The sequence below is a fragment of the Microbulbifer sp. CAU 1566 genome (assembly GCF_023156515.1).
Classification (GTDB): Bacteria; Pseudomonadota; Gammaproteobacteria; order Pseudomonadales; family Cellvibrionaceae; genus Microbulbifer.
Genome location: NZ_JALNMG010000004.1, coordinates 403700 through 461370 on the forward strand (window position 1 = coordinate 403700; position 57671 = coordinate 461370).

Annotated in this window: 49 protein-coding genes (2 of these 49 running past the window's edge); 29 read left to right on the forward strand and 20 right to left on the reverse strand. The window is 57.6% G+C overall.

Annotated features, from left to right (window positions below):
• Window positions 1-45 carry the start of a helix-turn-helix transcriptional regulator gene (locus M0G74_RS12555; RefSeq protein ID WP_248217489.1) on the reverse strand. The gene continues 804 nt to the left of window position 1, outside the view, so 45 of the gene's 849 nt are visible here — the first part of the coding sequence; it begins with the start codon at window positions 43-45; its stop codon lies beyond the left edge, outside the window.
• Window positions 46-250: 205 nt separating this feature from the next.
• Entirely contained in the window at window positions 251-778 is a 528-nt protein-coding gene (locus tag M0G74_RS12560; protein WP_248217672.1) for a gamma carbonic anhydrase family protein, read from the reverse strand.
• A gap of 176 nt (window positions 779-954) precedes the next feature.
• Here M0G74_RS12560 and M0G74_RS12565 point away from each other — a divergent pair, with 176 nt between their 5' ends.
• From M0G74_RS12565 to M0G74_RS12575, 3 genes are read left to right on the forward strand one after another with little or no spacing between them, the layout of a single operon-like run.
• Window positions 955-3003 carry a M3 family metallopeptidase gene (locus M0G74_RS12565; RefSeq protein ID WP_248217492.1) on the forward strand — a complete coding sequence of 683 codons (2049 nt, stop codon included), beginning with the start codon at window positions 955-957 and terminating at the stop codon, window positions 3001-3003.
• Window positions 3004-3037: 34 nt separating this feature from the next.
• A complete protein-coding gene (locus M0G74_RS12570) occupies window positions 3038-3307 on the forward strand; it encodes a YheV family putative zinc ribbon protein (protein ID WP_248217494.1) in 270 nt (89 codons plus the stop codon).
• 21 nt (window positions 3308-3328) lie between these two features.
• The gene (locus tag M0G74_RS12575; protein ID WP_248217496.1) at window positions 3329-4135 is read left to right on the forward strand and encodes a hypothetical protein; all 807 of its coding nucleotides are present in this window, start codon (window positions 3329-3331) and stop codon (window positions 4133-4135) included.
• A 30-nt stretch (window positions 4136-4165) separates the two neighbouring features.
• On the opposite strand, the gene M0G74_RS12580 is transcribed toward M0G74_RS12575, so the two are convergent.
• On the reverse strand, window positions 4166-4825 hold the full coding sequence (locus tag M0G74_RS12580) for a hypothetical protein (RefSeq protein ID WP_248217498.1): 660 nt from the start codon (window positions 4823-4825) through the stop codon (window positions 4166-4168).
• Window positions 4826-4966: 141 nt separating this feature from the next.
• Entirely contained in the window at window positions 4967-6337 is a 1371-nt protein-coding gene (locus M0G74_RS12585; RefSeq protein WP_248217501.1) for an MATE family efflux transporter, read from the reverse strand.
• Between the two features lie 449 nt (window positions 6338-6786).
• Here M0G74_RS12585 and coxB point away from each other — a divergent pair, with 449 nt between their 5' ends.
• From coxB to M0G74_RS12605, 4 genes are read left to right on the forward strand one after another with little or no spacing between them, the layout of a single operon-like run.
• The gene (coxB, locus tag M0G74_RS12590; protein WP_248217503.1) at window positions 6787-7968 is read left to right on the forward strand and encodes a cytochrome c oxidase subunit II; all 1182 of its coding nucleotides are present in this window, start codon (window positions 6787-6789) and stop codon (window positions 7966-7968) included.
• A 24-nt stretch (window positions 7969-7992) separates the two neighbouring features.
• A complete protein-coding gene (gene ctaD, locus M0G74_RS12595) occupies window positions 7993-9543 on the forward strand; it encodes a cytochrome c oxidase subunit I (RefSeq protein ID WP_160151825.1) in 1551 nt (516 codons plus the stop codon).
• Window positions 9544-9563: 20 nt separating this feature from the next.
• Window positions 9564-10136: a cytochrome c oxidase assembly protein gene (locus M0G74_RS12600; protein WP_248217512.1), complete on the forward strand. Its 573-nt coding sequence runs from the start codon at window positions 9564-9566 to the stop codon at window positions 10134-10136.
• Window positions 10137-10142: 6 nt separating this feature from the next.
• Complete coding sequence (locus M0G74_RS12605) at window positions 10143-11033, forward strand: cytochrome c oxidase subunit 3 (protein WP_160151823.1); 891 nt, start codon at window positions 10143-10145, stop codon at window positions 11031-11033.
• A 67-nt stretch (window positions 11034-11100) separates the two neighbouring features.
• Here the strand turns inward: M0G74_RS12605 and M0G74_RS12610 are convergent, their stop codons facing one another.
• Window positions 11101-11325 carry a DUF2909 domain-containing protein gene (locus tag M0G74_RS12610; RefSeq protein WP_248217519.1) on the reverse strand — a complete coding sequence of 75 codons (225 nt, stop codon included), beginning with the start codon at window positions 11323-11325 and terminating at the stop codon, window positions 11101-11103.
• A 50-nt stretch (window positions 11326-11375) separates the two neighbouring features.
• On the opposite strand from M0G74_RS12610, the gene M0G74_RS12615 reads away from it, so the two are divergent.
• From M0G74_RS12615 to M0G74_RS12645, 7 genes are all read left to right on the forward strand, one after another.
• On the forward strand, window positions 11376-12248 hold the full coding sequence (locus tag M0G74_RS12615; RefSeq protein ID WP_248217520.1) for an SURF1 family protein: 873 nt from the start codon (window positions 11376-11378) through the stop codon (window positions 12246-12248).
• A 127-nt stretch (window positions 12249-12375) separates the two neighbouring features.
• The gene (locus M0G74_RS12620) at window positions 12376-13044 is read left to right on the forward strand and encodes a hypothetical protein (RefSeq protein ID WP_248217527.1); all 669 of its coding nucleotides are present in this window, start codon (window positions 12376-12378) and stop codon (window positions 13042-13044) included.
• A gap of 32 nt (window positions 13045-13076) precedes the next feature.
• Window positions 13077-14129: a COX15/CtaA family protein gene (locus tag M0G74_RS12625; protein ID WP_248217529.1), complete on the forward strand. Its 1053-nt coding sequence runs from the start codon at window positions 13077-13079 to the stop codon at window positions 14127-14129.
• A 71-nt stretch (window positions 14130-14200) separates the two neighbouring features.
• A complete protein-coding gene (gene cyoE / locus M0G74_RS12630; protein ID WP_160151819.1) occupies window positions 14201-15118 on the forward strand; it encodes a heme o synthase in 918 nt (305 codons plus the stop codon).
• Between the two features lie 14 nt (window positions 15119-15132).
• Window positions 15133-15801, forward strand: a complete 669-nt coding sequence (locus M0G74_RS12635) for an SCO family protein (protein WP_248217531.1) — start codon at window positions 15133-15135, stop codon at window positions 15799-15801.
• Window positions 15802-15906: 105 nt separating this feature from the next.
• Entirely contained in the window at window positions 15907-16695 is a 789-nt protein-coding gene (locus tag M0G74_RS12640) for a CPBP family intramembrane glutamic endopeptidase (protein WP_248217533.1), read from the forward strand.
• A 112-nt stretch (window positions 16696-16807) separates the two neighbouring features.
• Window positions 16808-17941, forward strand: a complete 1134-nt coding sequence (locus tag M0G74_RS12645; RefSeq protein ID WP_248217535.1) for a hypothetical protein — start codon at window positions 16808-16810, stop codon at window positions 17939-17941.
• Window positions 17942-18205: 264 nt separating this feature from the next.
• Here the strand turns inward: M0G74_RS12645 and M0G74_RS12650 are convergent, their stop codons facing one another.
• Window positions 18206-19015 carry an iron chelate uptake ABC transporter family permease subunit gene (locus M0G74_RS12650; protein ID WP_160151815.1) on the reverse strand — a complete coding sequence of 270 codons (810 nt, stop codon included), beginning with the start codon at window positions 19013-19015 and terminating at the stop codon, window positions 18206-18208.
• A gap of 5 nt (window positions 19016-19020) precedes the next feature.
• Window positions 19021-19869, reverse strand: a complete 849-nt coding sequence (znuC, locus tag M0G74_RS12655; protein ID WP_248217683.1) for a zinc ABC transporter ATP-binding protein ZnuC — start codon at window positions 19867-19869, stop codon at window positions 19021-19023.
• A 164-nt stretch (window positions 19870-20033) separates the two neighbouring features.
• On the opposite strand from znuC, the gene M0G74_RS12660 reads away from it, so the two are divergent.
• A complete protein-coding gene (locus tag M0G74_RS12660; protein WP_248217537.1) occupies window positions 20034-20942 on the forward strand; it encodes a zinc ABC transporter substrate-binding protein in 909 nt (302 codons plus the stop codon).
• 49 nt (window positions 20943-20991) lie between these two features.
• Here the strand turns inward: M0G74_RS12660 and M0G74_RS12665 are convergent, their stop codons facing one another.
• Window positions 20992-21540, reverse strand: a complete 549-nt coding sequence (locus M0G74_RS12665; protein ID WP_248217538.1) for a hypothetical protein — start codon at window positions 21538-21540, stop codon at window positions 20992-20994.
• A 208-nt stretch (window positions 21541-21748) separates the two neighbouring features.
• Here M0G74_RS12665 and polA point away from each other — a divergent pair, with 208 nt between their 5' ends.
• The 3 genes from polA (at window position 21749) to M0G74_RS12680 (ending at window position 26023) form a co-directional block, all read left to right on the forward strand.
• A complete protein-coding gene (polA, locus tag M0G74_RS12670; RefSeq protein WP_248217544.1) occupies window positions 21749-24493 on the forward strand; it encodes a DNA polymerase I in 2745 nt (914 codons plus the stop codon).
• A gap of 829 nt (window positions 24494-25322) precedes the next feature.
• Window positions 25323-25814, forward strand: a complete 492-nt coding sequence (locus tag M0G74_RS12675) for a hypothetical protein (protein ID WP_248217545.1) — start codon at window positions 25323-25325, stop codon at window positions 25812-25814.
• Window positions 25815-25846: 32 nt separating this feature from the next.
• On the forward strand, window positions 25847-26023 hold the full coding sequence (locus M0G74_RS12680; protein ID WP_248217546.1) for a hypothetical protein: 177 nt from the start codon (window positions 25847-25849) through the stop codon (window positions 26021-26023).
• Window positions 26024-26027: 4 nt separating this feature from the next.
• Here M0G74_RS12680 and yihA read toward each other — a convergent pair whose 3' ends face one another.
• Complete coding sequence (yihA, locus tag M0G74_RS12685; protein WP_248217559.1) at window positions 26028-26690, reverse strand: ribosome biogenesis GTP-binding protein YihA/YsxC; 663 nt, start codon at window positions 26688-26690, stop codon at window positions 26028-26030.
• Window positions 26691-26826: 136 nt separating this feature from the next.
• On the opposite strand from yihA, the gene M0G74_RS12690 reads away from it, so the two are divergent.
• From M0G74_RS12690 to M0G74_RS12725, 8 genes are all read left to right on the forward strand, one after another.
• Window positions 26827-27477: a c-type cytochrome gene (locus tag M0G74_RS12690; protein WP_160151808.1), complete on the forward strand. Its 651-nt coding sequence runs from the start codon at window positions 26827-26829 to the stop codon at window positions 27475-27477.
• A 247-nt stretch (window positions 27478-27724) separates the two neighbouring features.
• Entirely contained in the window at window positions 27725-28402 is a 678-nt protein-coding gene (locus M0G74_RS12695) for a thiol:disulfide interchange protein DsbA/DsbL (RefSeq protein ID WP_160151807.1), read from the forward strand.
• A gap of 155 nt (window positions 28403-28557) precedes the next feature.
• The gene (locus M0G74_RS12700) at window positions 28558-29778 is read left to right on the forward strand and encodes a hypothetical protein (RefSeq protein WP_248217561.1); all 1221 of its coding nucleotides are present in this window, start codon (window positions 28558-28560) and stop codon (window positions 29776-29778) included.
• 352 nt (window positions 29779-30130) lie between these two features.
• Complete coding sequence (locus M0G74_RS12705; protein ID WP_248217563.1) at window positions 30131-30676, forward strand: hypothetical protein; 546 nt, start codon at window positions 30131-30133, stop codon at window positions 30674-30676.
• Between the two features lie 150 nt (window positions 30677-30826).
• On the forward strand, window positions 30827-31708 hold the full coding sequence (locus M0G74_RS12710) for a hypothetical protein (protein ID WP_248217564.1): 882 nt from the start codon (window positions 30827-30829) through the stop codon (window positions 31706-31708).
• Window positions 31709-31776: 68 nt separating this feature from the next.
• Complete coding sequence (locus tag M0G74_RS12715) at window positions 31777-32187, forward strand: ACT domain-containing protein (RefSeq protein ID WP_160151803.1); 411 nt, start codon at window positions 31777-31779, stop codon at window positions 32185-32187.
• A 91-nt stretch (window positions 32188-32278) separates the two neighbouring features.
• Window positions 32279-33019, forward strand: coding sequence for a hypothetical protein (locus M0G74_RS12720; RefSeq protein WP_248217574.1), 741 nt, complete (start codon window positions 32279-32281; stop codon window positions 33017-33019).
• A 181-nt stretch (window positions 33020-33200) separates the two neighbouring features.
• Window positions 33201-34856, forward strand: coding sequence for a M28 family metallopeptidase (locus tag M0G74_RS12725; protein WP_248217575.1), 1656 nt, complete (start codon window positions 33201-33203; stop codon window positions 34854-34856).
• Window positions 34857-35022: 166 nt separating this feature from the next.
• Here M0G74_RS12725 and M0G74_RS12730 read toward each other — a convergent pair whose 3' ends face one another.
• From M0G74_RS12730 to M0G74_RS12770, 9 genes are all read right to left on the reverse strand, one after another.
• Window positions 35023-36141 carry a GNAT family N-acetyltransferase/peptidase C39 family protein gene (locus M0G74_RS12730; protein ID WP_248217578.1) on the reverse strand — a complete coding sequence of 373 codons (1119 nt, stop codon included), beginning with the start codon at window positions 36139-36141 and terminating at the stop codon, window positions 35023-35025.
• A 252-nt stretch (window positions 36142-36393) separates the two neighbouring features.
• On the reverse strand, window positions 36394-38229 hold the full coding sequence (locus M0G74_RS12735) for a polysaccharide lyase family 7 protein (RefSeq protein WP_248217580.1): 1836 nt from the start codon (window positions 38227-38229) through the stop codon (window positions 36394-36396).
• Between the two features lie 190 nt (window positions 38230-38419).
• Window positions 38420-41314: a TonB-dependent receptor gene (locus M0G74_RS12740; protein ID WP_248217582.1), complete on the reverse strand. Its 2895-nt coding sequence runs from the start codon at window positions 41312-41314 to the stop codon at window positions 38420-38422.
• 358 nt (window positions 41315-41672) lie between these two features.
• Window positions 41673-42629 carry a sugar kinase gene (locus M0G74_RS12745; RefSeq protein WP_248217583.1) on the reverse strand — a complete coding sequence of 319 codons (957 nt, stop codon included), beginning with the start codon at window positions 42627-42629 and terminating at the stop codon, window positions 41673-41675.
• Between the two features lie 52 nt (window positions 42630-42681).
• Window positions 42682-43431: a glucose 1-dehydrogenase gene (locus tag M0G74_RS12750; RefSeq protein WP_248217585.1), complete on the reverse strand. Its 750-nt coding sequence runs from the start codon at window positions 43429-43431 to the stop codon at window positions 42682-42684.
• A gap of 55 nt (window positions 43432-43486) precedes the next feature.
• Window positions 43487-44782: an MFS transporter gene (locus M0G74_RS12755; RefSeq protein WP_248217586.1), complete on the reverse strand. Its 1296-nt coding sequence runs from the start codon at window positions 44780-44782 to the stop codon at window positions 43487-43489.
• A gap of 14 nt (window positions 44783-44796) precedes the next feature.
• Window positions 44797-45138 (reverse strand): cupin domain-containing protein, encoded by a 342-nt coding sequence (locus M0G74_RS12760; protein WP_248217587.1) that lies wholly within the window; start codon window positions 45136-45138, stop codon window positions 44797-44799.
• Window positions 45139-45157: 19 nt separating this feature from the next.
• Window positions 45158-47401 carry a heparinase II/III family protein gene (locus M0G74_RS12765; protein ID WP_248217589.1) on the reverse strand — a complete coding sequence of 748 codons (2244 nt, stop codon included), beginning with the start codon at window positions 47399-47401 and terminating at the stop codon, window positions 45158-45160.
• 20 nt (window positions 47402-47421) lie between these two features.
• The gene (locus M0G74_RS12770; protein ID WP_248217591.1) at window positions 47422-49692 is read right to left on the reverse strand and encodes a chondroitinase-B domain-containing protein; all 2271 of its coding nucleotides are present in this window, start codon (window positions 49690-49692) and stop codon (window positions 47422-47424) included.
• Between the two features lie 432 nt (window positions 49693-50124).
• Here M0G74_RS12770 and M0G74_RS12775 point away from each other — a divergent pair, with 432 nt between their 5' ends.
• Window positions 50125-53187, forward strand: a complete 3063-nt coding sequence (locus M0G74_RS12775) for a TonB-dependent receptor (protein ID WP_248217593.1) — start codon at window positions 50125-50127, stop codon at window positions 53185-53187.
• A 263-nt stretch (window positions 53188-53450) separates the two neighbouring features.
• On the opposite strand, the gene M0G74_RS12780 is transcribed toward M0G74_RS12775, so the two are convergent.
• Complete coding sequence (locus M0G74_RS12780; RefSeq protein WP_248217594.1) at window positions 53451-54227, reverse strand: FadR/GntR family transcriptional regulator; 777 nt, start codon at window positions 54225-54227, stop codon at window positions 53451-53453.
• A 379-nt stretch (window positions 54228-54606) separates the two neighbouring features.
• On the opposite strand from M0G74_RS12780, the gene M0G74_RS12785 reads away from it, so the two are divergent.
• A complete protein-coding gene (locus M0G74_RS12785; RefSeq protein ID WP_248217597.1) occupies window positions 54607-56076 on the forward strand; it encodes a RimK family protein in 1470 nt (489 codons plus the stop codon).
• A 20-nt stretch (window positions 56077-56096) separates the two neighbouring features.
• On the opposite strand, the gene M0G74_RS12790 is transcribed toward M0G74_RS12785, so the two are convergent.
• Window positions 56097-56978 (reverse strand): LysR family transcriptional regulator, encoded by an 882-nt coding sequence (locus tag M0G74_RS12790; RefSeq protein ID WP_248217599.1) that lies wholly within the window; start codon window positions 56976-56978, stop codon window positions 56097-56099.
• 168 nt (window positions 56979-57146) lie between these two features.
• On the opposite strand from M0G74_RS12790, the gene M0G74_RS12795 reads away from it, so the two are divergent.
• On the forward strand, window positions 57147-57671 hold the 5' portion of the coding sequence (locus M0G74_RS12795; RefSeq protein WP_160151789.1) for a ferredoxin--NADP reductase. 252 nt of this gene lie beyond the right edge of the window; only the first 525 of its 777 coding nucleotides appear in the window; its start codon is at window positions 57147-57149; its stop codon lies beyond the right edge, outside the window.

Consider the following 57671-nt stretch of genomic DNA (forward strand, 5'->3'; position numbering starts at 1 on the left):
CTGATGCCAGTGGGTCAGGTCGGGATTAGTGCCTGTGGTTTTCATCGATAATATGCAGTGTGTTCGTGCTCTGAATGCACAGATTTCCAGAAATGATTTCCATCGCTTTTTTCGGAAAAAACGGTTTTGAAAACAGGTTGGAAATTTTAACAAATAAGCCCGCAGTAAAGGACGTTAAAGCGGGCCATTCGATGAAGTGATTGCGCGGTGTTTTGGTGCGCCATTTGAGTATTCTCTGCCTACTGCTGCTCTAGCCGTTTGCCAGGTATTCGTTCTTGAGCTTCACGTAATTTCCCGCGGTGTAGGTAAAGAATCGCTTCTCTTTTTCCGACAGCGGGCGCGCCTTTTTCGCCGGCGACCCCACGTACAGGAAGCCACTTTCCAGGCGCTTGCCCGGCGGCACCAGGGCGCCGGCGGCGAGTACCACTTCATCCTCGATCACGGCGCCATCCAGTACGATGGCGCCAATACCGATCAATACGCGGCTGCCTACGGTGCAGCCGTGCAGGCAGGCCTTGTGTCCGATGGTGACGTCTTCACCGATGGTCAGCGGCCAGCCGCCCTCGTTAAAGTCGCTGGCGTGAGTGATATGTAGTACCGAGCCATCCTGCACACTGGTACGGGCGCCGATACGTACCCGGTGCATATCGCCGCGGATGACCGTCATCGGCCACACCGAGCAGTCGTCGCCTAGTTCTACATCGCCGATAACGGTACTTTGCGGGTCGATAAATACCCGCTCACCAAGTTTCGGGCTGTGGCCCCGGTGTTCGCGCAGGGTGTGCTCGGGGTGGGTGTTCTCGGGTTGGCTGTTCTGGGGTAAGTCGGATTTGGACAAGGCTGACCTCCGCTTGGGCAATCCACTAAAATAGATCGCGATAGTTTAACCCGTCTGTGCCAGCGGCGTGGAAATCCCGGCCGCCCAGTGACACCGAACTGTGACAAGGAACTCCGATGTCTGACACCTCCTCCAGCAACCCGCTTCTGAGTGCACCGCTGCTGCCCCCATTTGACACCATCAAGCCGGAGCACGCCGAGCCGGCCATTGATGAACTGGTCGCCAATTGTCGCGAACAGCTGAGAAAGGCACTGGAAGAGGCCGGTGATAGCCCGACCTGGGAAACCACCCTGGCGCCCCTGGAAGAGGCTCAGGATCAGTTGAGCAAGGCGTTTTCACCGGTCTCGCACCTGAACAGTGTGTTGAGCGGCGAATGGCGTACGCCCTATGAGGCCAGCCTGGCCAAGGTGACCGAGTACTGGACCGAAGTCGGGCAGGACCCGGGGTTGTATCGGGTGCTTCGCGCCTTGGCCAAGTCGCCGGACTTCGCCGCTTGGCCTCAGCCGCGCAGGCAGGCGGTGCGTCACGGGTTGCGGGATATGCATCTGGGTGGCGTCAGCCTGGAAGGCGAAAAGCGCGAACGCTATGCCGCCATCAGCAAGCGCCTGGCAGAGCTGAAAAGCCAGTTCGCCAACCATGTGCTGGACGCCACCAATGCCTGGACCCTGAACATCACCGACGACGCCGAGCTGGCTGGTGTTCCCGAAACCGCTGTGGCGGCCGCCAAAGCCGCCGCCGAAGCCAAGGGTCTGGAAGGCTGGTTGCTGACCCTGGATGGCCCCTGCTTCCTGGCGGTGATGACTTACGCGGAAAGCCGTACCTTGCGGCATAAAATGCACTTTGCGTTTATCACCCGCGCGTCGGACGTGGGCCCCAATGCGGGCGAGTTCGATAACGCCAATGTGATGGCGGAGATCCTCGCCCTGCGGGCTGAGCAGGCGCATTTACTGGGCATGAAGAATTACGCCGAACGCTCGCTGGCGAGCAAGATGGCGGAAGATCCGGAGCAGGTTGAGAAGTTTCTGCGGGACCTGGCCAAGCGCGCCCGCCCGGCGGCGGTCAAGGAGTTCGCGGAGCTGGAGGCCTTTGCCGCCGACGAACTGGGGCTCGACAAGCTGCAGTCCTGGGACGTGGCCTGGGCAGCGGAGAAACTCAAGCAGTCTCGCTACGCGGTAAGCCAGGAGGAATTGCGTCCTTATTTCCCTTACCCGAAAGTGCTCGCCGGTTTGTTTGCGGTGGCGGAAAAACTGTTCGGGGTGACGGCAGAGGTGGATACGTCGGTGTCGACCTATCACCCGGATGTCCACTTTTACTGGCTCAAGCGCGGGGGTGAGCCGATTGCCGGTTTCTATCTCGACCCCTATGCGCGCGAGAAAAAGCGCGGTGGCGCCTGGATGGACGACGCCCGGGTGCGCCGCCAGACCATGGCCGGGTTGCAGCTGCCGGTCGCCTACCTGGTGTGTAACTTTTCATCACCATCAAAAGACGCACCGGCGCTGCTGACCCATTACGAGGTCACCACTCTGTTCCATGAATTCGGCCACGGTCTGCATCATATGCTCACCCAGGTGGATGTGGCGGCGGTGTCTGGCATCAACGGCGTTGCCTGGGATGCGGTAGAACTGCCCAGCCAGTTTCTGGAGAATTGGTGTTGGGAGCCGGAGGCGCTGGCGATGATCGCCGGACACTATCAAACCGGAGAGCCACTACCCCGGGAATTATTGGATAAAATGCTGGCGGCCAAAAATTTTCAGTCCGCCATGTTTACGGTGCGCCAGCTGGAATTTGCCCTGTTTGACTTCCTGCTGCACTCGCGCCCGGAGGGCGCCAATGCCGAAGAAATCCAGCGTCTGGTCAATGATGTGCGCGAAAAGGTATCGGTGGTGCCGGTTTCTCCGGATAATCGCTTCCAGAACAGTTTCAGCCATATTTTTGCCGGCGGCTATGCTGCGGGATATTACAGCTACAAATGGGCGGAAGTGCTTTCGGCCGATGCGTTTTCGCTGTTTGAGGAAACCGGCATTTTCGATCCCGCGACCGGGCAGAAATTTTTACAGACAATCCTCGAGCAGGGTGGCAGTCGTGAGGCCCACGAGTTATTCGCAGAATTTCGCGGGCGCGACCCACAGATAGACGCGCTGTTGCGTCATTCTGGCATCGAATAATCGAGACATGAGCGGGTTTAAAAAGAGGTAACCCATGAGCGAAGAATTTGAAAAACCCGTAAAGCGCCGGTTTATCGCCGGCGCAGTGTGTCCCCGCTGCAGCGAGATGGACAAGATCGTCAATTACACGCTGGGCGATAAAAACTATCGCGAATGTGTGGCCTGTGGCTTCAAGGATGAGATACGGTTGCAGGCCTCTCCGCGGGAACTGGATACCCGCGTGAATCAGACCGCAGACAGGGAAGTGGAAGAAACCGCAGTAAAAATACTGCAGCCGCCATCAGCGCCGGCCGATAAAAAATAATCCACCTAACGACGGCTTCCCTTGAAAAAATTGTATCCCTTGGTCGCACTGGCGATCGTTCTGGCCATCGCCGGTCTCTATGGCCTGGAGCACTTCCAGAAGTTGCGCGAGCGGCAGCAGGCGCAGACCGCGCACCTGATCACCCGCTGTGTGAACCAGGGACTTTTGTCGCTATTTACGCTGCAAAGTACCGACTGGAGCAAGGGCGGCGGGCAGCTGAAGACGGAAGAGGAGCGGTTGAAGCAGCGAGTGGCCGCACTGCCAGAAGCAGTATTGGAAGGCAAACCCTTTGCAGACTGGCAGGGAGCCCTGGAGGTGTGTGAGCGCCTGACGGTAAACAGCAACCGCCAGCACAAAACCATTTTCCGTCCGTTGACGGAAATGGCGAATAAAGATATCTGGAATCTCGAGACTGCCAAAAGCGAGCAGTTTCAGGAGCGCCGCAAAAGGGCCATTTATCGCACCAAGATTGCGGCCGAGGCAGCGGACCGCTATCTGGATGATCTGCAGGCGGATGTGGATCGACTGCTTACCGTCAGTGGCCTCTCAGAAGAAGCCCGTGCGCTGACGGCCCAGCAATTACAGGTTTCCATTTTTGACGAATACCATAAGGGACGTTTTTCCAAGCGGCGCGTGCTGCAATACCTCGATCGCCAGGAAGCCTTTTACCAACTGCTGACCGACAATCCCAAAGGCTTCACCCTGCGCGGTGGCAGTCTGTATTTTTACAATAAAGATTTGCACCGGCAGGCGGATGACCTGAATCGCGCACTGTTTCAGGGTGAGGTCGATTTCTTCGCCAACTGGCGACAGCTAGTTCAACAGTAGCGCAGCAATAATGCGTTGCGCGCCGAATCGTTAGTGGGACAGGTCAGCCTGCCGGTTCAGTGCCGGCATGCGCAGTTCTATCTGCATATGGTTGGCAAAATCCGGCCATTCTCCCGGCGCGTCATCGTAGCGCTGCTTGTACAGGATCATGGATACCAGTCGCCCCGGGTCCATTTCCGCGGGCTCAAAACGGCGCATCAGTAAATCGCTAAGGTCGTCTAGCTGGCAGGCCAGCGTTTCTCCCAGCAGCTCCCGCACCACCAGATTGGCCACCATCGGGTCCATCGGCAGTAGCGGTGTGCCGCAGATCGGCTGCAGCACGTCGTTGATTTCCTCCATGGTGCGGTGGGCCAGGTAGGCTTCATCGAGAATCGAGCCCAGGCCGTGCTCGTGCGGTTGACGCTCGGGTATTTCACTGAAGCTGTGCAGTATCAGTTCCCGCACCGGGTGGAAGTCGAGGCCGCCGGCATCGCATAGCCGATCGAGCCGCTGCAACCAAGCGGGGATGACCTGGATATAGCGGATCACAAAACAGGTGATGTGCAGTGGAGCATCCCGCTGCGGCAGCTGGATACTGCGATGGAGATTGGGCAGGGTGTCGTGCAGGGAGCGTCGAAAGCGGCTGCGCGCCTGCTCCGCGGCAATCGCACGATCAATGCATTCCTGGATCAGTTGGTAATGGTCAGACATACATCAAAACGAAAACGGCGAAACCGCCTCCCCGTTTCTTTGTCTGCGGACCCCCCGTTTAAACCCGGTAACCGGGCTGGTATCCAGAAGTGCGGACAAGACTACTTAACGTTGGAAGAGGACTCGTTACCGTAGCTCCAATTACAGCCAATATTTGTTCTTAGTGTAGTTGTAAAAGTAGACCATCAATCCGGCAGAGCGTGCGACAAACCACAAAAAAAGGCTGAACCAGATGCCAGTATTGCCATATTGGCGGCTGAACCACCAGCAGGGTAAAAACACCATCACAGTGGCAATGAACATGGTGTCACGCATCTGGCGGCTCTTGCCTGCGCCGATAAATACCCCGTCCAGCTGGTAACTCCAAACCGCCACCAGGGGCAGGGCGCACAGCCAGGGGTAATATTCCCCAATCGTCGCCAACACCGCGGGAATATTGGTAAATAGCGGCAATATCCAATTCTTCCCCAGCAGCAGTATTACGGTAATCAGCAGGGCCGAGCCCAGTGCCCAGACACCCGCGGCGGTAGTGGTACGGGTGAACTGGGCCATGGAACCGCGTCCGACGGCGCGGCCCACCAGGGACTCGGTGGCGTGGGCAAAGCCGTCCAGCGCGTAGGAAGTCATCATCAGCAACTGCAGCAAAATGGCATTGGCGGCCAGTACGGTATCGCCCTGGGCAGCACCCTGAGCAGTGAAAAAAGTCAGGGTAAACAGCAGCAGGCAGGTGCGGATAAACAGGTCGCGGTTGATCCGCAGCAGTTCCATCCAGGGCGCGGCCCGCTGCCATGGCCAGAAGTCTTTTGCGGTCAGTACCGCCAGCATCTCGCGCCGGGTTTCCCGGTGTCGCAGCCCCAGCAATTTCCAGCCCAGCACAAAACTGCACAGGTCAGCGGATACCGAGGCCCAGGCGGCACCCCGAGCACCCATACCCAGGCCAAGGATCAAAATCAGGTCGAGCAGAATATTCAGCAGATTGGCACTTACCAGGATCGCCAGGGGGGCGCGGCTGTCCTGGCGGCCGATAAAAAATCCCAGCAGGGCGAAGTTGGCCAGGGCCAGGGGCGCACTCAGTAGGCGAATTTGCAGATAGTCGCGAGCGTGGGGCGCGGACTCAGCGCTGGCATTCATCCACTGCACAATGGCTGGCAGTAGCGGTGACGCCAGCAACAGCAGCAGTAACCCCAGGGCTAGTGCAAGGCCCAGTGCCCGCAACAGCCACTTGGCCCCGGTTCCGGCCGCTCTTGCCACTAGTCCGGTGGTACCCATACGCAGAAAACCAAAGGCCCACAGCAGCATCGAAATGACACTGGCGCCAATGGCAACGCCGGAAAGATATTCCGGTGTGGGTAAATGCCCGAGCACGGCGGTGTCCAATGCGCCGAGCAGCGGCACAGTAATGTTGCTCAAAATCATCGGCCAGGCGAGGTGCCATACCCGTAAATAGGGGGCGGCGAAGCGGCGTGAAAGCGCCGCCGAAGCCAAGCCGGAAGGTGCCCGTGAATCTTTCATGTAAGTTGGCGGTTCAATTGACTTTTTGTTGGCAATGTGTTCCTTTTGACCTTGCAGTAGATGCGACAAAAAGACACAGGTTGTTGGTTGTACCTTCCGGACGACGACATTCTGAAGTAAATAAGCTTTTAGCGAAAAATAACAAGTTGCACTGACAGCAGTACGCGCAGTTGTGGCCTCCCTCGGCCTGCGCGCAGTGTATGTAGTCTTGGTTTACTACAGCATGTCCACATTGATGTGTGGATTTTTCTCCGGCCTCCAGGTCGGGGCTATCTCCAGTTATCCGCAAACAGCCAACCGCTGTTACAGGGTTTTGCTATTTTGTAGGTTGCAGCGCCGCGACCGTGTACAACTTTGTGTGTACACCCTTGGGTATTTACGCAAGGCCGCAGTGTTGTGACCGCAGGAAAGCGGCTCGCGAGAATAACAAACATGGAGATCTGCAGGCGATGTTGATGGGCTTAAAACGGCTGTTCGCCTTACTGACCCTCACGATTCTTGCCCCCGGTGCCCTCGCTCAGGAAGCGGCACAGGCGGTGGAGAAAGTGGAACCGGCAAGTGCGCAGGAAGTAGAGCGCTGGGGGGTCAACATGACCCAGGGGGTAACTGAAGTTTCCCGTACCACTTACGATCTGCACATGCTGATTTTCTGGATCTGCGTGGCAATCGGTGTGGTGGTGTTCGGGGTGATGTTCTACAGCATGTGGCGTCACCGCAAGAGCAAGGGCTATCAGGCCTCACAGTTCCACGAAAGCACCCTGGTGGAATTGGCCTGGACCATAGTGCCCACCCTGATCCTCATCGGCATGGCGGTCCCCGCCACCAAAACCCTCTACGATATCTACGACACCAAGGAAGCCGATCTCGACATCATGATCACCGGCTACCAGTGGAAGTGGAAATACGACTACCTGGGTTCCGATGTCTCCTTCTTCTCCAATCTTTCTACCCCGCAATCGCAAATTCAAAACCAGCAACCGAAAAGTGAACACTACCTGCTGGAAGTGGACGAGCCACTGGTCGTGCCGGTGAATAAAAAAATCCGCTTCCTGATCACTGCCAACGATGTGATCCACGCTTGGTGGGTCCCTGACCTGGCGGTGAAGAAGGATGCGATCCCCGGCTTTGTCAACGAATCCTGGACCCGTATCGACGAGCCCGGTATTTACCGTGGCCAGTGCGCCGAGCTGTGCGGCAAGGATCACGGCTTTATGCCGATTGTGGTCAAGGCTGTGCCGGAAGATGAATATCACTCCTGGCTGAATGGGCGCGCCGCCGATGCCGCTCGCATCAAAGAGCTGACCAATAAAACCTTCACTTTCGACGAGCTCTACGCGCGTGGTGAAAAGGTTTACAACAGTACCTGTGTTGCTTGTCATCAGTCGAAAGGGCAGGGGGTGCCTGGCGCCTTCCCGGCCATTGCCGGATCCCAAATTGCCACGGGCCCAATGGATGGCCACATGAGCATGGTGGTGAATGGCTCGCCGAAAAACCCCGCGATGCAGGCCTTCGGCGCACAGCTGAGCGAGGTGGATATCGCCGCGGTCATCACTTATCAGCGCAGTGCCTTCGGCAACAATATGGGTGACACCGTACAGCCCATCGACATTCTCAATTTCAAGAATAAGTAAGCAGGAGCCGAGAGGAGTTTAGATATGGCACACGGTCCGAAACCCGGTTTTACCCGCTGGCTCTACACCACTAACCACAAAGACATCGGCTCGATGTACCTGTGGTTCAGTTTTGCGATGTTCCTGCTTGGCGGTTGTATGGCGCTGGTAATTCGCGCTGAACTTTTCCAGCCCGGTCTGCAGATAGTGCAGCCGGAATTCTTCAACCAGATGACCACCATGCACGGATTGATCATGGTGTTTGGTGCGGTGATGCCCGCGTTTGTTGGGCTTGCTAACTGGATGGTGCCGATGATGATCGGTGCCCCGGATATGGCGCTGCCGCGCATGAACAACTGGAGCTTCTGGATTCTGCCGTTCGCCTTCGCGATGCTGGCATCCACCCTGTTCATGGAAGGTGGAGCGCCTAATTTCGGTTGGACCTTCTATGCTCCGCTGTCCACCGAGTACGCGCCACCGAGCGTGACCTTCTTTATTTTTGCCATCCATATCATGGGTGCGTCATCCATCATGGGGGCGATCAATATTGTCGCCACCATCCTGAACATGCGCGCACCTGGCATGACCCTGATGAAGATGCCGCTTTTCGTCTGGACCTGGTTGATTACCGCCTACCTGTTGATCGCGGTAATGCCGGTGCTCGCGGGCGTGGTGACCATGATGTTGATGGATATCCACTTCGGTACCAGCTTCTTCAGCGCTGCTGGTGGTGGTGACCCGGTACTGTTCCAGCATGTGTTCTGGTTCTTCGGCCACCCCGAGGTGTACATCATGATCCTGCCGGCGTTCGGTATTGTGTCGGCGATCATCCCCACCTTCGCGCGTAAGCCGCTGTTCGGTTACAGCTCCATGGTGTATGCCACCGCGTCCATTGCCTTCCTCAGCTTTATTGTATGGGCGCACCACATGTTCACTGTGGGTATGCCCATTGCTGGTGAGCTGTTCTTCATGTACGCCACCATGCTGATCGCGGTCCCCACCGGGGTGAAGGTGTTCAACTGGGTGACCACCATGTTCCGGGGCTCGATGACGTTTGAGACCCCGATGTTGTTCTCCATCGCCTTCGTGATCCTGTTTACCCTGGGGGGCTTCTCCGGCCTGATGCTGGCTATCGCCCCAGCGGACTTCCAGTATCACGATACCTACTTTGTGGTGGCGCACTTCCACTATGTGCTGGTGCCCGGTGCCATCTTCTCGATCACCGCCGGTGTCTATTACTGGCTGCCCAAGTGGACGGGGAATATGTACAACGAGACCATGGGCAAGGTGCACTTCTGGATGGCGTTTGTCGGCCTGAACGTGACTTTCTTCCCGATGCACTTTGTTGGTCTCGCCGGTATGCCCCGGCGTATTCCGGATTACGCACTGCAGTTTGCCGACTTCAACCAGATTGCCAGTGTGGGCGCCTTCCTGTTCGGCGCGGCACAGATCGTGTTCCTGTTTAACGTGATTCGCACGGTTCGGGGTGGCAAAAAAGCCACCGATGAAGTTTGGGAAAATCCGGAAGGGCTGGAGTGGAGCGTGCCTTCTCCCGCGCCTTATCATACCTTCAGCACACCGCCGGTTGTGCGCTGAATTCAGGGCAGGGCAAAGCGATGTCTCTGAGCGCAAACGCAAAAACCACGGCCAAGCTGCTGACCCTCGCGGTCAGCATGCTCGGCTTTGCGTTGTTCATCATGCCTCCGCTATACGATGCCTTCTGCGAGATTACCGGTCTTAACGGAAAAACCGGTAGCCGCTATGAAGCGGTACCCGCGGCGGTGGATACCGAGCGCACGGTGAAAGTGCAGTTTGTTGCCAGCAACAACGAAAATATGCCGTGGGAATTCAAGCCCGGCACGGTGGAAATCCGTGTACACCCGGGGGAGGCGGTGGATACCGTTTTCCATGCGCGAAACCCCACCGACCGCGACATGATCGGCCAGGCGATTCCCAGCCTGGTGCCGTTCAAGGCCGCCAACTATTTCCATAAAACCGAGTGTTTCTGCTTCAACCAGCAGGCACTCGCCGCCGGTGAAACGGCTGAACTGGGTCTGCGTTTTATCGTCGACCCGGACCTGCCCGTCGGCGTCAACACCATTACGCTTTCCTACACGCTGTTTGATGTCACGGAAAGAATTGCCAAACAAGCGAACAACAAAAATACCGACTCCGAGCGAGAGGGATAGAAAACTATGGCCACCGAAAGCAGCTACTATGTTCCCGAGCAGTCCCGGCTGCCTATCTTCGCCACCATCGGCATATTCCTGACGGCCTTCGGTGCCGCCACCTGGGTCAATGGCGGCAGCTCCTATATTTTCTTTGCCGGCGCCCTGTCCATGGCCACTGTGTTGTGGTTCTGGTTTGCGGAAGTCATCAAGGAAAATATGCAGGGTCTCAATAGCGATCAGCTCAAGCGCTCCTACGTCTGGGGTATGGGCTGGTTTATTTTTTCCGAAGTGATGTTCTTCGCGGCATTCTTTGGCGCGCTGTATTACATTCGCACTTTCGCGCTGCCGTGGCTCGGTGGTGAAGGGGATCGCGGTAGCTCCAATATGCTGTGGAGCGGCTTCGAGAATACCTGGCCGTTGATGGTGACCCCCGAGCAGGCGGTTAGTGGCGAAGCCGCAAAAGTGGTGGGACCGAAAGGGATTATTGACCCCTGGCACTTACCGCTACTCAATACGGTTCTCCTGCTTGCTTCCAGTGTGACGGTGCATATTGCCCATGTGTTCCTGAAAAAAGGCAAGCGACAGGCATTCAATCTGTGGCTGGGCGCAACTGTTGCCCTGGGTGTGGCCTTCCTGTTTTTCCAGGTGGAAGAATATTTTGAAGCCTACCAGCACCTTGGGCTGACGCTCGAATCCGGGATTTATGGGACCACTTTCTTCATGCTCACCGGCTTCCACGGCGCACACGTGACGCTGGGCACTATCATGCTGTTGATCATGCTGCTGCGTTCCGTGATCGCACATCATTTCAAGCCGGACGATCACTTCGGGTTTGAAGCGGCCAGCTGGTACTGGCACTTTGTGGATGTGGTCTGGGTGGGCCTGTTTATCTTTGTCTACGTACTTGGTGCCTAATAGAAAGCAAAAGCGCACTACCAAAGAGAAGATGGGTGCGATTGCACCCATCTTAAAAAGTTCGCTTTTAGTATTTATTGGCCCAGGGCGCGGTATTGGAAAGGATGCCGCTGTGAAATCCATACCAGATGGTCAGCAGTAACAGCGCCGCAAGGGAAATACGGATACCGAGTGCATAAAGGGTGCGTTTGGATTCCGGTGCGCCCATATCCCGCAACAGAAAAACCAGGGCACTGGTCAGGCTGGCCAGCACGGCGAGAAACAAAACCACAATTATTGTTTTTAGCCACATAATTTATCGCCACTATTTAGCAGTAAACAGAAGTAGAAGTAGTTATTGGCATGACAGTTCCGAAATCGTCGCTCAAATCCAGCGACAAAGAATTGCGCTCCGGGGCGGAAAGAGACTCCACGGAACTGGAGGAACAGTCGCAAGCCGCCAGTGTAACACTGATCAGCAGCTGGCCACTCAGCATCCTGTGTTTGTGTTTTTTCCCGCTATTACTGGGTCTTGGCGTTTGGCAGCTTGAACGCGCTGCAGAGAAGGCCAGAATCCTCAACGATATCGACGAGCGGCTCGCATCCCAGCCGCAGCCAATCCAGTCACTGCAAAAATTGCAGCAATACACACCGGTTAGGCTGCTTGGTGTTTATACCGATCACTATTTTTATCTGGACAACCGCACGCGCAATGGTCGTGTGGGCTATGAGGTCCTGCAGAGCTTTGTCACCGGACAGGGTGAACAGGAGAAAACGCACTGGCTCATCAACCGCGGCTGGTTGCCGGCGGGAAGTGACCGGACTCAGCTACCGGAAGTGCCTTATCCACTGGCGGCGAAAGTGATTACCGGTTTCCTCTACCCGAGTGTCGATAGCAGCACTGATTCCAACCTCAGTTCCAACTCCAACTCCGGTTCAAATGGCACGGTGTCTATGGCACCCAGTCACAGCCGCGTGCAATCCCTGCAGGTAGCGGTCAGCGGAAGTCCCGAGTTGACGCAACCGGCCTGGCATATTCGTATCAGCGCTGATTCGGATACGGCGTTTACCACCGGTTGGCAGCTGGTGAATATCAAGCCACAAAAACATTGGGGTTATGCGGTACAGTGGTTTTCCATGGCGGCGGCGCTGCTGATTCTCTGGGTGCTGGCGGCGACCAATATCCGGATACTGGTTCGCGAAAAGTGGTTTAAAAAAGCCGCAATCAATAGATAATCCTACTTATAAATATAAGAAGTCATATCGAACACGAGTCATAACAATAACGAGCGCGGTGCGGGGAGCAGGCCCCAGGTCGGCCCGGAAAGGGCTGGCATCACGGCGCGATAGCGAGGTGACAGCAATGGCAGAAAATTTCCAGACCCCGAACGAACAAGCGAGCGAGGGCACGGATACCCGGCTTTCCACCGATAGGCAAACCCGAAAGCGCGATCTCGGTCGCTGGGCCGGCCTCGGTGTATTTGTCGCGGTGGCCTTTCCCATCGTTGCGGCCTATATCGTGTTTTACACCGGCGTCGGTATGCCGATGGACACGGTGAACCAGGGCGAGTTGCTGGTGCCCGCACACAATGTTGCGGACATCTCACTGCGCAGCGATGACGGCGCAACGGTTGCCATTACGTCGGAAGAGCCGAAATGGCGTTACCTGATTATTGGCGGCGAACAGTGTGCTGGCGAGTGTGAAAAGCTGCTCTATACCACGCGCCAGGTGCATATCCGCCTGGGCGACAAGGCACACCGGGTAGAGCGTCTGCTGGTCACCGGCGACGCGCTCAGCCCCGAGCGCCACAAGGACTTGGCCAGCCAACACCCCAAGCTGCGCTTCACCACCGCGGACCAGCAGCAGATTGACCAGTGGCTGGCAGACAGTGATCACGCCGCGCTCAAGCGCCCGAGTGCGCTGCTGGTGGATCAGAAGGGGTTCGCGATGATGGTCTACGACAACCGCTATACCGGCAACCAGTTACTCAAAGACATCAAACGACTGCTGAAGTACTCCTACGAAAAGTAATCCCAGACGTAACAGGAAAGGGGAGAGAGCGAATGGACGTGGAATCGGATATCACCGAACTGCGCAAAAATTACAAAAAAGACTGGCGCTTCCGCCTGGCGCTGATCGGCACCGGGTTGGCGCTAGTGGTGGTTGTGCTGGGTGCGTTCACTCGCCTGTCGCATGCCGGTCTCGGCTGTCCGGACTGGCCCGGTTGTTACGGTCACCTGCTGTGGCCCAATGAAGGTCACGAAATTGCCGCGGCCAACCAGGCGTTTCCCGATACTCCGGTAGAAACCGACAAGACCTGGCCGGAAATGGTGCATCGCTACTTCGCCGGCATGCTGTTATTGCTGGTGGCGGGACTGACCTATATGTTCTGGCGCCGCCGCGGTCACCGCGGTTTTTTCCAGAGCCATATTCTGCTGGGACTGATCATTCTGCAGGCTGCTTTCGGTATGTGGACGGTGACCCTGAAGCTCTGGCCGCAAGTGGTTACCTTACACCTGCTGGGTGGTATGGCGACCCTGTCGGTACTGTGGATGCTGGCGGAGCGGCTGCGCTATCGCAAACGCCTGATACCACCCCACGAATTTACCGCGCTGCAAAAAATCCGACCCCTGGCGGTGGCCGCCATCGTTGTGGTCAGTCTGCAAATCGCCCTCGGCGGATGGACCAGCTCCAACTATGCCGCGTTGGCCTGCCCGGACTTTCCCACCTGCCACAACCAGTGGTGGCCCAGTGCCGATTTCTCACAGGGGTTTAATGTCTCCCAGCAAATCGGGCCCAATTACCTGGGCGGTGCCCTGGAAAGTGACGCGCGCACCGCGATTCACCTGACCCATCGCATCGGCGCCATCCTTGTCACCCTGCTCGTCAGCCTACTCGCATTCCTCGCCTGGCGTGCCGGTTCACCGCGCTGGGCGCAGGGTTTGATGGCGGTCCTTTGCTTGCAAGTGGGGCTGGGAATTGCGAACGTAGTGATGTTCCTGCCACTGCCGGTTGCGGTGGCACACAATGCCGGTGCGGCGCTGTTGTTATTGAGCCTGCTGACCTTCTGCTACCGGATTAATACGGTGCAGCCGGCAATAGGGAGAACACCCTAGGATACCGTCGAAATATATTAAATGGCCGCAGGGAATCTGGCCGCAAATAATAAATAACCGAGGTGGTGACCATGAGTACTCAGGCAATACAGGCGAAGAGTGTCCAGAGAGCCGGCTGGCGCGATTATTACGAGCTCACCAAACCGCGGGTGGTGATGCTGATGATCCTCACCTCGGTGATCGGCATGCTGCTGGCGGTGCCGGGCATGGTACCGCTGGATATTCTGATTCTCGGTAACCTCGGTATCGCGCTGTGCGCCGGCGGCGCGGCGGCGGTCAATCACCTGGTGGATCGCCATGTGGATATCAAAATGGCGCGTACCACCAATCGCCCGGTGGCGCGCGGCCGGGTCGAACCGCAAAAAGCCCTGCTATTTGCTTTGGCGCTCGGCTGCAGTGGCATGGCGATCCTGCTCGCATTCGTCAATGCATTGACCGCCTGGCTCACGCTCTTCTCCCTGCTCGGCTATGCCGTGGTTTACACCATGTTCCTGAAACGGGCGACGCCGCAGAATATTGTGATCGGCGGTCTCGCCGGCGCTGCGCCTCCACTGTTGGGATGGGTTGCGGTAACCGGTGATATTCACGGCCACGGCCTGTTACTGGCACTGATCATTTTTGCCTGGACGCCGCCGCACTTCTGGGCGCTGGCGGTGCATCGCCGCGACGATTATGCCAAAGCGGAAATTCCCATGCTGCCGATTACCCACGGGGTCCAATACACCAAAATCCATATTCTGCTGTACACCTTTATCCTGCTCGCGGTTAGCCTGCTGCCATTCGCCACTGCCATGCTGGGTTGGCTCTATCTGCTGGGTGCCGTCGTGCTGGGGCTGGGATTCCTTTACTGGGCGGTAGAAATGCTGCGGGATAAAAACCCCAAAGCGGGTATGGAAACCTTCAAGTATTCCATCATCTATCTGATGGCGCTTTTCTGCATCATGTTGCTGGATCACTACCTGGTGGCACTGCCGCCGGTGGCGGGTTAATCGGGAGCTGGGCCATGAGCGCGAATGTCCAACATACACCCGCGCAAAAGCGCGGAATTTATCTGAGCATTGCCGTTATGGTGTTGTTCATGATCGCGGTACTCGCGGGCTTTCTGCACAAAATGGGGCAGCCGCGGGTAATTACCGACGCCGAGCTGCAACTGAATGGCGCTATCAAACTGGAGCGGCCGCGCATTCTGGATGAATTTGAATTACTCGCAGATACCGGTGAGGTGTTCAAAACCAGCGCGTTGGAAGGGCGCTGGACCCTGGTATTTTTTGGTTTCACCCACTGCCCGGACGTCTGCCCGACCACCCTGGCGACCCTGAACAACTTCTACCAGACCTTGGATGAGGCGACCCGAAAAGACACCGATATCCTGCTGGTATCAGTAGACCCACAGCGGGACCAGCCACAGCAGCTGCACGACTATGTGCGCTATTTCAATCCGGAGTTTCACGGGGTGACTGGGGAATTCCTGAGCCTGAAGCGTTTCGCCAACCAGCTGAACGTACCTTTTAACAAGGTGCCGCTGGAAGATGGCAACTACACCGTGGATCACGGTTCTCAAGTAGTGCTCATCAATCCGCGCGGACACTACCACGGGTTTTTCAAGGCACCGCTCGACCCTGCCAAAATGAAACTGACCTATCGCTCCATGCGTACCACTTACAACGGTTAACTTGTTGTACGCCTGACCGGTACCCGGTCACTGAAATCTTTTCTGCTTGGCGCTATGATGGCGCCAAGCAACTCCCCCCGCTCGCAAAACGAAAATGGATTTTCTATGTTTTCACTCAACGTACAGCGGGGTGCGCCGGTGATTGCCGCCGATGCGCCCCTCGAAGGCAAAACCCTCTGGCTTCCTGCTGCATTTCTGTGCCTGCTGGCCATTCCCTTTGGCTGGATCGGTGTCTTTGCGCCGGCCATCTGGTTGGGACTGTTGGCGATGGACACCGCGGTCGGCTGGAAGAAGGTTGCCAGCTATGTGATTACCGCACTGTTAATGGTCATCGTCACCAGCGGCGCCATTCCCGGCAACGACCATATTTTATTAATGGAACCGTACCTGCAGGGCGGCAGCGAAATTTATCCCAGCTTCCGCCCGGCCAAGGCTGTCATTGCCCTGACCCTGGTGCTGTTTATGCTGGTGCGTCCACAGCCCTGTAAGCGCAGTGACTTCCCTCTGATGGCAATCGCCATTGTTACGCCGATAATCGTTGGTGCGTTTTTTCTCGATTTCCAGCCCAAACTTACCGCCGCTATCGCCCTTGCCGCATTGCTGAACCTGGTGGTGGTGTGTATCGCCGAAGAGGGATTTTTCCGCTGGGTATTGCAGCGCGGACTGGGCCAGTGGCTACACCGCTGGCCCTGGATCCCCACCATTCTGGTAACACTGCTGTTTATCCAGATGCACACCGGCTGGGCGGTATCCATCACCATGCTGGCACTGGTTGGATTGGCGGGCCTGGGCTACGCCCTGATCTGGCAACTGCGCGGCAGCTTCTGGGCCTGTGTGTTTACCCACTGGGGGGTAAATCTGTTGCATATGACTCTGCTGAAATATCCCGGTTGATAGCTAGAAGTCATCTATTGAACTTACTGCCTAATTTTTTGCGACGACGATAAATTGTATGGATTTTGCCGCAGTGCTGGATTACTGCTGGCGATAGGAACTATGTAGGAAGATGGACCTTCAATTTAACTTTATTACTGAAAACCTAACTTCTCCGACTGAATTATTACTATTCTGTATTCCAATTTTAATACACGGAATCGTGCATTGGATTCGGCTTACCGATAAAAATCCCCATGAAATAAAAACATTGATTATCTTGCTGCCATCAATGTTTTGTTTTTTCTATTTTATTGCGCAGGGTAAATGGCAGTTATCTTTCGTAATGCTTGGTACGAACAAAATAGGAAAAATTACTGTCACTCCCTTTCTTGATTTGTTCTGGTCTTATTATCATTTTGGAAATCCATTTAAATGCTTTTTCTTGAGTAAGGAGCGACGGTTGGGGCCTTCGCAAAAGGCGATCAATAACGAAGAAGCTAAAATCTACGGGTTAAACTTAAGGTATGGTGTCCCGGAAAGGAATATACATTCCGAAAGTAGTAGAACTTATTATGGTGAGGTTGATAGGAAGCTGACGCAACGTTTAAAGTTTCCGGTACATATTTCAGAGATTAAACGCTGGAAGAAGTATCAATGGTCCACAGAGGCTAAAAGATACTTGGTTGGTTACGATTACACGCGATACCACACCAGATTCAATATTGTTGAAATGACAATTTGTGAGGCGACATTCGACGAAAAAAAGTGTAGCTCGTACGACGCAATATTGGAGGTGATCGTTGGGCATGTGTTCGAATGTGGGTCGCATCATATTTATGAGGACGCTCAGTTTCAGATAGAGAACATCGAAGTCCGACATAGAGCGCTTGGAAATCAGGACGCAGTACTTATCACTGTTAAGTCTGATTTAATCTACGATCATTTCTCACACTTTGTGTTGTTCAAGTCAGGACGCGACAAAATAGTATTTTTCGAGGTTGGTGATGATAACCAGTATTCGGGAAGTATTGCCGAACTGATATTTTCTACACTGCAAGTGCATCCGACAAAAAAAGCAAATGCGCAACTGGAGGAATTGGCACAAAATCATGACCTTATTAGAGATGCGAATTGCCTGCTGGATAGATTTGCGGAAAAACTAATTCAGCAAAGAAAAGAGGAAGAGAGAAAAGAAAAAATCGACCAGGAACAGTACGAAAAATGGTTGAAAGAGTTCGAGAGTTTACATGGCGTCAAGTTGTAGTAAGGATAAATAAAATTCGTGAATGGATTGCTTGTGGTTTGGTTGCTTCTACTAAGCAACTTGACTTAAGCCCAGCAGCGATCGTCTGGACTCGAAACGGGGCTACCCATTCAAGCCGCGCAATCCAGCCAGTACATCGAACACGGTATCCGCTTTACCGGATTCCCTGACACGAATGATGATGCCGGAGAGGTAGCTTTCTATTTTGGTATTGGTGGTGAATAGCGTGAATACGCACTGGCGACCTGGCAGATTACTAGCGGATCACGCTTCGCTTCTTGACCAGAACTGACCCAAAAGAAAAATCACCCCTGCCGCCAGTACAATCGACGGCCCCGCGGGGCTGTCCCACAATACCGATGCGGCAAGGCCCAGCAGCACCGCAATACAACCGATCAGCGACGCATATGCGGCCATCTGTTCCGGGGTGGTGGAAATGCGCCTGGCGGTGGCGGCGGGAATAATCAGCAGGGCGGTAATCAGCAGGACGCCCACGACTTTCATGGCGATGGCGATCAGCAGTGCCAGCATCAGCATCAGTGCCAGCCGAATCCTTTCAATTCGCACGCCCTCTACCGCCGCCAACTCCTCGTGCAGCGTAAAAGCCAGCAGTTTTGGCCACAGTAACAGCAGCAGTGCGGCAATCACCACCGCAGCGGCGGTCATCAGCATCAGATCCTCGGTGGACACCGCCAGCAGGTCTCCCAGCAGCAGCGACAGCAGGTCTACATTGATGTCCAGCAGGCTGACGGTAATGATGCCCAGCGCCAGCATCGAGTGGGAAAGAATACCGAGCAGGGTATCTACAGACAGATTCTGGCGGCGCTGGAAATACACCAGTAGCAAAGCCAGCAGGCAGCTGCTGGCGCCCACTGCCAGGGTCGGTTGTATGTGCAGTACGAAACCGAGGGTGACACCAAGCAGCGCAGAGTGGGCGAGGGTGTCGCCAAAGTAGGCCATGCGCCGCCACACCGCAAAACAGCCAAGGGGGCCGCTGACGACGGCGACCAGTAGTCCGGCGGCCAGGGCATACCAGAGAAAACTGCTGTACAGCAGCTGGGAAAAATCGTTCACGCTGACTATTGGTCCCCGTTGTGTTTGCTGGCCGGATCGCTGCTGTGGTCATGGTCATGGTCATGGTCATGGTCATGGTTATGGTTATGGTCATGCCCGTGATCGTGCTGGTGATCGTGACCACAGCAATCGTCGACCACTTCGCCACTCAGATCGTGATGATGGTTATGCTGGTGGTTGTAGAGCGCCAGTTTGTCCCCGAACAGTTCGAGGTAGGCCGGGTCGCGGCTGACCTGCTCCGGGTGGCCGTGACAGCAGATATGCTGGTTGACGCAGAGCACCCGGTCGGTAGCGGCCATCACCAGGTGCAGGTCGTGGGATACGAGTAACACGCCACAGTGCAGTTCGTCGCGCAATTGCGCAATCAGTTGATAGACCTCGCCCTGGCCACCGATATCCACCCCCTGGGTGGGCTCGTCCAGTACCAGCAGCTGGGGTTTGCGGGCGGCGGCGCGTGCCAGCAACACCCGCTGCATTTCGCCGCCGGAAAGGTCCGCCAGGCGTGCGTCCGCCAATTGCCCGGCACCGACCCGCGCCAGCGCATCCGCCACCTTGACGTTATCGATACCCAGTTGCAGGAAGCGTCCCACGGTCATCGGCATGGTGGCGTCGATGTGCAGGCGCTGGGGCATATACCCCAAACGCAGGCCGGGACGGCGCTCGACGCTGCCACTGGTGGGCTTCGTCAGTCCCAGCAACAGGCGCAACAGGGTAGTCTTGCCGGCGCCGTTGGGGCCGATGACGGTGACAATTTCCGCCGGCTCCAGCTCCAGGGAGATATCCCGCAGCAGTTGCCGGCCGGCAATTTCCAGGCCGAGGCCCCGGGCACGAATAAGCGGCGCGGATTGAGTCAGGGGAGGCTCCCGTGTAGCAGGTCTTTCATTTAGGTGGGTGAACGGCTGGCGAGTGTAAGCCGGGTGTGATTATATCGCACCCCCTTTTGCGGGGCGCAACGGGTGGTTTGGCGGCCATCTCAACGCTGGCCCCCAATTGAAACGGATCCTGAGGTTGTACTGCTATGTCCATTTTCCGCACTCTGGCACGGGGGCTGATCGCTGTTGTGGCGGCGCTTGTACTCACCGCCTGTGACCGGGGTGAAAACGCCACTGCGACAAATGATGATGGCGCGCGGGACATTGTTGTCAGCATTGCGCCGCTGGCGATGATCGCCGCAGAAATTGCCGGGACTGATACCCCGGTGCATACCCTGGTGCGAAATGGCGATCCCCACCACTACGCCCCCAAAGTCACCGACCGCGCAACCATGGAAAAGGCACAGCTGGTGATCTGGATGGGACCGGCCATGGAGTCGGTGCTGGCGCGCCAGATGGCGCTGTTACCGGAGCAGAAGCAGCTGGGCCTGCTGGCCGCCGGGGGCTATGAATATGAAGGCGCTGACGCCGGCGACCCGCACCTGTGGCTGCGACCACGCAATGCGGCGGTAATGGCGGCACACATTGCCGGGCGTCTGGCGGAACTGCATCCGCAGCAGGCAGAGCAATACCGCCAGCGGGCGCGAGATTTTTCGCGCGCCATGGCCAACCTGCAAAAGGTGCAGGACCGCGCGCTCTGGGCCTATCGGGATGCGGCGGTGGTCTCAACCCACCAGGCTTACAGCCAGTTCTTCGGCCCTGCCGGGGTGGCGGTGCAGAGCCTGGGCTCTTCGGCCAGCCATCAGCACGGTGCCCGCACCATGCTGGAAACCCGTAAGCCAACCGAAAATGGTGAGCAGCGCGGCTGCCTGTTTGGTGAAGTCCCCGCCAATGATCGCGATCGCCAGACCGCGGCACACCTGAACCTGGGCTACCAGGCGCTGGACCCACTGGGGAGCCTGTTGCCGGCAGGTGCCGGCTACCGCCAGCTTATGGAGCAACTGCTGACGGATACCCGCCAGTGCCTGGGAAGTATTCCCGACCGCAGCCAGTAGACTTTTTAGCAGCCAGTAGAGTTATTAACAGCGGCTAGTCGGAACTGCGTCAGCTCGGCTCCTGTTCGGGTTTGTCGGCAGGTTCTTCATCTACCTGTACATCTGCTGCAGGTGATACCCGATCCGCTTCTTCCCCGCTGCTCACCGGCAGTGGCTGATCCAGATTCTCGAGTGACTCAAGGGCTTCGGTTGGCAGTTCCAGCGTATCGGTAGACATCGGTGGTGCCGCTTCTTGCACCACCTGCTGCTCTTCCTGTTCCTGCTGTCCTTCCGCCATGAAGGCCTTCACCTGTTGCTGCTGGCTGGTGTGCACACTGGTCATCAGCGCCCGCCGATTGTGCACACGCAGCATGTCCTGGCGATACTGCTCGCGGTTCTGCTCTTCGACCAGGCGCTTGTTGGTGTCGGCGTTTTCTTCGGTGACCAGATCCGGGACCGGGTGGGCAACGGCCTCCAGGTGCTCCATGGTCTCTGCGGCATAGGCGGAGCTCGGTTGAACGGTTTCCCCGGTGCTGCCATTGTGGCTCTGGTCCTGCGCAGCCGCCGCACCGGCGATCCCCAGAGCCAGGGCCAGGGGGACAAATAGGCGGGATTTCATGGTGTTTTGCCTCTCGGTAATTTCCCTTTACCAAGCCTAGAAGCTGCTGCCGAGACGGGGGTGACACTGCGATGACTGGCGCGGCGGCGACGATGGATTGAACGGCCGCGGGGCAAATTCCGCCGCCGGTGCACGAGCGAAATTCTTTCAACGCGGGTATCCTGTCGCCCAACAAATCCGTCACAGCAAACCGAATTTCTATTTGTCTATGAGCAACGATAAGTCCTCTTCCGCGCCACTGATTCTGGTGGACGGCTCCTCCTACCTTTATCGCGCCTTTCACGCCCTGCCGCCGCTCGCCACCAGCAATGGCCAGCCCACCGGCGCCGTGCGCGGGGTGATATCCATGTTGCGCAAACACCTGAAGGAGCACCCGGACAGCCCGGTAGTGGTGGTGTTCGATGCCAAGGGCAAAACCTTCCGCGACGAGCTGTTCGAGGAGTACAAATCCCACCGCCCGCCGATGCCGGACGACCTGCGCGCGCAGATACAGCCGATCCACGACATCATTGATGCCATGGGCCTGCCGCGCCTGGTGATTGACGGTGTGGAGGCGGACGACGTCATCGGCACCCTGGCATTGCAGGGGGCGGAGCAGGGCATGGACGTGATCATTTCCACCGGCGACAAGGACATGGCCCAGTTGGTGCGCCCTGGGGTCACCCTGGTCAACACCATGTCCAATACGGTGATGGATGTGGACGGGGTGAAAGATAAATTTGGTGTCGGCCCGGAGCTGATCATCGACTTCCTCGCACTGATGGGCGACAAGGTGGACAACATCCCCGGCGTGCCCGGTGTCGGCGAGAAAACCGCGCTGGCGCTACTGCAGGGACTCGGCAGCCTGAAGGATATTTATGCCAACCTGGATGGGATAGCGCCGTTGGGATTCCGCGGTTCCAAAACCCTGGCGAAGAAAATGGAAGAGCATAAGGACGCGGCGGATATGTCCTATGTGCTCGCCACCATCAAGACCGATGTGGAAATGGACTATAAGCCACAGACGCTGGCCAACAGCGAACCGGATACCGACAGGCTGCGCGAGCTGTTTACCGAAATGGAATTCCGCAGCTGGGTGGAAGAGCTGGCCGGCGAGGGCGATGCCGAATCCGCCGCCGAGGCCATGGCCGTTGAACGTAACTACAGCATCCTCCTCGACGAAAAAGAGCTGGATAACTGGCTGCAGAAACTCAAGCGCGCGGAAATTTTCGCCTTTGATACCGAAACTACCAGCCTCAACTATATGCAGGCGAAACTGGTGGGCGTGAGCTTTGCGGTGGAAGCGGGCGAAGCCGCTTACCTGCCACTGGCCCACGACTATATGGGAGCGCCGGCGCAGATCGATTTTGACAAGGCGCTGGCGAAACTGAAGCCGATTCTCGAAGACGAGAACTGCAAAAAAGTAGGCCAGAACCTCAAATACGACAGCCACATCCTCGCCAACTACGATATCGAACTGCGCGGCATCGCCCGCGATACCATGCTCGAGTCCTACGTGCTGAACAGCACCGGCAGCCGCCACGATATGGACACCCTCGCCCTGAAATACCTGGGCGAGACCACCATCAAGTTCGAGGATATTGCCGGCAAGGGCGCCAAGCAGCTCACCTTTAACCAGATAGAGTTGGACAAGGCGGGCCCTTACGCCGCAGAAGATGCCGATATCACCCTGCGCCTGCACCAGGAACTGAGCAGCCGCCTGGCCAAAGAGCCAAGCCTGGAAAAAGTCCTCGACGAAATCGAAATGCCGCTGGTGCCGGTGCTCACCCACATCGAGCGCAACGGGGCCTATATCGACGCGGCCATGCTGAAAAAGCAGTCCGGCGAGCTGGAAGAAAAAATGCGCGTGCTGGAACAGCAGGCCTACGACGAGGCGGGGGAGGAGTTTAATCTCGGTTCCACCAAACAGCTGGGTAGCATTCTGTTCGAGAAGCTGGAAATTCCGGTCATCAAGAAAACCCCGAAAGGGGCACCGTCCACTGCTGAACCCGTGTTGCAGGAACTGGCGCTGTCACACAAGCTGCCGGCGCTGATCATGCAATACCGCGGTATGGCCAAGCTGAAGAACACCTACACCGACAAGCTGCCGCTGATGATCGACCCGACCACCGGCCGCGTGCACACCTCCTACCACCAGGCGGTGGCCGCCACCGGGCGTTTGTCTTCTTCCGACCCCAACCTGCAGAACATTCCGATCCGCACCGAAGAGGGGCGCCGCATTCGCCAGGCGTTTGTGGCCGATCCGCGCATCAACGGCGGCAGCGCCATTGTGGCCGCGGACTATTCCCAGATCGAACTGCGCATCATGGCGCACCTGTCCGGGGACAAGGGGTTGCTGGATGCCTTTGCCGAGGGCGCGGACATTCACCGCGCAACCGCCGCTGAAGTGTTCGAGGTGCCGGTGACGGAAGTCACTGACGAGCAGCGCCGCCGCGCCAAGGCGATCAACTTTGGCCTGATTTACGGCATGAGCGCCTTCGGTCTTGCCAAGCAGCTGGATATTCCGCGCGCGGATGCCCAGTCGTATATCGACCGCTACTTCGAGCGCTACCCGGGCGTACTGGCGTATATGGAAAATACCCGCAAACAAGCCGCGGACAAGGGCTATGTCGAGACCCTGTTTGGTCGCCGCCTGTACCTGCCGGAGATCAACTCCCGCAACGGCATGCAGCGCCAGGCCGCCGAGCGCACGGCGATCAACGCGCCCATGCAGGGCACCGCGGCAGACATCATCAAACGCGCAATGATTGCGGTGGACGCCTGGCTGCGAGATGAAAAACTCAAGACCCGGCTGATCATGCAGGTGCACGATGAACTGGTGCTGGAAGTGCCCGCAGATGAGCGCTCACTGGTCGTGCAGCGGATACCGGAATTGATGCAGGCAGCGGCGGAACTGGACGTGCCCCTGATTGCCGAACTGGGAGAAGGGGCCAACTGGGACGAGGCGCACTAAAAATTTTTAAATTATTTTGAAAATTTTTTGTTTCCGGTGGAACTCCGCCGGAAACAGCCCCTCTAAGAAGCAAGATCGTTGGATTGCAACATCATCCCCCAAAGCTTAGTCAGAAGCCCCTCGCCCCGAAACTACCCCCATCGGGGCTTTTTTTTTGCCTGAATTTTGACCTGCCGCCAGCGCGCATCGCCATCGCGTTTCCGCAAAGTTGACTGTTTATTGCCCGCTGAAATGGGAGATTGCTCGGCTGCGGGGAATAAAGTCTCAGAATGGAAATATTTTGCCCGCAAGGATGCGTCTTGTGGGATAGAGTTCTGTGAATCCGAAGGCCGGAAACGGAATACGAAGACAGAAAAAATTGTGGGGAACCTTAGCCCCGCAGCTTAGTCTTTGTAGTGAAGGAAGTGCATCGGATGCAGTGGAATTTGGGTGAGAACCCAAAGGCGTGCCCGTCCCCCTGGGCACGCCTCCCAAGTGCCCATCCCCAAGGGCACTGACCCCTAGCCGGCAGCTGCAATCTGCCGGCTTTTTTTTACCTGTGAGTTTTACCGCTGGTCTTCACCTTTGGCTTTCACTGGCGAGGGCTCAATCTGTCCGCCCATCGGTACCGGAAAACACCTCAGGTCACTTCGCCAGGCCCTGTCAGCCATGTCTGTTGCTGGTTGATTTGTGAGCAGCTTAATTTCAGTTTAGTCGAATTCTGGCGGCGCAATTCACTTGTAGCGCAATCGGCAACCTATCCTTCAATTGCAAATGATAATGCTTCGCATTAGCATGGTTTGCAGTGTTTGAGGTGTGCCCCGCAGCGGGCCGAACAAGAGGGTTGACGGTGAACTTACGATTTCTGTGTGCCAATCATCGCCAGTGGCTGATGACGAGTGTCTCCCGTGCGGAGCAGGCGTGGCTGGAATGGATGGAGCGGGGCGCCATGCTTTGCGAGGAGGGGCAGTACCGGCAGGCGATCCCGTTTCTCGGCTGCGCCTTTGAACTGGCGGATTACCTGCTGGGAGAGCGGTCTCCCGGTTATTCGGTGGCGGCCATGCGTTTTACCGACAGTGCCCGACTGCTGATGGAGGCCTATCACCAGTGCGGGGAAAGCGGCCACGGCAATTACATACTGGTGGTTGCCAGCTCAAGGCTGGCACAGGAGCTGGTGGTCAAATCCCATTACCAGATGACCGCGGACTGTATCCGGGCGCTGTACACTACCGGTGTCGGCGTGCCGGAGGCCTGGCGCCAGGCGCTGGATAGCGGGGAAGGACTGTCGTCCTCGCGGTCACTGCCGGCCGCCTGGCGGCAGATGTCTACACGCCTGCACTAGCGGGCGCCGCGCCAGGAAGAGCGAGCCAAACCATGTCCTCCGACCGCTATGTGAAAGTCCAGATCAGCCAGCGTGCGCTGGTGTCCCTGATCGCCGCTCGTCATCTCACCGCCGAGCAGCTGCGCGGCCTCACACCCACCGCACGGCGGGCACTGCGGCGCATACTGCTCGATAGCTTAAAGGAAGATACCCACGGCAGTAGTCATTAGCCGGTTACTGGCCGTCTTCCTGCTCCACGCCAGATTCGCCTTCTTGCGGCAATGCCAGCCACTGGTTCAGGCGCTGCTCCAGCTTGTCCAGCCCCTTGCTCTTGGGTGCGGAAAAGATCTGTACCGTGACGTTGGTGTCCAGTTCGCGTTCCTTGAGCTCTTTTTCCACCGCGAAGCGGATGTTGTTGGCGGGGCCGTTTTTCAGCTTGTCGCACTTGGTCAGCAGAATATGCGCCGGCAGTCCGGAGTTCACCGCCCAGGTGAGCATCTGCAGGTCGAAGTCTTTCAGCGGCTGGCGGATGTCCATCAACAGCACCAGGCCCTTGAGGCAGTTGCGCTGCTCCAGGTAAAAGGCGAGGTGGCGCTGCCACTCGTCCTTCATGGAGCGAGCGACCTTGGCGTAGCCGTACCCGGGCAGGTCCACCAGGCGCTGGTGTTCACCGAGCTTGAAGAAGTTGATCAGCTGGGTGCGGCCGGGGGTCTTGGAGGTGCGCGCCAGCTTGCCGTTATCGGTGAGCGCATTGATGGCGCTGGACTTGCCGGCATTCGAGCGTCCCGCGAAGGCCACCTCGGCACCGAAATCCTCCGGACACTCCGCCAGGGTGGGGGCGCTGATCAGAAACTCGGCGCGTCGATAGTTAATTCGTTCTACATTGGATTCAGACATTGGTCTTCCCGGTACACTCAGATGGCGCGCAAGTATATAATGCCGCGGTTTTATCGTCGCTGGTGGCTGCCGGGCCTATGGTAGCTGCTGGTAACGGGGATCGGGTGCAAAACTTCAGCGCGCAACAGGACGACGTATGAACAGCATTATAAAAAAGGCCGCTCTGGCTTTGGGGATGGTGGCATTTGCTCAACTGGGCCATGCTGCTGGTGACGCCAGTGCGGGGCAAGCCAAGGCAGCAGCCTGTGCGGCCTGCCACGGAGCCGACGGCAATAGCCCGGCGCCGACCTTCCCGAAAATCGCCGGACTCGGCGAAAAGTATCTGCTGAAGCAGATCCACGACATCAAAAGCGGTGCGCGCGTTGTACCCGAGATGACCGGCCAGCTGGACAACATGAGCGACCAGGACATGGCGGATATCGCCGCCTACTTCGCCGCCCAGAATATCCAGATTTCCGGCTCCGAGGCCTTCTCGGTGATGCTGAATAACGGCGATAACGTCGACGGCCTGGCGCTGGGTCGCAAGATCTTCCGCGCGGGTAACAGCAGCACCGGTGTACCGGCATGCATGGGCTGTCACTCTCCCTCGGGCCAGGGCAATGCGCCGGCTGGCTATCCGCGCCTGTCTGGCCAGTACGCCGAATATGTGGAAAAGCAGCTGAAGGCTTTCCGCTCCGGCGCCCGTGCTAACGATGGCGACAACCGCGTAATGCGCAGTGTGGCCAAGCAGTTGTCCGATGCCGAGATCAAGGCGCTGGCCAACTATGTGGCAGGTGTGACCGAGTAAGCGAGTCAGCGAGAGGCCGGGTACCGGCGCTTGCGAACACCTCTTGAGAGCACTTCTTGATAGCACCTGGGGCCGGTCACTGACCGGCCTTTTTGTGTCCGGTCTTTTGTTCCGCCAACGTGCGGGTTGCACCGGAACCGGGGAACTTCAATAATTTCCGCGGTCTACAGTTATCCTTAACTGGTTTTTGATGATTTCAGCCCGGCACTGGCTGCCGGCCCAAGAATAAAATTCGGAGTACACACTTATGAGAGCCGTTGTCGCACTCTTCACCATGTTGCTGAGCCTGGCCGCCTGCGCCCAGGAGACCGGGGGCAAATTCAAAGCTGGCGAATACTACGAGGTTCTGCCCCAGGCGGTCGCCCAGGACGACGACAGTAAGATCGAGGTCACCGAACTCTTCTGGTACGGCTGTGGCCACTGCTACCACTTCGAGGTACCGCTGAAAAAATGGCAGAAAACCATGCCGGAGGACGTGGCGCTGAAAAAGATCCCGGCCATTTGGCAGCCGGTGATGGAAGTGCACTCGCGCATCTTCTATGTCGCCGAAGCCATGGGTGTGCTGGATCAGGTCCACGCTCCTATCTTCAACGCCATCGCCCAGCAGCGCAAAATGTTCGCCACCCGCGATGGCCGCGACTGGAAAGCGGATGATGCTGCGATCGCCGCCATCTTCAACGACAACGGTGCCGATGGCGCCAAAGCGGTGAAGCTGCTCAACTCTTTCGCCATCAACAGCAAGATCAAGCAGGGTCAGGCCAAACAGCGCGCCTACAACCTGTCCGGTACCCCGGAAATGGTCGTGGCCGGTAAATACCGCGTCAGCACCTCTCTGCCAGGCTTCAAGGGCAAGTCCAACGGTCAGCAGGTGATGCTGGACGTGGTGGATTTCCTGATCGAGAAAGAGCGCGCCGAAAAAGGCTGATCTTTCCCGCCGCTGAAAAACCCCGCCTGGCGGGGTTTTTTTATGCCTGCGAGGGCGGGTTCGCCTGCTGCTCCTGTCTCGAACCCTTGCCAGCCCAGCCTGCCCAGCTGCTACGCTAAAACGGGGTAGCGTTAATTTTCCGCCAGCCAAACAAAATGCCCAGATTTCGACCATTTCGCGTGTTTCTGTTCCTGCTGCTGTATGGGTGGGTATCCCTGCTGTGGGCGCAGAGCGACGCCGCACCAGAACCCCAGACTGCCCAGGAAAAAGACCAGGCGACCGCCGCACGGGCCATCAACCTTCTTTCCTTTGTCGCCGTCGATTACCCCGAGGCGGTGGTGGAAAGCGCGACCCGCGATGCGCGCCTCTACCGCCAGCTGCAGGAAAACGTGCAGGTAGCGGCCGCACTGTTGCAGCAACTGCCGGACAAACCGGGACGGGCGCAACTGGCCAATTCCCTGCAGGAGCTGGACGCGATCATCGAACAGATGCGCGAGCCGGAGCTGGTGCGCCGCCGCGCCAATGCCGCGGCGGACCGCATCGCGGCGCTTTACCAGGTGCCCCGCTCGCCCGCCGAAATGCTGCCACCGCCGGAGGAGGCGGAGGGGCTCTACCGCGAGCGCTGCAGCCGCTGCCACGGTATTGGCGGCCGCGCGCCCCAGCCAGAGCGTCGCCTGGACGACCCGAACCGCATGGGCAATTTCAGCCTTTACGATTTTTACAATGCACTGGAACCCACCCGCGAGGATGCCCACGGCCAGGTCATTGATGGCGACCTCGGCAGCCGGCAACGTTGGGCGCTGGCGGTACTGGTGGCCGGTTTTTCTGCGCCACAGGTAGCACCCTCGGCAAAGCTCGCGGAACAATTCCCGGCGCTGGTGGGCCCGCCCGGTGCCGCCATAGTGCGGCCGGCGGAAATACCGCAAGAGGCGGGTAATGCCTTGCGCTGGTGGCGCGCACACCCGCAACAGACACGCCACCTGCAACATCCACTGGCCCGTGCTGCCGGGCTGCTGTACCTGGCACAGAATGCCTACCGCGGCGGCGATAACGCCAGTGCCTACCACCAGCTGATGCTGGCAATGCGCGAGGGGTTTGCGCCTGCGCGGGCGGAACTGATGGCACGTAACCCGGCACTGGTGACCCAGCTGGACCAGCAGTGGCAGGAGTTGCGCCAGAGCATCCTGGACCAGGCTCCGGCCAATGAGGTGATCGAAAAATTCCAGCGCCTGCAGGCCAATGTGGTGCGCGGTCGCGAGCAATTGCAGCCCACATCCGGTGCCGGGATATACGGCTGGGCGGCGCTGTTGTTTCTGGCGGCGTTGGGGGTGGGACTACTGCTGTGGTATGGCTTGCGCCGGCCGAGACATGGATAAAACTAAAAAGTGCGTACTTCAGGGGCCCTATTTATTTCTTACCCCTGTGGCGGTGACGATACCGGGTACAGCCTTGTGAGACACGCCGTGAACCCATCCCTGGGGGCTCGGCTGCGGCCGTCCTGGCCGCAGACGGTCTCACAAGACTGTACCCGGCATCGCCACCTTCACGGAAAGTCCTGCTGTTCTACTAACTGTCCTACTACCAATTGAATCGCTCCCTTAGCCTGCCATGGCGCCCAATCAAAGAAAATTGTCGCATCTGCTGCCACTGTTGAGATTTACGACTAGGCTTTTATTTAGGTTGTTCAAATAACCGCCAGTCGTTGAACCCAACAGAGAAGAGTGCCGCATGAAGTTTTTGCGTCAGTTGTCCTTCCGTCCCGTTCTCCTGTCCCTGCTGCAGGCCTATTGCCTGGTGCTGGTCGTGTTTTTCCTTGTCCCCGTGATGGCCTCCGCCCAGGAGCAAACCCACGATCAGGCGACGGCCCGCCAGTGGGCCGGCAACTGGCTGGTGGTGGGGCAGGGGGATGAGCAGCTGGTGTGGCAGCTCAAGGCCGATGGAACCGGCTTCGCCCACGGCTTCCGCGCCGACGGCCAGCTGACCCATGGTTTTGCCATCTCCTGGCGGATCGAGGGCGACACGGTGCGTATCCGCACCGGCGGTACCCTGCACTGCAACAGTGGCATGGTGTACGCGCAATTTACCGGCTGGAGCCCGGTGACCCTAGACTTCAGCGTGATCGACGGTCGTCACTGGCGCCAGCACAACGGCGGCATCCTGTCGTTCCAGCGCCGCCTGCCGGATTGGGAAACCCCGAATCACGGTGCCGAGTGCCCCAATCTCTACAACGGTGACCGCAAGGCGCCCGAGCAAACCGCCTCAACCGGCAACTGATCGCCGGTGATGAATACCCCCAGCTCGGGCCTAGCGCCTTACTGCCGGTCGGGCCAGGAGCGCCCCGCCGGCGGTGAGATCCAGCGCCCCCGAACCCAGTGTCGAAAGCTTCAGGGACGAATAAAGCGCAAGCGGAGACCGGCTGTGACCATGAAGCAGCAACGCTTTATTCCTGCAACCATGCCCAGAGTGTTCGTCGCGGCCCTGGCCGCGGTCCTGCTGGGTGTCGGTGCGGCGTCCCGAGCGGATGAAAAAACCGCTGGTGCTGCGGGCCAGATCGGTGGCCTGGAGAGACCGCTAGAAAATCCGGCTGAGCCCGGCGCCAAAGACGAAGCCCAGTATCCGGGTTGGGCCACCGAATCCCGTCTGAAAGCGGACCAGTGGGTGGGCAACTGGCTGATCTCCCGCGACGGCGAGGCCCAGCATGTGTGGAGCCTGAACAAAGACGGCACCGGCCGCTCCTACGCCTTCAGCGAGAGCGGCGGCAAAATGAAATTCTCCTACGGCTACGATATTCGCTGGTACTTCGACCCCTTTACCCAGATGGCCAACATCAAAACCGAGCGCCGGATTGTCTGCCGCGGCGGCCGCCTATATCCCTATTTCCTCACCCTCAAATCCTACGAAAGTGACTACGTGGTGAAGGGCAAGTACGCCTGGCAGACTACCTGGACTGAAGCCAGCATCGGCCGCAATTACCTGCACAAATCCCTGGTGGTATTCATCGCGCCGCTATCTGGCTGGCACAACCCGGAAAAAGACGCGCCCTGCCCGCAGTTTCCGCGGATGGATATCGAAAAAGACATCGACACCGCGCTGGATCGCTGGGATATGGAAGCCGAAGTCAGCGAGGTGCTGGTCGACACTACGCCGGTAGAGGGCGAGCCCGAGTTCCAGGGGGAAGAGTTCGGACCCGCGCCCAAATCGCCCAAGGGCAAGGTCCCACAACCGCGCAAAGACTCCGCCAAAGCCCGCATCAAGGACAAGTCCCGCAAAAAGGGCACCAAGCCCAAACAGCCCAAGCGCAATTGAACCCCGACACCCAGAGCCAGTGCAGAGCGAACCCGCAAAACGCTAGCCACCAAAGGGAGATACCGCCGATGAATGCCCAGGTAAAAATAGATCAGCTACTGCAGCGTTTGACCCCGATTCTCAACCGGGAACCGCTGGTGATGTGTCTGCTGGACGAGCAGCAGCTACAGCGCCTGCTGCCGCAATGCCTGTGTATTTTTCGCGAGCGGGAGGGGATCTGTGCGCTCCTGTCGAAGCAGGTGGCCGAGTGCGAATCCCTGCTGCAGGAGGGAGGCTACCGCCAGATCACCCTGCATTTTTCATCCTGCCTGCAGGTGCCGGGCCTGACCGGAACCATAGTGCGTGAACTGGCGGAGGCGGGCATTCAGGCCAACGTGGTGTCCGCGCGCTGCCACGAGCATCTCCTGGTCAGTGAGCACGACGCGCCCCAGGCCATGCAGATTCTCTACGGCATCAGCAATCGCTTGCAGTACAGCTGACCCGCGCCATACCGGCGCAGCAGACACAAAAATTCCAGTTACAAAACACGGTGACGGCAGGGAGTGCCGCAAAAGGAGCTCCCCGCCGACCATGCATATTGCCTACCCAGCTCCGCTGCCCCACGGGCGCATCCGGCAGTTGCTGCCCGACTTCTTTGTGGTACGCGGCACCGCCCGCGTCGCCCCGGGCGTGGTGGTCAATCGCAATATGGGCATAGTGCGCAACGGCGACGACCTGTTGCTGGTAAACCCGGTGCGTCTGCGCAAACTGGAAGAGGAGCGCCTGTGCGAGTTGGGCCGGGTGCGCCAGGCGGTGCGTCTGGGTTACTACCACGGTTGCGACGATCTCTACTACCGGGATCGTTTCAATGTGTTCTTCTGGCGCCAGGAGCAATCGAATCGCTATCCGCTGCCACCGGCGGACCAGTTTCTGTGTGATGGCGGCACCTGCCCGGTCACCGGTGGCCGGGTGTTCGAATTTTCCAATAGCCGGGTGCCGGAAGCGGCGCTGTTGATTCCCCAGGCCGGCGGCCTGCTGCTCACCTGTGATGCGCTGCAGTACTGGGACGGCTGGACCGGCTGTAGCTGGGCGGGTAAGTGGCTGCTGCGATTAAGCGGGGTGCATCAGGGAATGCAGGTGGCGCCCGCCTGGCGCAGCCGCGCCACACCCACTGACGAGAACAGCCAGCGCTGGCTGGCGGCGGACTTCCGGCGCCTGCTCAACCTGCCGTTCTACCACCTGCTGGGCGGCCACGGGGATTTCTGTGCGGACCGCGCCCACGAGCTGGCTGAACGGGCGGTGGGCAGCAGCTTTGTGCGGGTTTCCCTGTGAGAATCTTGGTGAGAGCCCTGGTGAGAGTGCTTGAAAGTGAATTTATCGGTGTCCATATGAGAGCCCCCGCACAGCCCTGATGTCCCCCAATCGCCGGTGTTCCCGCGCTGGCTCGTGATAAGCTGCGGTAAAAACACCTGCAGCCGCGCTGCACCCGCAATCTGTATTCGACGAGTTCTGCATGAGAATAAAAAGCCTGACCGGCAGTCTGGTTCTGGCCGGCGCCCTGCTCAGCGCCTGCAGCATTAATATTCCTTTCTTCCCTATTCCCTCCGCCGACAGCGAGCGAATCCGTGCGGATGTGGACTACCTGGCAGCGGACGCCCTGCAGGGCCGCCAGACCGGCAGCGCCGGTTATCAGCAGGCGGCGGATTATGTGGCTGCGCGCTTTGCCGCCCTGGGGCTGAAATCCATCACCGGTGACGACTATTTCCAGCCGGTTCCTTTCCGCGAGGCGCGCTGGCAACAGGGTAGTGAAGGCGACCATCGTGCCAGCCTGATGCTTCACGGCCGCGACGGCGATATTACGTTCGAGCTGGGTTCGGACTTCCTCGCGTCACCAGCCACCATCGCGCAAAACACGGCCACCTCCGCGGCACTGGTGTTTGTGGGCTACGGTATCGAGGCGCCGGAATTCGGTCTCAATGACTACGCCGGGCTGGATGTGCAGGGCAAGATCGTGGTGCTGCTGGATGGCCGCCCGCCGCGCCTGCCTAACGAAGTGGGTGCTCACTACGCATCGGGGCGCACCAAGCGCGACACCGCCGCCCGCCACGGCGCCGTGGGTTATATCACCCTGAATACCCCGGCGCGAGAGGCCCGGCGTCCCTTCGCGCGCTCGGCGGAACACCTGAACGACCCCAGCTTTGACTGGCTGCGTGCGGATGATGTACCGGGCAATGCCACCCCCGGAATGCACTCGGGGGTGGTGCTGGATATGCCGGCGGCCAAGCAGCTGTTTATGGGCGCACCCCGCAGCCTGGATACCATATTTACCGAGATGAAAAACGGCGTGGTGCCGAAGGGGTTTGTGTTGCCCTACAGTGCCACTCTGACCAGTGCGGCCGAGCATAAAAAGATCATCAGCCCGAATGTGGTAGGCCTGCTGCCCGGCGGTGACCCGAAACTGAAGGACGAGTATGTGGTCTTCTCCGCGCACCTGGATCATATCGGTCTGGATACCGCTGGTGACGGCGATCGGGTAAACAACGGTGCCCAGGACAATGCCGCCGGTATTGCGGTGATGCTGGAGGTAGCGCGACTGTTTGTGGAATCCGGCCGCGCGCCGCGTCGCTCGATTCTGTTTGTGGCGGTAACGGCGGAAGAGGAGGGGCTGCTGGGCTCTGACTATTTCGCCCAGCACCCGCCGGTGCCGCCCAAATCCATGGTGGCGAATATCAACCTGGATATGCCGATGCTGTTGTATCCCTTCCGGGATGTGATTGCCTTCGGCGCCGAGCACTCGAGCCTGGGCAAAACCGCGAAGCGCGCGGCGGAGCGCACCGGCCTGAAACTGAGCCCAGACCCTATGCCGGAGCAGGTGATTTTTGTGCGCAGCGATCACTACAGTTTTGTGCGCCAGGGGGTTCCGTCCATTTATCTGATCACCGGGCGCGAGGCGATCGACTCAAGTATCGATGGCACTCAGGCGCAGGTGGCGTTCCTGCAGTCGCGCTACCACCGACCCGGTGATGAGGCCGACACACAGGTGAATTACGTGGCCGCGCAGCAGTTTGCCGAAGTGAACTATGTGATTGCGCGGGAAGTAACGGATGAGGATAAAAAGCCGCGCTGGAATCGCGGGGACTTTTTTGGGGATTTGTATTCGACGAAGTAGCTTCCGGCCTCGTTAAAGCAAGCCCGGTGGCGGCCAGGCGCCGGGTGAACCTTTTCGAAACCGCTACAAGTACATCCCTGTAAGCTGCGTCGGAAACGTCCCTGTTTCCGACGCTTTCGAAAAGGTTCACCCGTCACCTGGCCTTCGCATCGATTTCAGTGCTTCGTCAGCTTTGTTTTCTAACGACCACCGCAGTCCTGAGTCGCTCCCGACCGAACAATGACATCAGTGCGAAATCCTCCCGCGCAATCGGCAGGTACTGACTGTCCAGCGGATTGTCCTCATCGTCCACATCCGGATCGTGTACATAAAAACACTCGTCATCCATTCCCGTCAGGGTCACCCAGTGCGGCACCTTTTTGCCGTCCAGGCGATAGGTGCTGATCAGCAGCAACACCAGTGCACCTTGTTCCAGCCACTGCTGGCACTGCTCCTGGGTAAAGTCCTCGGCAATTACCGGCAGACCTGAAGATTCCGCCTGCTGGCGGTAGTCTGCATCCACCTGTTCGATCACCGCTTTCTTGTCCGCGCTGCGCACGCTGTCCAGAAACAGCGGGGTGGTCTGGTTGAGGTATACCTCGCAGTCAAAGCCGCGTTTCTGCATCGCCAGTGCCAGGCCGATGGGGTGGCAGCCGCCGGTGCCGGACGTCATGAAGATGGTGGTGGCTTCGCGCCACAGGGCCAGTTCGTCGCTGCCGCTGGGCACATAGGTGGAGTCCAGCCCGGCCATCGCCATCATGGCGGCGGCGGGGCCACAGGTGAATTCGGTGCGCTGGCCATACCAGGGAACTTCGGCGGTGTGCAGGTTTTCCGGGCGGTAACGGATACGCTTCTGCATGCGCAGGGCGTTGCCGGCGTCTTCGTAGTAGTTGCTGTAGCTGCCAAAGGTGCGGTAGCCCAGTTGCTGGTACAGGGCGATGGCCGCGGTGTTCTGCTCGGCCACTTCGAGGCGCATATACAGGCGGCCGCTGCGGCTGCTGGCGTCTTCGGCGGCGGTTAACAGCGCCTTGCCAATGCCTTTGCCGCGCCCGGCGGGGCCGACGGCCAGGGAATAGAGGCGGGCCAGGCGGGTGCCGCGGCGCAGCAATACCAGGACGTAGCCCAGTAGCGCACTGTCCTGCTCGGCCACCAGGAATACCCGGTTGTCGGTTTTCAGCCAGTGGCGAAAGCGGCGTCGGCTGAGGCGGTCGCCGCTGAAACTGGACTCTTCCAGCAGGCACAGCTGGTCGAGATCAGCTGTGCCGGCCGGTCGGATGGAAAAGGGCTGAGTTGTGGTGTGGGTCATTGAGTGGGGGTGGTGTGACCGAGAGCGACTGGGAATGGCCGGGAGGTTGTACAGATAGTGGGATTAAAGCGCTGCTTCCGCTCTTGGGCAATATCTGCACAAAAATATTTTTTCGCGGGAAAAAACCCGGAGCGGCGAGGACGGGTAACGAACTCCGCTCCGGGAAGCGTTGCGCTGGGCGACCGATAAAAAACTGGGGTCAGGTCGCCCCTTTTAAGGCGCAGGCGAGAAGGCGCTGGCGAGAGTTATTGATCAGTCGTGGCTTTGCTCCAGGGCGTAGAAGGTGGCCTGCACATAGTCGCTGCCGCTGCCGGTATTGTTCTGGTTGTAGACCCCGGCCTTGAAGTACTGGTACTGGTCGGCTGCGTCATAGCCGCTGTTGCTCATGTCCACGACCTGCACCACATCGGCCTTGCCGTCGCGGGAGATGGTCACGGTAAGCGTGTTGCCCACCACCTTGATCTCGTAACTGAACTTCTCATTCAGCGCGATGCCGTCGGCGGGGTTGGAGGCGCTGCTGCTGCGGCTGCCAATCAGGTCGTACCAGCTGTCACTGCCACCGTTGGGCTCATGGGCAATGTAGATGGAGCCTTTGCTGTTACCCGGGAGTTTGCGGTAGTAGAGGCGCAGCGGTTCGTCGTTGTTGGCATGTATCTGGCCGACGATCACCCGGCCTACCTGGCCGCTGTCACCGGTGGTGGTGACGTGGTTGACCGCGAGGGTTGCGCGCAACACGCCGTCGACACCACCGGCCGCCGCGCGGGCGGAAGCGGGTGCGGAACCGAATACCCAGTTGTTTTCGTTCACTCCCTGGGTGCTGATGCTGGTATCACCGCGACGCAGCATTTCGCGCAGTTCGGTGCGGGTGTAGGAGGTGTTGGTCGAGGTTTTGTAACCGTCAACGGGGCAGCGGAACACCATGCCGCCGTCGGCCGTCGTATAGAAATAGCTGCTGTTTGCATATCCGCTGTTCAATTCGTTTTCCTTGATGGAGTCGGCGGTCCCGCTGCCATCGCTATCGGATGGGACGCTCAGGTACCAGGCGCTCAGGTCGAAGTTACTGGACGGGGGCAGGTTGGGATCCAGATTGCCGCCGGAGCCGGAACCACCAGAACTGGAACTGCTTGAACTGCTGGAGCCACCACCGGAACTGGATGAACTGCCAGAGCTGGATGAACTGTCGCCGTCACCGCAGCCGATCACATCCACCTCCAGAATACTGTTCCAGTTGTTCGCGGTATTGCCGCTGCCGGTGATACGCACGTAGCGCGCACTGGAGTCGCCAAGGTCGTAGCTTTCGAAGTCGCTACTGCTGCCACTGGATTGTCCACCGGCTAACACCTGATTCCAGTTGCTGTTATCGCTGGACGTTTCGACACTAAAGAAGCTGGAGCGCTGGTCGCCCTTGTACCAGGCGATATCCACTGCTTCCACCATCTGTACGCTGCCGAGGTCGAGAGTAATCCACTTGATGCCCTGGGAAGACCAGCGGGATTCGGTAGCCAGGCTGCCATCAATGGCATTGCCGGGGCCGTGGCCATCGTTTGAGCCGTCGTCCGAGGCGGACGCGATGGATAAGTTGCTACCGGATGTGCAGTTGCTGCCACCGGAACCGGAAGAACTACTGCCGCCGGAGCTGCCGGAGCCTGCCCCGAGGTTTTCTAGGGCGAAATTGTCAAAGCGGCCTTCGCTCCCGTTGTAGGCGCCGAACACCGTAATGCTGCTGGCACTGCCGGAACTGAACTCCACCTGCAGCTGATCCCAGTTGCCGTCGCTGGTGCTGGCGTCAAAGGTGGTGCCATTGACCACGGCTCCGACAGTGCCGGCACCGTCCACGAAGGCGGTCAATCGGTAATTGGTGTTGGCGCTGACGGAAACCTGCTGTTCCACTTTTCCGCCGCTGCCAGAAATCTTTGCGGATTTAGCGCCGCTGTAGGCCACGCCGGAAATAGCCGATGGATCGGTATCGCTCCAGCTGTCCCAATCGCTTTCGAAACCGGAATTTTGAATGGATGCGCTGGCGCTGCTCATGCAGGCGGACAGTAACGCCACGCAACTGATCTTCATCGCTAAAGAATTTACGTTCATGAAACCCTCATTATTTTTTTGTAGGGTGTGAATGGGTTGCAGCGAATGCAAACTGCTGCAGTTTCTTTCGGGAGCACCGCCCACGACGAGACCGCCGCGGAATCGGATTACCTTCTGGTACTGCTTGGGGAAAGGTTTGCGTTGAATCCTGTGGCCGGTGGCAGAACACCACCGACCACGGCGCCCTTAATCAGAATTTAGCGCGCACACCCAGTACAAAGCGGCGGTCGTTTTCCATGATCTGGAAAGCGGTACCGTTGGCACCGGTATTGATGGTGGGCTCACCGGTCAGATTGGTAACGTTACCGATGAGGGTAATGTCTTCGGTCACATCGTAGCTGGCGGAGAGGTCCAGTTGCGCCAGGTCTTCGCGGTAGTCGTTACCCAGGGTCGGGTCGTCGGAACCGGCACCCAGCATCAGCTCACCCAGCGGAAGAACACGCTTGGTTTGCGCTTCGTCCAGGAAGCGATCGCGGAAGGTGTAGGCGAGGCGAACACCGAAGCCCTCATACTCGTAATACAGCTGGGTATTGAAGGTATTTTCGGAAATGTCCGGCAGCGGCACACCGTTCGGGTCTTCACTGTCGGCGTAGGTGTAGTTGGCGCTGATACCCAGTCCGGACCAGCGGCCCGGCAGGAAGTCGAAGGCCTGCTGATAACCCAACTCAAGCCCCTGAACCTTGCCGTCTTCACCATTGGTGATGAAGTCGGTGAGAATGCCCATTTCTGAGATAGGGGTATTGGCATTGGCATACTGGATGCCGTCGGCCTGCCACAGGCAGATCTTGTCGAAGTCTGAAGTATTGGTCAGGGTTCTGACGACTTCCGGCTGGTTTTCACACTCGAAGGTTGGCTCCGTGAAAGAGGCAACGTCCTTGAAGAACAGTGTGGCGGAAACCATGTTGCTGCCCCAGTAGTGCTCCGCAGCAATGTCGTACTGGGTTGCACGGTAGGGTTCCAGTTCGGGGCTGCCACGGCTGGCCGCAATATAGGCGTCGCGATAGGCATAGGCCGGACTCAGCTCGTTGAAGTCGGCGCGGCGCATGACCTTGGCGGCCGCAAAGCGCATCAGGGTGTCTTCGGTCACATCCCAGGTAACGTTCAGACTCGGCAGGAAGTCGTTGTAGCTGGAACCGCCGGTGACTACTTCGCCATCCTGATAAGCGCGGGACGTGATGTCCGTGCTGACGTAACGGCCACCCACAACGGCGCGGACCTTGCCGAAATCCAGGTTGGCCTGCACATACATCGCCGACGTTTCTTCGTTGACCTCCGAATAGCCGCTTTCCTGATACTCCAGGTTGTCGTTGAGGCTGCCGTCAATCTGCATATTGGTGCCGGCCAGCAGCTGCTGAACGATATCGAAGGTTGCCTGTTGGTTCTGCAACAGGGCTACATCGTAACCGGTGACTTTCGCCAGATCGTAAGCGCCGCGCATACCACTCTGCTCGAAACCATCGCCGGAGAAATCGTACTCGCTGATGGCGTTGGGGAACTGCGCCGCAATATCTTCCATCCAGATGATGTCCGCATTGCCATCGGCATCGGTCAGATCCTTGAAAATATTGGTCACACGGAACTGGTAGCGGCTCTGCTCGTAATCGCGGCTGGTGGTGCGCACGCCGGTTTTCACCGCGGGAACCCATTCCATGCCGAAAGGCTCGGCGTATTCCAGGTCAAAGCGGAACGCATTTTCCTGATTGTTGATGTAGGTGCGGGTGTCCTCGTAGCGACGGAACGCCTGGTTTTGCTGGTCGGTAAATACATAGCCGTCGGCAAAGTCGACCATAGGTGCACTGCTGTTACTGTTCTCGAAGGTTACCGGAATCAGCCACTTGTTTTCATCCGGGTGTCCCTGTCCTTCAAGAGAACGATCGGTGCCGCGAAAACGGAATTCAGAGAAGGGCGTGTAGCTGTCAGACTCGGCAATGGAGTATTCACCACTCACGGTCAGCTTGTCGGTAAAGCTCCACTCACCGCCAAAGGCGTGGCTGAATGCATCGGTATTGCGGAAGCTGGAGCCGGCGGTTTGCAGCGGTTGGATGGCATCGTAGGTAAAGTTCTGCAGCTGGCCGTTTGCATCCTCGTAGGTGACCCCGGGGGTGGCAACCGGTGTGCCGCCCACGTGCAGCAGGGAAAAGGTTTCCTGGCTGCCGCTGCGCTCGGTCGCGTTCAGGTCGAGATAAAACTGACCCCGCTCGGACGCCGGTGCCCACTGCAACGCAATATTAAACGCCGTGCGCTCACGCTGCTCGGTGCGCGGGTTGTAGGTGTGTTCGCGGGCAAAAACATATTTGCCGGAGGGGGTGTTCTTGGCATCGTCGGCACTGTCGATCACACCGTCGTTATTGAAGTCGACGTTGTCGACCATCAGCTGCACCAGCGACTCGTCGCGGCGTAGAGTGCGGTCCTGGTAAGAAATGGATGCCATGGCGCCAAAGGTCCCGGCCTCACCCAGGTCCCAGTTGTCGCCGGCGGCTGTACTGATTATCGGCGCCCAGTTGTCGGCCTTGTCGGCGTACTCGCCCTGTACGGAAATGGAGGCAAGAGGGGCACTCAGGTCCAGTGGGCGAGCGGTAACCAGGCTGATGGTGCCGCCGAGAGCGCCTTCGATCATTTCCGGTGTTGGCGATTTGATGACTTCAACTTTGGAAAGGAAGTCCGCGGGGAAATCCTGGAAGTTGACGCCGTTGCGGCCATCGCCAAGGGTGGAGCGACCGTTCACTTCCACGCGGTTCTGCGGCAGGCCGCGAATGGAAACTTCGTTACCAACACCAAAGTCACGGTTGATGGAAACGCCGGCTACCCGCTGCAGTGCTTCAGCAATATTGTTGTCGGGCAGTTTACCGATATCTTCCGCCACTACCGCGTCAACGACTCGAGAATCGTCGCGCTTGGCATCGGCGGCGGCCTCCATACTGTGGCGAATACCGGTAACCGACACCTCTTCCAGCGCAGTGGCAGTATCCGCCTGTGCGAAGGTCATTGGGGCGAATGCCATGGCGGAGGCTGAGAGCATCAACACACTGAGGTCTCTCACCACACTATGCGTTTCGAACTTCTTAAACTTCTTATTGTTATCCATGTAACAGTTTCCTCTCATTGTAAGAACGATTTTATTTTTATTAGCTCGTAGCAAAGTGAGTTAAACCAATCTGTGAAAACCTGTCAACACCATTGGTCAACAGTATTGGTAAGGCAGGTTGCCTGATTTTTAGGTTAAATTATTGTTATATATAGCTTTTCCGGCTTTTCTAGCTGAGAAAATAAAAAAATCAGAATTTTATTGTTTGTGTGGCAATTCTTAAATTGATAAAAGGGTCAAACCAATCGTGCTGATAGATTCTGCGGGCATCTCTGCCCCGATGGGCGTGTAGGTGGCGCGCGGGCAATAAAAAAGCGGCCAAGAGGCCGCTTAGGTATTGCCGAAATACCCTCAGAATTCAGATCACTTCCGGGCTCTCAGGCATGGCGCTTTTTGAGATGATGGCGCCGCGGTGCTGGATAACGGTACTCGCAAGTCGGTGCCCAATGTGTGCAGCATCTTCGGCGCTATTGCCGGCGAGCCGGCTTGCCAGGTAGCCGGCATTAAATGAGTCGCCCGCCGCCGTGGTATCCAGGGGAACGACTTTTAATGCCGGTACCAATTGCGGATCATGATTTTGCTGAACCACAAGGCAGCCATCGCCACCCAGCTTCAGCACTATCTCGGCAACACCCAACTCCCGGAAGCGCGTCAGCGTTGCATTGGTATCCTTGTCGGAAAACAACAGCTGTTCATCTTCAAACGTCGGCAGCGCGATATCGGTCAGTCGTAACATCTGCTCATAGGCTTTGCGAGTCAGGGTTTCGCTGCCCCAAAGGCGCGGTCGATAGTTGCCGTCAAAAATAACCTGACCGCCTCCCTGGCGAAATTTCGCCAGGAAATCGAACAGGCACTCGCGTCCGTAGGGTGAGAGAATGGCGAGGGAAATCCCGGATAGATAAACGGCATCAAATTGTTGCAATTGCTCGAACAATTGCTTTGCGGCTTGTGGACTATCCAGCAGGCGTCTTGCCGGTGCCCGGTCCCGCCAGTAATGGAAAGTGCGTTCACCGCGGCCGTCGGTTTCTATCAGGTAAAGCCCGAGCGATGCATTTGTTTCGCGCTTTACCAGATCACAGCCAATCCCCTCGGCCCGCCATTGCCGGAGCATCCAGTCGCTCAAGTGGTCATCACCCAGCGCAGTCACGTAATCGACCTTGGCGCCGAGCCGTGACATATACAGCGCGGTGTTCAAGGTGTCACCGCCGAAAGAGAGCCCCGCGTTCAAGCGGGGCTCGCTGTGATGGCTGCGACAATCGCTGTTCAGGTTCATTTCCAGCATACATTCGCCGATGACAGCGATGCGCTTGTGCATGGGTGATTCCACCTGTTTACCTCAAAAAGCTTTTTGGCTGCAATTTCCCAAATCAGGAGAAGAACAGGCCACCGTTGATATCGATGTTGGTGCCGGTGATGAACGACGCTTCGTCGGACGCCAGGTAAGCAACCGCATCGGCAACTTCCGGTGCCTTACCCTCACGTTTCAGCGGCGTTGCATTGGCAACGTTTTCGCGCACGGCGTCTTTGGTGAAGGTGTCATGGAAAGTGGTGCTGATCATGCCCGGGCACAGAGAATTAACGCGAATGTTTTTCGGACCGAGTTCTTTCGCCATGGCGCGGGTAAAGGTCATTACGGCACCCTTGGAGGTCGCATAGGCCGAAGCACCGGGACCACCACCGTCACGGCCTGCCTGAGAGGCGAGGTTTACGATAGCGCCGCCGTCCATGTGTGGTACAACGGCTTTGGTCAGCAGGAAGGTGCTGTTCAGGTTGAGGGCGATGACTTTATTAAAGAAGTCTTCATCCATTTCCTCGATGGTCTTGCGCTCTACCAGACCGCCAGCAACGTTCACCAGGATATCGATGGTCTTACCGTAGGCTTCCTGAGCGGCGGCAACGACACTGGCAACATCTGCTTGTTTGGTCATGTCGCCCTTGGCGATGATGGCTTCGCCACCGGCCGCTTTGATTTCGGCCAGGGTTTCCTCTGCGGTCTGTGCATTGCTGAAGTAGTTCACGACTACCTTGGCACCTTCCGCCGCCAATTTCAGGGAAACCGCTTTACCGATATCCCGCGCCCCACCGCTGACGATGGCTACTTTACCTTGAAGTTTCATAATGACTCCTGACTGTATTTCTGTATTCCGATACGAATCGATTTTTTGATTGAACTTAGTTGGCTGCTTCAACAAGCTGCTTTTTTTCCTGTTTGCTACGCACTGGTGTGATACGTCCCCCGACAAACAGAACCGAGATCAACATCAGCGGTACCAGAGAAGCACCGAGAATGAAGAAGGGCGGGTAATAGGTGCCATCGTTGGTGATGATGGGTACTAACTGGATCGCAGTAATCACGCTGATTACACCAACGGCACCGCTGATGCCGGCGAGGCTGGCCACGCTTTTACCTGAGAAATAATCACTGGGCAATGTCTGGATATTGTTGATGGCAGCCTGGAAGCCGAACAGGATCACGGTGATCAGGGCCAGAGCTGCAGCCGGTGTGGCTGCCACTGTGGTCGCCAGCAGCGCGGGCAACATGCAGCAGCCGCCAACCAGTACGGCGAATTTACGGGACTTGTTCACACTCCAGCCGTTGCTCATCAGCTTGCCGGACAGCCAGCCACCGAACAGTGCACCGGCGGCGGCACCGCAGTAAGGAATCCACGCAGAGGCACCGATTGCCTTGACGTCGAATCCAAATTTGTCGTTCAGGTACAGCGGCAACCAGGCCACAAACAGCCACCAGATCGGTTCGATAAAGAAGCGCGCAGAGATCACGCTCCAGCTCTGGCGGTGAGACAGCAGTTCGCGCAGGGTGGGGACATACTCGTCTTCTTGTTTTTCAGCGCTAATCTGACCGGAAAGAATCAGTTCACGCTCTTCCTGGGTAATCCACGGGTGGGCGTCGGGGCCGCTTTTGTAGATGATCAGCCAGGGCACCAGCCAGATAAAACCGAGCAGTGCGACCACAACGAAGGTTGCCTGCCAGCCCAAAAAAGCATACAGGAAGGCCACCAGGGGCGGGGCGATGATACTGCCCGCAGAGGCACCGGCGCCGAAAATTCCCTGGGCCAGAGCGCGCTCTTTCGCCGGGAACCACTCGGCATTGGCCTTGGTGGCGCCGGGCCAGTTACCCGCTTCACCGAAGCCCAGCAGGGTGCGGAAAATACTGAAGGACGTCACGGATGTTGCCAGGGCGTGCAATGCGATGGAAATGGACCACACCACAATGGAAAGCATAAAGCCGAGACGGGTACCGATGGCATCGAATACGCGGCCAAACACTGCCTGACCGATGGCGTAGGCAATCAGGAATACACTCATGATGTTGGCGTAGTCGTGACTGTCCATGCCGAGGTCGTCGGCAATGCCCGGCCACATCACCGACAGGGCGGTGCGGTCGATGTAGTTGATGATGGTGGCCAGGGCCACCAGGGACACAATGGTCCAGCGTAAGTTTTTCATTATTATTGTCCTGATTATTTTTGCAGAAAGTCTTCCCGGTAGGGGCTGAAGGTATCGAGTAGCACTCCGGCCTTTTTACACACGGCGCCGTGTTCCAGATGTGGCGCTATGTAGAAACTGTCTCCAGCTTTCAGGAGTTTTTTGCGGCCGTCGACCTGTACTTCAAATTCACCACTTTCTACATAGCTCACCTGGGTGTGCGGGTGTTTGTGTACATAGCCAATACTGCCCTCCTCGAACCACACACGAACAATCATCAGGCTGTCATCGTGGCCAAGGATTTGCCGCTTGATACCGCCGCCGAGATCTTCGACTTCAACATCCTGGGCTTGAACAAACGCATCAGTAGCGGGCATAACCTTCTCCGCGGAAAAATCAGTTAGTAATCTGGAAGAGTTTGGCGCGGCCGCTGAACTGGTACTGGCGGCCGTCATATTCAAAAATGTTTTCGAGGTCTTCTGGCACATTGCTACTGCGGTTGTACGCAAGCAGCTGTGTGGCGCCGTCCTTCATGCCGATGGCGATCAGTTCCAGGTCGCCGGCCTGCCGATGTTGCAGCGCTTGTACCTGGCTTTCCGCCTCCAGGGTAAATTCCCTGGATGGGTTGTATTCGCCGTGGGGCTCCAACACGCTCACGAAAGTGTGTGTCTTGACACCATCGCGACGAGTAATAAAGCCTTTCTCGGAGCGCAGGTTGAAGTTGGGGTCGTTGGCGCCGAGCTCGGTGAACAACAGCTCGGTTTCGCCGTCCACCAGGCTGGACTGGGTATAGAATCGGCCGTTGTCGTTCAGCCAGGTGACCTGTGCCAGACCTGATTCCGGTTTGCCGCGGGCTTTGAGCCAAAGGTGCTGGAAACCATTGTTGGTGCCGAGTGCCTTGAGACTGTCGGTGAACCCTTGCAGCTTGAAACTGGTATCCACCAGTTGGCCGTTGTAGTGCAGCGGAAGATCCAGCTGGTGTTTCTTAGTGGATTCCACATCGAACACATCGATGGCGAAACTGTTGCCACTTTCCGGATTGTTTACCAGTGCCAGGGTGCGTTTCAGGCTGACACCCGGGTAGGCGGAATTTATCTCTGCCGCACTGATCTTGACCTGATCATCCGCGTGGAAGAACAGCAGGCTTGGGTGGTTTTGGTTCGCGACTTTCAGGTTGTTGTCAAAGTGGGAAGTCTCGTCCACCACGAGGGTGTTGTGTGCAACCGTCTGTTTGGCCCAGGTCTCGTTTTCTTCCAGATAGCGCCCGCCGTTTTTCGCCTCCACGTTCAGGAAGCGCGCCGCACCGTAGTCGGTAACGATTTCTTCGCCGCGGTCGTAGAACTGCCAGGTGAGTTTGTCGAAGTGACCGTGACCCATACCCTGTGCAGCGGGCTTGAACAGGAGCGCCTGGTCGCCGTCGATTTGCTGGCGCAGTACAACCAGGGCCCCTTCGTCGCCGTCTTTTCCGTCGCGGAAGGCGAAGGACTTGAATTCGTAAGGTTGTTGTTTGCCGGCATCCAGTGCCTGTGCGACTTTGAGGCCGTCGCCGGACAGCAGGATCTGGTTCTGTTTTGCGGCGATGTCCAGCAGTTGTGGATTACCGGATTCCCCGTAGGCGATGGTGACACCTAGTACCAGTTCTGACGTATCGATACCCTTGCTTTTGATGGCATCGTTAATCGGGAAGAACAGGTTGTTGTAGCTGAGCTGGATGGTGGTATCGATCGCTTTCATCACGATACCGTCGCGGTAATCGAAAATGCCCCGCTCCGGTTCGTTGTTTTCAATCGCCTTGGCGAAAGTCACGAAAGGCATCAGCGCGTAACGCTGATAGTAGGGGCCTTCGTTGTAGTAGCCGTCTGGAGAAAACAGGGTGCTCAGCTGGCGAAGAAATCCGCCCTTGCCGGATTTATCCAGATCCAGCAGCGCTTGCTCCACCCACTCCGGCTCGTCCAGTACATAGCCGGCCATACCCACACCGGCGGTCAGCCAGGTGCCGTGGTTGTGTACCTTGTTAAAAGTTTTCGGCGAATCGACGGAAAGAAACTTGGCCACCGGGCGCAGTGCACCCTGCTCAATTTTTTGCGCTTCCGCGTCAGTGAGCGACGGACGGATCAGGTCGTAGGCCTGAATGGTGTAAACAAGCCACACCGCTTCGTTCAAGCTCTGCCAGAACAGCTTTCCCGGGTTTTCTGCGCCGGGGCGACGCTTGGGGTGCAGTGGCAGCGTCGAGTACATGTCTGCATAGGCGAGCAGCATATCCCGTACGCGCTCCGCGTATTTTGCGTCTTCGGTTACCTGATACAGCACGCCAGCGTTGTACATCAGCTGGTAATTCTTCTTGTGCTGTTCGTGGGTGTAACCGCCGCCGGCATCCGCTGGCACCGGCACCGCAATGGGCGCGTCCAGTGCGCGATCTACCGCGGATTGAGTGCGGAGAAAGGCGGTGCGAAAGCGGCCGGGTTGTTCAACCGCGCCCTGCATGGCATCGACGTCCGCAGCGCTGATCACCAGGTTTGGATGGTTAGCGCCGAATGCGGCGAGCGGGTTGACCGCGAAAACTGCCGCAGAGACTCCGGCCGCCAGAGCCACGCCAGCGGCGAGAGATTTGCGCTCTTTAAATATTGAATTGCCAAACATCGTTTTCGTTCTTCTCTAAATCAGTTTTTCACGGTGTTGTTGGCAAGGGTCGCGGTGTGCGGGCCCTCGGCGACAAGTTCAGTGACTTCCGGCAGCGGGGCCTTGAAGAACTGGTTGTTGGCAATATGAGTAACCGGCTCGCCCACGGTGTGTTCGACCACGATACCCGCACTGTCTTCGATGCGGTTTTCATGGATGTCTGCCACCTGGGTACCGTGCAGTTTGATCAGCGCCTGCGCCTTGTTGCGCTTGCCCTTACCGGAGCCGGTCACGGTGTTGTTGCTGAAGTCGATGTGCGGCCCAAAGGTGCTTTCATCGGTGCCGCCGCGGTACAGGTCGACGAGAGCGCCCTGAACGTTTTTGAAGGTATTACCGGTCACGATCACGTATTCCGCGTTGTAAACGCCGAGGTCATCGGTCTCTTTGTTCAGCTTGAGCAGGTCACCAGTGATGTTCTCGAAATAGTTATTGGCGAGCGTAATGGTGTCGGCAAAGGCGCGCAGGCCGGAATCGAAAACGTGGTAGGAGTGGTTGATATCCAGGTTTTCCACACGGCTATTGGTCATGGAAAAACGGTAGTTTTTCAGCATGCCCCACACCGCGGTGCGGATCAGGATATTGCCGGCGTTGTCCGGGCTGTTGGAGCCAGAAATCACCAGGCCATCCAGCGACAGGCTGCCGCCATCCTGAATCTCGAACATCACCGGGCGGTCGCTGGTCAGGGTTGCTTTGCCCTGTTTTTTCGCCTTGATAGTCAACGTCTTGTTGATATCCAGGCGCTTGGTTGCGTTGTAGGCGCCGTTTTCCAAAACCAGGGTGTCGCCGTCCGCCGCACTGGTGATGGCGTCGAACAGAGCATTCTCACCGGGGCGCACGCTGATGGACTTGCCACTGTCGAACGGAGTAACCGGTTCTGATTTGGGGTACCAGGAAGCGCCGGTCATTTCCTTGGTGGTAACCACCAGGTCTTTGCTCGCGCCCTTATTCGCTGCGGACTTATCGGTCGGGTAGAGCAGGCCATTGTCGGCACGCTTCAGTTTGCCCACGCCTTTATCGATACCTTCATGAATCTTCTTGTCCACAAAGCCGGTAGAGACGTTGTTGGCAAAGGTAATACCGGAGATATCGTCAAAAATGGAAAAGGGCGACTTACCGCTTTCGGTATAGAAAATATTGTCGGCAATAGTGGAGTCCTGTGGCGTCGCGCTGCGCTCCTGGTCACTGCCTGCCGCCAGGTGGATATGCTCCACATTGATAAAGCTGTTGTTCTCGATCTCCGCGTTTACCACCTGGTGGTAGCGATTGATGGGAGAGTTGGGAACACCGTTCATCACGGTGAACCCACTCCCAAACCGATAGCCTGTGAGACCTTCGAGATAATTGTTGCGAATGACCTGGTCCGCATTGATCACACGAATACCGCCGGTGTGGTCCACGCCGTTGCCCAGGAACACGTTGCCTTCGATCAGGTTGCCGTTGCCGTGACGCATGGTCAGGGTGCCGCGGGATTCGAAGAAGGTGTTGTTGCGCAGAATATTTTTGCCGGATTTGACGGAGATGATTTCCACCTCGCCGTCACAGCGGTCGAAGAAGTTGTTCTCGACCACTGTCAGGGAATCGGTCAGGGAGTAGTGGCTGGTGCCGATACGCAGGGTCTCACCACCGTTGGAGCCCAGTACCGGGCGCGGGCCAAAATAGTTGTGGTCGATACGGTGACCGTTTTCCTGGCTCGCTTCGGTGTTCAGGCGCACCGCCATGGTCACACCCTTGTTGCGCTTGCCCGCCAGGTGGCCGTGATCGAAACGGTTGTTCTTGCCGTAGATGCTCACCCAGTAATCGGAGTCCATACGCTCCGGCTTGCTGAAGTCTTCGATCACCACTTCAGTCACCCGGGAGTTGTTGGCCAGGTGATCTTTGTTGCGGCGGAAGGAGATTACCTCACTGCTCGGCGTATAGCCGTCCTTGAACACAAGGCCGGAAACCACCAGATGTTCACCTGCCAGGCGCAGGTTGGACTGGCCGCTCAGGACCACTTTTCCTTTTTCTTCCGCAGTCAGCGTGATCGGGTTTTCTTTTTCCCCGTTTCCGGTGAACAGAATTTCAAAATCTTTCCAGACGCCATTTGCCAGCACCACGGTATCGCCGGCCTCAAGGCGCTTGGCGACCTTCGCGTATTCTTTCTGGTTGTGCACCAGGTATTCCTCCGCGGAAGCCTGAACACAGAACAGGGAAGCCTGCCCGCAGGTAAGCAGCGCGGCGGCCAGCATTGGTTTGAATCCTGAAGCTCTCATGATCACCTGAATTGTTTTTCTGGGTTATCGATGTCGCGGATTGTCTGCTTGCACCAACTCGGGGCAAATTGTGATACCGCGGAATTATTATGGGGCCAGACTAAATTGGTCAAAAATAATTGTCAACCAATTCGGCTAACCAGTTTACCTCGAAACTTTGTGCTGAATTGGTGCGCCGCGCAGATTTTTCCGATAAAATGCACAAAAAACAGGCAGGGGTCAGTCCAAAATGTGAAATTTTTCTGAAAATTGGTTGACTGGCTTGTAGGCAGGTGAGAATTTGTGCTGGCCAGATCGCGGGCAGCCGACCGAAAGCGGTTGTCACTGGTCAAGAGGCTGAGAATAAAAACCGCGAGATGAGCGATGAGAAAGGCGCCAGAACAAGGGCGCCCTTGTTACTATCAACTAGCGCAGACATCCTTGGGGGTATTCATGCGTGATAATAATAAAGACGCGAGAGATGTAATGGCGAATGAGAAAACGTTTAAAAAGTCGCTTCTGGTAAGCGCAATCGCTGCAGTGACTTATGTAGGTTATGTGGGTGCTGTTCAGGCACAAGATGCTGCAATTGCTGAATCTGACCAGGCACTGGAAGAAGTTGTCGTAACCGGTACCCGTGCCACTATCCAGACCACCATCGATATCAAGCGCAACTCAACCACCATCGTCGACGGTATGTCGGCAAATGAGATTGGTGATCTGCCTGCGCTGTCCATCGGTGAAGCACTCGAGTCCGTAACCGGTGCTTCCTCTCACCGCGAAAATGGTGGTGCGACTGAAATTTCCATCCGCGGCATGGGCCCATACTTGAGTGCGACCACCTTTAACGGCCGCGCAGCGACCAACGGCAGTGGGGATCGCTCGGTAAACTTCTCCCAGTTCCCGTCCGAGCTGATGAACAAAATTGCGATCTACAAAACCCAGGACGCCAGCCTGATTGAAGGTGGTGTTGCCGGTCTGATCGCGCTGGAAACCCTGAAGCCGCTGGAGTATGGCGAGCAGCGTATCCAGATCGATACCAAGGCGAATATCAACCCGAACCAGGCCAACCTCGACGATCCCATGGCGGGTGATATTGGCTTCCGCGGAACCGCGAGCTATGTGGATCAGTTTGAATTCGACAACGGCATGGCATTCGGTATGTCCCTCGGTTACGAGAAAAGCGACATTTCCCAGCCGGAATCCGAAATGCGCTCATCCAGCCCGAGCGGTACTTCCCTGTTCGCCTGTTTGAATGACCCCAACAACACAACCGAAGGCTTCTACCGCGGTTCCTCTGGTGACTGTGAAGACCAGATCGGTGGCTCCAGCAATCAGGGCTACAACACCTCGGTGGATCCGGCGACCGGTAAAGCGGTGAGCAATGGCACGCCCTATGCGTTTGCGCCCAGCTCCAACGGTTATCGTCAGAACGACACCTCCGACGAGCGCGAGGCGGTATTCGTTGCATTGCAGTTCCAGCCCAACGACAAAACCGATATTAATTTTGACCTGCAGCAGTCAGAGCGCCTGCAGGCTGAGCAGCGCCACGACCTGAACTTTGCCAACATGAAGCGGGTTACTCCGGGTGTGACTGCGGAAAGCCTGGTGGTATCCGACACCGGTACCATTATGGAGTGGGCGGGTGAGACTGCCATCGAGTCCAATAGTGAAACCTATTCCCGACTCGAGGACTACCTGGGTTACGGCCTGAACGTTTCCTACGATTTTACCGATAACCTGACGGTGTCTGCAGATTACTCCTTCTCTGAAACCACGCGGGAAGAAAAGCAGATACTACTGCGCACCCAGTCTGACAACGACGATATTTACGGCGAAGATTCCTCTTACCGCCCCATGGTCAGCTGGGACATGGATTCTGAAATCCGTCAGTACACCGTGACCGGTTTTGATGTCACCGATCACGCGCTCTTCTCCGATGCTTATCGTATTCGAATCGATAACGATGTGGATCGCCGCAATACCAGCGAAGCCTTCCGCACGGATTTCGACCTGAACGTAAATGGAAGCTTTATTACCGGTGTGAAAGGCGGCCTGCGCTTTTCTGAACTGGAATATGTTGACCTGGGTTCCGCGCGTGACGAGTTCAGTGTTAGCCGTGGATCGGAAGAGGGCGCGGCAGCCATCGCAGCAATGAACGAAGCCTGTGCCATCGCCTTCCCGGAAAGTGACTTCATGAATGCCGAGAGCACTGGCAGCCTGGTCACCACCGTGGACGACAACGGCAATGTCATTGGTCGCACCAACGAGTGGGCCACCTTCGATACCAGCTGTGTTGCGGACATGCTGCTGGCGCACGTGGGAGAAGGCTTCGTTTATCCGGAACTGGAACAGAAAAGTGCGAATCTCACCGATGTGACCGAAACCACCACAGCCGCTTATGTGATGGCCGACTTTGGCAGCTCGCTGGCGGGTACACCGGTACACGGTAACTTTGGTGTGCGCGTGGTACAGACGGAGGTGGAGTCTGTTGGTTACCGCACGCCCTACACCATTATCACCAACGACGATGGCACCTTTGCCATGGAAGAAGTGGATGGTGCGGATCTGGAGCGGGTAACCGCCGGTGGCGATTACACCGAGGTGTTGCCGAGCTTAAACCTGGTGGCTGAGCTGACTGATGACGTTCAGTTGCGCGGTGCGGTTTATCGCGGCCTGTCCCGCCCGGATCCGTCGGACCTGGGTTACAAGCGCGCATTCGACACCAATGGTTCCGACGACATCGTGGATATTGCGGACCTGCTGGACGGTGTGAGCGGTGACGGCAACCCGAATATGAAGCCGCTGACATCCTGGAACTTCGATACCGCGATCGAGTGGTATCCGAACGAGGACACCATGCTGGCATTCGGTGTTTACCACAAGCGTTTCCAGGGTGGATTCGAGACGGCGCAGGTGATCGAAACCTTCGAGGTCGATGGCCAAATGATCCCGGCAGAATTCAATATCACCCGCACCGATGATGACACCAGTGCGCTGACTGGTTTCGAAATGACCGCAACCCATCGTTTCTCTTACCTGCCGAGTTACCTGAGCGGTCTGGGTGTGAAGGCGAGCTACAACTACGCAGATTCCGACTTCGAGTTTGAAGACAGCCTCTATGGTGATTCCGTGGTACTGAATGAAAGCGGAGAAGTTGTATCGCAAAATATCGGTATCGTTGCTCCGGGCAACCTGCCGGGCTTCTCCGAGAATGTGTTCTCCGGCCAGTTGTACTACCAGATTGGTGACCTCGACACGAGCCTGATCTACAAGTACCGCAGCGAGTACTTCCAGCCCTATACCGGAGATGGCACGCGACTGCGTTACGTGGGCGACACCGGTGTGTGGGAAGCAAAGGCGTCGTACCAGCTCACCGACAATGTGAGATTGAGCCTTGAGGCCATCAACCTGTTTGATGAGCCGAAGAAGCAGTACTTCTTTACCCGCGACAACCTGGGTGAAATGAATAGCTATGGACCGCGTGTATTCCTCGGCCTGAAAGCCAAGTTCTAAGCGCTATCCAGGGCTCAATGCCCGGAGCTTCGCGCCCCGGGTAAAGGGGAGCCTGTAACACCAACTTTTGTACGGGGTTACAGGTTCTTCGGTTTGTTTGATTGGTTGTCTCTTCTCCAGTCGGTGGTACCGCCCACCGGCAAAATTTTGCCCGCTACTTGCGGGCTTTTTTATGTCGGTAAAATTTAGATGGGTGAATTCGGGCAATAAAAAAGGCCATATAACCTTCCAGTCATATGGCCTTGGCAACGCTCTTTAACATATCAGAAGCCGGCGGATTCACCCAGGCGGTCGATGGAAAAGCGCTTGCGGCGTTCGGACACTTCCCGGCGCACCACTTCCACTGCTTTTGCTTCGGAGGCATCGTGCAACGCGTTCAGGGAGCGGCTGAAATGCAGGCGCATGGCCTTGCGTGCCGCGCATGGGTCGTGGTTTTCAAGTGCCTGCAAAATGGCTTTGTGTTCCGCCAGGCGCTTTTGCCCGTCTTTTTTGCATACATTCTTGTGCACCGTCTGGATATCCGGCGAGTGCTCCTGAATATCCCACAGCTTGTCGATGGTGCTCATCAAAACCCGGTTGTTGGTGGCCCGGGAAATCACTTCGTGAAATTTGCGGTCGGCGCGCTCGGAAGTGAGGTTGCCCTCTTCGTTTTCGCGCACCATATCCCGGTAGGCCAGGCGCAGGTCTTCCAGCTGTTCTTCGGTAATCATGGTAGCGGCCAGTGCAGCCAGTTCGCCTTCGATCAATACCCGTGCTTCGGTCAGTTCAAACGGGCTGAAATCCTTGCTGTCGGCAAACGAATTCACCGGCTCGATCACGTAAACCCCGGAGCCGGTGCGCACCGCGACCCGGCCCATCACTTCCAGTGCGATGATTGCCTCGCGAATGCTGGGGCGACTGACATCAAACATTTCCGACAATTCACGCTCGGAGGGCAGGCGCACCCCGGGCGGGTATTCGCCACTGTCCAACAGGGTCAGCATTTTCTCAACCACCTGCTGATAAATGCGGCGGCCGTTTCCAACAAATTCGGTCTTCATAAGAGCCTTCTACCGGTATTTCTGGCGGGCCCAGGCAGGCCCGAATACTCGCTTTCGAGTCTAACATAATTGGTCTTACAGGCAATGGTTATTGGTATGATGGCTGATGGTGATAGCTGTCCTTGGGGGTATCGCTGGCCCCACCGGTTGGGGCCTTCAGATGCCGCGTCGTGGTTGTGTGCGACTAGGCTGTAGCCCACGTGCCGCGGGGCCTGCAGAGATTTGGAAATAGGCAAAAATAGTATTAGTCAGCGGGGCAGATTTCTTCTATCTTTCGCCTATTCGGCGGGCAAAATCTGACCGGCCATACACCCAAAATTTCAGTCTCACTCTTCCCTTCATTGCCACCTGGCAAACCACTGAGGCGCTTCATCTATACATGTCCCAGGTCCTGATTGTGATCGACGAGCCCGATGACTGGGCTCCCTACTACCCCAGCGAGCGGGTAATTACCTTTGCCGACTACCTGGCCCTGCCAGCGCGCCAGCAGCAGCGGGTGCGGGTGATCAACCTCTGTGCCAGTTACGACTATCGCAGTGAGGGCTATTACTGCTCGCTGCTGGCGGAGGCGCGCAGCCACAATGTGTTGCCGAGTGTGCGCACCCTGAATGACCTGGCGCTGCCGCAGCTGTACAAACTGCAGCTGTCCCAGGCGATTCCGGCACTGGCCAAGCTGCCGTTGCCGGCAGAAGGTTCCGAGCGGGTGGTTAAGTCCTATTTCGGCCGCTGTGCAGATCCGGCGCTGCAGCCGCTGGCGCGTGCGCTGTTCGACCGCTTTGCCTGTCCGGTACTGGAAATCCATTTGCAGGCGAACCCCCAGTGGGAAATCGTCGAGCTGAAGATCTGTTCCCACCGCGACCTGAATGAGGCGGAGGAGACCGAATTCGCCGAGGCGCTGGATAACTTTAGTAACAAGGTGTGGCGCCAGCACAAGAAGCCGAGCAATACCCGCTACGACCTTGCGATTCTGGTGAATCCGGAAGAGAAACTGCCGCCGTCCGATGGCGCCGCGATCAAGAAATTCGTCAGTGCCGGGCGCGAACTGGGGCTGTCGGTAGAGTTGATCGGCCCCGGGGATTACATGCGCCTGTCGGAATTCGATGCGCTGTTTATTCGCGAGACCACCGCCATTGACCATCACACCTATCGTTTCGCCAAGAAGGCCGAGGCGGAAGGGCTGGTGGTACTGGACGACCCCACCAGTATTCTGCGCTGTACCAACAAGATCTATCTGGCGGACCTGTTCAGCAACAACAAGGTGCCGGCACCGCGCACCTGTATTCTGCGCCGCGGCGATGAAGAGAGTCTCAAGTCCGCGCTGGCGGAGCTCGGCTTGCCGATGGTAGTGAAAATCCCCGACGGCTCCTTTTCCCGCGGCGTGGTGAAGGTGCACTCGGAAGAGGAGCTGCATACCAAGCTGGACGAACTGTTTGCGGAATCCAGCCTGTTGCTGGCCCAGGAGTTCCTGTACACGGAATTCGACTGGCGCATCGGTGTGTTGGACAACAAACCTTTATATGCCTGCCGCTATTACATGGCGAAGAACCACTGGCAGATCTACAACCACGGCAGCAAGAAAACCGTGAGTGGCGGCTTCAGTACCCTGCCGACCTTTGAGGTACCCAAGCCGGTACTGCAGGCGGCACTCAAGGCGACCAAGCCCATCGGCCGTGGTTTCTACGGGGTGGATGTCAAGGAATCCGCGGGCAAGGGCTATGTGATCGAGGTGAACGACAACCCGTCCATCGACAGCGGCGTCGAGGATCAGTACCTGGGCAAAGAGCTCTACCGACTGATTCTTCAGGAGTTCATCCGTCGCCTGGATGCCCGCAAGGCGGGCCAAGAGTAAAGGACGGCAGCGGGGCTGGGCTAGGGCACTTGCCGGCACAGCTCCAGCCAGCGTTCGATCCCGGCGCTGCGGTACTTTTGCCGGTGCAGCGCAAAGTAAAATTCGCGACGGAAGTTGCGATGGGGCACCGGCAGCTCCACCAGCGCGCCACGCTTGAAGGCATCGGTGAGGGAGACTCGGGACAGGCAGCTGATCCCGAGGCCCGCTTCCACCGCGCGCTTGATCGCCTCGGTGTGCTGCAGCTCCAGCCGGATATTCAGTTCCGGCAGCAGCCCCGCCAGTGCGCGATCAAAGGTCTGGCGGGTACCGGAGCCGGTTTCGCGCAGTATCCAGGTGGCCTCGCGCAGGTCCTCGTCGCTCAGTTGCGGCCGTGTGACCAGCGGGTGGTCCGGCGCGCAGAAGACCACCAGTTCATCGTCTCGCCAGGGGATCATCTCCAGGTCCGGGTGATTCAGCTCCCCCTCGATCAATCCCAGGTCCAGCTCGAAATTCAATACGCCCTGGGCGATGGCCGCAGTGTTGGCCACTTCCAGCTCCACCCGCGCCCCCGGTTGCTGTTCCATATAGTTGGCCATGATGCCGGCGGCGAGATAGTTGCCGATGGTCAGGGTGGCGCCGATCTTCAGGCGCCCCAGGTCGCCGTGGGCCTGCAGGGTGGCTTCCAGTTCCCGCGCCCGTTCCAGCAATTCCTCCGCCCGCGGCCACAGCTGCCGCCCCAGCTCATTCAACTGCAGGCGTTTGCCGGTGCGCTCGAACAGGCGCAGGTCGAACTGCTGTTCGAACTCCTTGAGTGCGGTGGAGGCCGCGGATTGCGACATGCTCAGGCTCTCAGCCGCGCGGCTGACATTCTGGAAGTGGGCGCAGGCGAGGAACACCTCGAGCTGACGCAGGGAGTAGCGCATGGGCAAAACCTTCTAACTGAGCATATCCGGGCTTCTCTGGCCTCGAGGCCAGAAAAACAGTTATCAACAAAATAGATAACGAATATCGAAATATCCCATTTTGCCAATAGATAAGCCAGCGCTAGAATTCACCCAGCAAAAAGGTCAGGAATAAGTGGTTCTATAGTTATGTCAAATTTGAATAAGGAAACCGTGCTCGAGGTCCATCACTGGAACGACACCCTGTTCAGTTTCAAGACCAGCCGCGATCCAGGATTCCGCTTCGAAAACGGCCATTTCACCATGATCGGCCTGGAGCAGCCCAACGGTCGCCCGCTGTTGCGCGCCTATTCCATCGCCAGTGCCAACTATGAAGACGAGCTGGAGTTTTTCAGCATCAAGGTGCCGGACGGCCCCCTGACCTCGCAATTGCAGAAGATCAAACCCGGCGACGAGATCTTCGTCAGCCGCAAGCCCACCGGCACCCTGGTGGCGGATCACCTGCTGCCGGGCAAGCGCCTGTGGCTACTCTCTACCGGTACCGGCCTGGCGCCGTTCATGAGCATCATCAAGGATCCGGATGTGTACGAGCGCTTCGACCAGGTGATCCTCACCCACGGCGTGCGCTTCAAGTCCGAGCTGGCGTATCAGGATTACATCGAGAAGGAGCTGCCGGAGCACGAGTACTTCGGCGAGATGGTGCGCGAGGGACTG

Coding starts and splice junctions, on each gene's coding strand:
- M0G74_RS12565 (WP_248217492.1), top strand. CDS start 955: ATGTCTGACACCTCCTCCAGCAACCCGCTTCTGAGTGCACCGCTGCTG.
- M0G74_RS12570 (WP_248217494.1), top strand. CDS start 3,038: ATGAGCGAAGAATTTGAAAAACCCGTAAAGCGCCGGTTTATCGCCGGC.
- M0G74_RS12580 (WP_248217498.1), bottom strand. CDS start 4,825: ATGTCTGACCATTACCAACTGATCCAGGAATGCATTGATCGTGCGATT.
- M0G74_RS12585 (WP_248217501.1), bottom strand. CDS start 6,337: ATGAAAGATTCACGGGCACCTTCCGGCTTGGCTTCGGCGGCGCTTTCA.
- coxB (WP_248217503.1), top strand. CDS start 6,787: ATGTTGATGGGCTTAAAACGGCTGTTCGCCTTACTGACCCTCACGATT.
- ctaD (WP_160151825.1), top strand. CDS start 7,993: ATGGCACACGGTCCGAAACCCGGTTTTACCCGCTGGCTCTACACCACT.
- M0G74_RS12600 (WP_248217512.1), top strand. CDS start 9,564: ATGTCTCTGAGCGCAAACGCAAAAACCACGGCCAAGCTGCTGACCCTC.
- M0G74_RS12605 (WP_160151823.1), top strand. CDS start 10,143: ATGGCCACCGAAAGCAGCTACTATGTTCCCGAGCAGTCCCGGCTGCCT.
- M0G74_RS12610 (WP_248217519.1), bottom strand. CDS start 11,325: ATGTGGCTAAAAACAATAATTGTGGTTTTGTTTCTCGCCGTGCTGGCC.
- M0G74_RS12615 (WP_248217520.1), top strand. CDS start 11,376: ATGACAGTTCCGAAATCGTCGCTCAAATCCAGCGACAAAGAATTGCGC.
- M0G74_RS12620 (WP_248217527.1), top strand. CDS start 12,376: ATGGCAGAAAATTTCCAGACCCCGAACGAACAAGCGAGCGAGGGCACG.
- M0G74_RS12625 (WP_248217529.1), top strand. CDS start 13,077: ATGGACGTGGAATCGGATATCACCGAACTGCGCAAAAATTACAAAAAA.
- cyoE (WP_160151819.1), top strand. CDS start 14,201: ATGAGTACTCAGGCAATACAGGCGAAGAGTGTCCAGAGAGCCGGCTGG.
- M0G74_RS12635 (WP_248217531.1), top strand. CDS start 15,133: ATGAGCGCGAATGTCCAACATACACCCGCGCAAAAGCGCGGAATTTAT.
- M0G74_RS12640 (WP_248217533.1), top strand. CDS start 15,907: ATGTTTTCACTCAACGTACAGCGGGGTGCGCCGGTGATTGCCGCCGAT.
- M0G74_RS12645 (WP_248217535.1), top strand. CDS start 16,808: ATGGACCTTCAATTTAACTTTATTACTGAAAACCTAACTTCTCCGACT.
- M0G74_RS12660 (WP_248217537.1), top strand. CDS start 20,034: ATGTCCATTTTCCGCACTCTGGCACGGGGGCTGATCGCTGTTGTGGCG.
- M0G74_RS12665 (WP_248217538.1), bottom strand. CDS start 21,540: ATGAAATCCCGCCTATTTGTCCCCCTGGCCCTGGCTCTGGGGATCGCC.
- polA (WP_248217544.1), top strand. CDS start 21,749: ATGAGCAACGATAAGTCCTCTTCCGCGCCACTGATTCTGGTGGACGGC.
- M0G74_RS12680 (WP_248217546.1), top strand. CDS start 25,847: ATGTCCTCCGACCGCTATGTGAAAGTCCAGATCAGCCAGCGTGCGCTG.
- yihA (WP_248217559.1), bottom strand. CDS start 26,690: ATGTCTGAATCCAATGTAGAACGAATTAACTATCGACGCGCCGAGTTT.
- M0G74_RS12690 (WP_160151808.1), top strand. CDS start 26,827: ATGAACAGCATTATAAAAAAGGCCGCTCTGGCTTTGGGGATGGTGGCA.
- M0G74_RS12695 (WP_160151807.1), top strand. CDS start 27,725: ATGAGAGCCGTTGTCGCACTCTTCACCATGTTGCTGAGCCTGGCCGCC.
- M0G74_RS12700 (WP_248217561.1), top strand. CDS start 28,558: ATGCCCAGATTTCGACCATTTCGCGTGTTTCTGTTCCTGCTGCTGTAT.
- M0G74_RS12705 (WP_248217563.1), top strand. CDS start 30,131: ATGAAGTTTTTGCGTCAGTTGTCCTTCCGTCCCGTTCTCCTGTCCCTG.
- M0G74_RS12710 (WP_248217564.1), top strand. CDS start 30,827: ATGAAGCAGCAACGCTTTATTCCTGCAACCATGCCCAGAGTGTTCGTC.
- M0G74_RS12715 (WP_160151803.1), top strand. CDS start 31,777: ATGAATGCCCAGGTAAAAATAGATCAGCTACTGCAGCGTTTGACCCCG.
- M0G74_RS12720 (WP_248217574.1), top strand. CDS start 32,279: ATGCATATTGCCTACCCAGCTCCGCTGCCCCACGGGCGCATCCGGCAG.
- M0G74_RS12725 (WP_248217575.1), top strand. CDS start 33,201: ATGAGAATAAAAAGCCTGACCGGCAGTCTGGTTCTGGCCGGCGCCCTG.
- M0G74_RS12730 (WP_248217578.1), bottom strand. CDS start 36,141: ATGACCCACACCACAACTCAGCCCTTTTCCATCCGACCGGCCGGCACA.
- M0G74_RS12735 (WP_248217580.1), bottom strand. CDS start 38,229: ATGAACGTAAATTCTTTAGCGATGAAGATCAGTTGCGTGGCGTTACTG.
- M0G74_RS12740 (WP_248217582.1), bottom strand. CDS start 41,314: ATGGATAACAATAAGAAGTTTAAGAAGTTCGAAACGCATAGTGTGGTG.
- M0G74_RS12745 (WP_248217583.1), bottom strand. CDS start 42,629: ATGCACAAGCGCATCGCTGTCATCGGCGAATGTATGCTGGAAATGAAC.
- M0G74_RS12750 (WP_248217585.1), bottom strand. CDS start 43,431: ATGAAACTTCAAGGTAAAGTAGCCATCGTCAGCGGTGGGGCGCGGGAT.
- M0G74_RS12755 (WP_248217586.1), bottom strand. CDS start 44,782: ATGAAAAACTTACGCTGGACCATTGTGTCCCTGGTGGCCCTGGCCACC.
- M0G74_RS12760 (WP_248217587.1), bottom strand. CDS start 45,138: ATGCCCGCTACTGATGCGTTTGTTCAAGCCCAGGATGTTGAAGTCGAA.
- M0G74_RS12765 (WP_248217589.1), bottom strand. CDS start 47,401: ATGTTTGGCAATTCAATATTTAAAGAGCGCAAATCTCTCGCCGCTGGC.
- M0G74_RS12770 (WP_248217591.1), bottom strand. CDS start 49,692: ATGAGAGCTTCAGGATTCAAACCAATGCTGGCCGCCGCGCTGCTTACC.
- M0G74_RS12775 (WP_248217593.1), top strand. CDS start 50,125: ATGCGTGATAATAATAAAGACGCGAGAGATGTAATGGCGAATGAGAAA.
- M0G74_RS12780 (WP_248217594.1), bottom strand. CDS start 54,227: ATGAAGACCGAATTTGTTGGAAACGGCCGCCGCATTTATCAGCAGGTG.
- M0G74_RS12785 (WP_248217597.1), top strand. CDS start 54,607: ATGTCCCAGGTCCTGATTGTGATCGACGAGCCCGATGACTGGGCTCCC.
- M0G74_RS12790 (WP_248217599.1), bottom strand. CDS start 56,978: ATGCGCTACTCCCTGCGTCAGCTCGAGGTGTTCCTCGCCTGCGCCCAC.